Origin of the sequence: Teichococcus coralli (assembly GCF_009829925.1) — a bacterium.
Lineage (GTDB): Bacteria > Pseudomonadota > Alphaproteobacteria > Acetobacterales > Acetobacteraceae > Pseudoroseomonas > Pseudoroseomonas coralli.
Genome location: NZ_SNVJ01000014.1, coordinates 57,672 through 115,342 on the forward strand (window position 1 = coordinate 57,672; position 57,671 = coordinate 115,342).

Annotated in this window: 43 protein-coding genes (2 of these 43 cut by a window edge); 18 read left to right on the forward strand and 25 right to left on the reverse strand. The window is 70.0% G+C overall.

The genetic code is table 11. The features are described from left to right. A protein-coding gene (locus tag E0493_RS15610; protein ID WP_160938167.1) for a CaiB/BaiF CoA-transferase family protein crosses the window boundary here: on the forward strand, positions 1 to 1,611 show its 3' portion. The gene continues 813 nt to the left of window position 1, outside the view; the window shows 1,611 of its 2,424 coding nt (coding positions 814–2,424); the start codon falls outside the window, past its left edge; it ends in the stop codon at positions 1,609 to 1,611. A 237-nt stretch (positions 1,612 to 1,848) separates the two neighbouring features. Beyond that, a complete protein-coding gene (locus E0493_RS15615) occupies positions 1,849 to 3,441 on the forward strand; it encodes an ABC transporter substrate-binding protein (protein ID WP_160938168.1) in 1,593 nt (530 codons plus the stop codon). A 52-nt stretch (positions 3,442 to 3,493) separates the two neighbouring features. Here E0493_RS15615 and E0493_RS15620 read toward each other — a convergent pair whose 3' ends face one another. The 11 genes from E0493_RS15620 to E0493_RS23925 are packed head-to-tail and all read right to left on the reverse strand — an operon-like array spanning position 3,494 to position 17,609. After that, the gene (locus E0493_RS15620) at positions 3,494 to 4,822 is read right to left on the reverse strand and encodes an LLM class flavin-dependent oxidoreductase (protein ID WP_235913810.1); all 1,329 of its coding nucleotides are present in this window, start codon (positions 4,820 to 4,822) and stop codon (positions 3,494 to 3,496) included. A 20-nt stretch (positions 4,823 to 4,842) separates the two neighbouring features. Then, positions 4,843 to 6,240, reverse strand: a complete 1,398-nt coding sequence (locus E0493_RS15625; protein ID WP_160938170.1) for a M20 family metallopeptidase — start codon at positions 6,238 to 6,240, stop codon at positions 4,843 to 4,845. Beyond that, positions 6,237 to 8,282 carry a hydantoinase/oxoprolinase family protein gene (locus E0493_RS15630; protein ID WP_160938171.1) on the reverse strand — a complete coding sequence of 682 codons (2,046 nt, stop codon included), beginning with the start codon at positions 8,280 to 8,282 and terminating at the stop codon, positions 6,237 to 6,239. The genes E0493_RS15625 and E0493_RS15630 overlap by 4 nt, the downstream gene beginning before the upstream one ends. Then, positions 8,269 to 10,047 carry a hydantoinase B/oxoprolinase family protein gene (locus E0493_RS15635; protein ID WP_160938172.1) on the reverse strand — a complete coding sequence of 593 codons (1,779 nt, stop codon included), beginning with the start codon at positions 10,045 to 10,047 and terminating at the stop codon, positions 8,269 to 8,271. Before E0493_RS15635 ends, E0493_RS15630 begins: the two co-directional genes overlap by 14 nt. Next, positions 10,044 to 11,186, reverse strand: coding sequence for a M20/M25/M40 family metallo-hydrolase (locus E0493_RS15640; RefSeq protein WP_160938173.1), 1,143 nt, complete (start codon positions 11,184 to 11,186; stop codon positions 10,044 to 10,046). Before E0493_RS15640 ends, E0493_RS15635 begins: the two co-directional genes overlap by 4 nt. A 28-nt stretch (positions 11,187 to 11,214) precedes the next feature. Beyond that, complete coding sequence (locus E0493_RS15645; protein WP_160938174.1) at positions 11,215 to 11,979, reverse strand: IclR family transcriptional regulator; 765 nt, start codon at positions 11,977 to 11,979, stop codon at positions 11,215 to 11,217. 38 nt (positions 11,980 to 12,017) lie between these two features. Continuing rightward, complete coding sequence (locus E0493_RS15650) at positions 12,018 to 13,013, reverse strand: ABC transporter ATP-binding protein (RefSeq protein ID WP_160938175.1); 996 nt, start codon at positions 13,011 to 13,013, stop codon at positions 12,018 to 12,020. Then, entirely contained in the window at positions 13,010 to 14,029 is a 1,020-nt protein-coding gene (locus E0493_RS15655) for an ABC transporter ATP-binding protein (RefSeq protein ID WP_202397153.1), read from the reverse strand. The genes E0493_RS15650 and E0493_RS15655 overlap by 4 nt, the downstream gene beginning before the upstream one ends. Continuing rightward, on the reverse strand, positions 14,026 to 14,946 hold the full coding sequence (locus tag E0493_RS15660; protein WP_202397154.1) for an ABC transporter permease: 921 nt from the start codon (positions 14,944 to 14,946) through the stop codon (positions 14,026 to 14,028). Before E0493_RS15660 ends, E0493_RS15655 begins: the two co-directional genes overlap by 4 nt. Continuing rightward, a complete protein-coding gene (locus E0493_RS15665) occupies positions 14,939 to 15,913 on the reverse strand; it encodes an ABC transporter permease (protein WP_160938177.1) in 975 nt (324 codons plus the stop codon). Before E0493_RS15665 ends, E0493_RS15660 begins: the two co-directional genes overlap by 8 nt. Positions 15,914 to 15,923: 10 nt before the next feature. Continuing rightward, positions 15,924 to 17,609, reverse strand: a complete 1,686-nt coding sequence (locus tag E0493_RS23925; protein ID WP_202397155.1) for an ABC transporter substrate-binding protein — start codon at positions 17,607 to 17,609, stop codon at positions 15,924 to 15,926. Positions 17,610 to 17,891: 282 nt separating this feature from the next. On the opposite strand from E0493_RS23925, the gene E0493_RS23930 reads away from it, so the two are divergent. The 5 genes from E0493_RS23930 to E0493_RS15695 all read left to right on the forward strand — a co-directional run bounded on the left by E0493_RS23930 (position 17,892) and on the right by E0493_RS15695 (position 26,322). Continuing rightward, positions 17,892 to 19,628: a M28 family metallopeptidase gene (locus tag E0493_RS23930; RefSeq protein ID WP_202397156.1), complete on the forward strand. Its 1,737-nt coding sequence runs from the start codon at positions 17,892 to 17,894 to the stop codon at positions 19,626 to 19,628. Further along, positions 19,625 to 21,280 (forward strand): M28 family peptidase, encoded by a 1,656-nt coding sequence (locus tag E0493_RS15680; RefSeq protein ID WP_160938178.1) that lies wholly within the window; start codon positions 19,625 to 19,627, stop codon positions 21,278 to 21,280. The genes E0493_RS23930 and E0493_RS15680 overlap by 4 nt, the downstream gene beginning before the upstream one ends. A gap of 272 nt (positions 21,281 to 21,552) precedes the next feature. Then, positions 21,553 to 23,043: an amidohydrolase family protein gene (locus E0493_RS15685; protein ID WP_160938179.1), complete on the forward strand. Its 1,491-nt coding sequence runs from the start codon at positions 21,553 to 21,555 to the stop codon at positions 23,041 to 23,043. Next, positions 23,043 to 23,993, forward strand: a complete 951-nt coding sequence (locus E0493_RS23765; RefSeq protein ID WP_160938180.1) for a CobW family GTP-binding protein — start codon at positions 23,043 to 23,045, stop codon at positions 23,991 to 23,993. Before E0493_RS15685 ends, E0493_RS23765 begins: the two co-directional genes overlap by 1 nt. A gap of 628 nt (positions 23,994 to 24,621) precedes the next feature. Continuing rightward, a complete protein-coding gene (locus E0493_RS15695; protein WP_160938181.1) occupies positions 24,622 to 26,322 on the forward strand; it encodes a sensor domain-containing protein in 1,701 nt (566 codons plus the stop codon). A gap of 150 nt (positions 26,323 to 26,472) precedes the next feature. On the opposite strand, the gene E0493_RS15700 is transcribed toward E0493_RS15695, so the two are convergent. The 9 genes from E0493_RS15700 to E0493_RS15740 form a co-directional block, all read right to left on the reverse strand. Continuing rightward, entirely contained in the window at positions 26,473 to 27,603 is a 1,131-nt protein-coding gene (locus tag E0493_RS15700) for a branched-chain amino acid ABC transporter substrate-binding protein (protein ID WP_160938182.1), read from the reverse strand. Between the two features lie 100 nt (positions 27,604 to 27,703). Next, entirely contained in the window at positions 27,704 to 28,420 is a 717-nt protein-coding gene (locus E0493_RS15705; protein WP_160938183.1) for an ABC transporter ATP-binding protein, read from the reverse strand. After that, entirely contained in the window at positions 28,417 to 29,241 is an 825-nt protein-coding gene (locus E0493_RS15710; RefSeq protein WP_160938184.1) for an ABC transporter ATP-binding protein, read from the reverse strand. The genes E0493_RS15705 and E0493_RS15710 overlap by 4 nt, the downstream gene beginning before the upstream one ends. After that, positions 29,241 to 30,551: a high-affinity branched-chain amino acid ABC transporter permease LivM gene (gene livM / locus E0493_RS15715; RefSeq protein ID WP_160938185.1), complete on the reverse strand. Its 1,311-nt coding sequence runs from the start codon at positions 30,549 to 30,551 to the stop codon at positions 29,241 to 29,243. Before livM ends, E0493_RS15710 begins: the two co-directional genes overlap by 1 nt. Beyond that, a complete protein-coding gene (locus tag E0493_RS15720) occupies positions 30,548 to 31,462 on the reverse strand; it encodes an ABC transporter permease subunit (RefSeq protein WP_160938186.1) in 915 nt (304 codons plus the stop codon). The genes livM and E0493_RS15720 overlap by 4 nt, the downstream gene beginning before the upstream one ends. A 411-nt stretch (positions 31,463 to 31,873) precedes the next feature. Next, on the reverse strand, positions 31,874 to 33,034 hold the full coding sequence (locus E0493_RS15725; protein ID WP_160938187.1) for an isovaleryl-CoA dehydrogenase: 1,161 nt from the start codon (positions 33,032 to 33,034) through the stop codon (positions 31,874 to 31,876). Positions 33,035 to 33,039: 5 nt separating this feature from the next. Beyond that, positions 33,040 to 36,624 (reverse strand): indolepyruvate ferredoxin oxidoreductase family protein, encoded by a 3,585-nt coding sequence (locus E0493_RS15730; protein ID WP_160938188.1) that lies wholly within the window; start codon positions 36,622 to 36,624, stop codon positions 33,040 to 33,042. 518 nt (positions 36,625 to 37,142) lie between these two features. Then, a complete protein-coding gene (locus E0493_RS15735; RefSeq protein ID WP_235913811.1) occupies positions 37,143 to 38,402 on the reverse strand; it encodes a multidrug effflux MFS transporter in 1,260 nt (419 codons plus the stop codon). A gap of 29 nt (positions 38,403 to 38,431) precedes the next feature. Continuing rightward, positions 38,432 to 38,743: a hypothetical protein gene (locus tag E0493_RS15740; protein ID WP_160938189.1), complete on the reverse strand. Its 312-nt coding sequence runs from the start codon at positions 38,741 to 38,743 to the stop codon at positions 38,432 to 38,434. A gap of 2 nt (positions 38,744 to 38,745) precedes the next feature. On the opposite strand from E0493_RS15740, the gene yghU reads away from it, so the two are divergent. The 5 genes from yghU to E0493_RS15765 all read left to right on the forward strand — a co-directional run bounded on the left by yghU (position 38,746) and on the right by E0493_RS15765 (position 44,469). Further along, positions 38,746 to 39,630 (forward strand): glutathione-dependent disulfide-bond oxidoreductase, encoded by an 885-nt coding sequence (gene yghU / locus E0493_RS15745; RefSeq protein ID WP_160938190.1) that lies wholly within the window; start codon positions 38,746 to 38,748, stop codon positions 39,628 to 39,630. Between the two features lie 334 nt (positions 39,631 to 39,964). After that, positions 39,965 to 40,957, forward strand: a complete 993-nt coding sequence (locus E0493_RS15750) for a tripartite tricarboxylate transporter substrate binding protein (protein ID WP_160938191.1) — start codon at positions 39,965 to 39,967, stop codon at positions 40,955 to 40,957. A gap of 120 nt (positions 40,958 to 41,077) precedes the next feature. Beyond that, a complete protein-coding gene (locus E0493_RS15755) occupies positions 41,078 to 41,551 on the forward strand; it encodes a tripartite tricarboxylate transporter TctB family protein (protein ID WP_160938192.1) in 474 nt (157 codons plus the stop codon). Between the two features lie 10 nt (positions 41,552 to 41,561). Further along, positions 41,562 to 43,058, forward strand: coding sequence for a tripartite tricarboxylate transporter permease (locus tag E0493_RS15760; protein ID WP_160938193.1), 1,497 nt, complete (start codon positions 41,562 to 41,564; stop codon positions 43,056 to 43,058). Between the two features lie 580 nt (positions 43,059 to 43,638). Next, a complete protein-coding gene (locus tag E0493_RS15765; RefSeq protein WP_160938194.1) occupies positions 43,639 to 44,469 on the forward strand; it encodes a BamA/TamA family outer membrane protein in 831 nt (276 codons plus the stop codon). Between the two features lie 121 nt (positions 44,470 to 44,590). On the opposite strand, the gene E0493_RS15770 is transcribed toward E0493_RS15765, so the two are convergent. The 3 genes from E0493_RS15770 to E0493_RS15780 form a co-directional block, all read right to left on the reverse strand. Beyond that, positions 44,591 to 45,904, reverse strand: a complete 1,314-nt coding sequence (locus E0493_RS15770) for a TRAP transporter large permease (RefSeq protein WP_160938195.1) — start codon at positions 45,902 to 45,904, stop codon at positions 44,591 to 44,593. A 54-nt stretch (positions 45,905 to 45,958) separates the two neighbouring features. Next, the gene (locus E0493_RS15775) at positions 45,959 to 46,450 is read right to left on the reverse strand and encodes a TRAP transporter small permease (protein ID WP_202397157.1); all 492 of its coding nucleotides are present in this window, start codon (positions 46,448 to 46,450) and stop codon (positions 45,959 to 45,961) included. Positions 46,451 to 46,514: 64 nt separating this feature from the next. Beyond that, the gene (locus E0493_RS15780) at positions 46,515 to 47,537 is read right to left on the reverse strand and encodes a TRAP transporter substrate-binding protein (RefSeq protein WP_160938197.1); all 1,023 of its coding nucleotides are present in this window, start codon (positions 47,535 to 47,537) and stop codon (positions 46,515 to 46,517) included. Positions 47,538 to 47,905: 368 nt separating this feature from the next. On the opposite strand from E0493_RS15780, the gene modD reads away from it, so the two are divergent. The 3 genes from modD (at position 47,906) to E0493_RS15795 (ending at position 52,367) form a co-directional block, all read left to right on the forward strand. After that, on the forward strand, positions 47,906 to 48,859 hold the full coding sequence (gene modD, locus E0493_RS15785; protein WP_160938198.1) for a ModD protein: 954 nt from the start codon (positions 47,906 to 47,908) through the stop codon (positions 48,857 to 48,859). A gap of 671 nt (positions 48,860 to 49,530) precedes the next feature. Then, entirely contained in the window at positions 49,531 to 51,120 is a 1,590-nt protein-coding gene (locus E0493_RS15790; RefSeq protein ID WP_202397158.1) for an ABC transporter substrate-binding protein, read from the forward strand. After that, a complete protein-coding gene (locus E0493_RS15795) occupies positions 51,117 to 52,367 on the forward strand; it encodes an aspartate aminotransferase family protein (protein ID WP_160938199.1) in 1,251 nt (416 codons plus the stop codon). The genes E0493_RS15790 and E0493_RS15795 overlap by 4 nt, the downstream gene beginning before the upstream one ends. A gap of 164 nt (positions 52,368 to 52,531) precedes the next feature. On the opposite strand, the gene E0493_RS15800 is transcribed toward E0493_RS15795, so the two are convergent. After that, positions 52,532 to 54,019, reverse strand: coding sequence for a M81 family metallopeptidase (locus E0493_RS15800; protein ID WP_160938200.1), 1,488 nt, complete (start codon positions 54,017 to 54,019; stop codon positions 52,532 to 52,534). Positions 54,020 to 54,121: 102 nt separating this feature from the next. Further along, positions 54,122 to 54,670, reverse strand: coding sequence for a cupin domain-containing protein (locus tag E0493_RS15805; RefSeq protein WP_160938201.1), 549 nt, complete (start codon positions 54,668 to 54,670; stop codon positions 54,122 to 54,124). A 596-nt stretch (positions 54,671 to 55,266) separates the two neighbouring features. Between E0493_RS15805 and E0493_RS15810 the strand changes: the two genes are divergently transcribed. The 3 genes from E0493_RS15810 to E0493_RS15820 form a co-directional block, all read left to right on the forward strand. After that, entirely contained in the window at positions 55,267 to 56,616 is a 1,350-nt protein-coding gene (locus E0493_RS15810; RefSeq protein WP_160938202.1) for a tyrosine-type recombinase/integrase, read from the forward strand. Between the two features lie 37 nt (positions 56,617 to 56,653). Continuing rightward, a complete protein-coding gene (locus tag E0493_RS15815) occupies positions 56,654 to 57,247 on the forward strand; it encodes a hypothetical protein (protein WP_160938203.1) in 594 nt (197 codons plus the stop codon). A 194-nt stretch (positions 57,248 to 57,441) separates the two neighbouring features. Beyond that, positions 57,442 to 57,671, forward strand: partial view of a hypothetical protein gene (locus tag E0493_RS15820; protein ID WP_160938204.1) — the 5' portion only. The gene runs 319 nt beyond the window's last position; the window shows 230 of its 549 coding nt (coding positions 1–230); it begins with the start codon at positions 57,442 to 57,444; the stop codon falls past the right edge of the window.

Here is a 57,671-nt window from a genome sequence, read left to right on the forward strand (position 1 = left end):
CGCTTCGTCGTCGGGCTGGACCGGCTGCGCCATGTGGAGGAGCTTGAGGCACTGTTCGTCCCCCGCCTGCTCGGGCGCAGCGCGGAGGAATGGTTTGCCGAGGCGATCCGCCGCCGTCTCCCCTTCGCCGTGGTGCCGGACATGGCGACGCTGCTGCAAACGCCGACGCACCGCGCCCGCGATGCTTTCGCCACGGTGGAGCGGGGCAACGCGCGTTTCGAAGGGCCGACCCTGCCGCAGCGGCTGACCCGCACGCCGCCCCTGCCGGGCGGCCGGGCGCCGCGCGCCGGCGAGCATGACGGGATGGCGGCACCACCGGCCCGTGGCCCCGCCGCCCCGCGCCCGGTGCCGCTGCCGCTCGCGGGGCTGCGCGTCGTGGACCTCTCGATGGGCTGGGCCGGGCCGCTCTGCACCCGCCAGCTTGCCGATCTCGGCGCCGAGGTGATCAAGGTGGAGGCCTGCCAGTATCCGGACTGGTGGCGCGGCGTGGATCCCCGCCCCGCCTTCTTCGCCGAGCGGCGCTACGAGCAGGATGTCCGCTTCGCCGTGCTCAACCGCAACAAGGCCGGCATCACGCTCGACCTCACCAGGCCGGAGGGCAAGGCGCTGTTGAAGCGGCTGGTGCGCGACGCCGACGCGGTGGTGGAGAACTATGCCCGCGAGGTGCTGCCGAAGCTCGGCCTCGATTACGCCGCCCTCTCCGCCGAGCGGCCGGACCTGGTGATGCTCTCCATGCCCGCCTTCGGGCTGGAGGGGCCCTGGCGCGACGCGCGCGCCTATGGCTCGACGCTGGAGCACGCCTCCGGCCTGCCCACCGTTTCCGGCGCGGCGGACTGGCCGCCCACCACCAACCAGCTCGCCTATGGCGACCCGATCGGCGGGCTGAACGCCGCCGCCGCCCTGCTGGTGGCGCTGCTGCACCGCCGGCGCACCGGCGAGGGGCAGCAGATCGACCTCGCGCAGGTCGAATGCATGTTCACGCTGGCGGCGCCCTGGATCATCGCGGCCTCCGTCACGGGCGATGCCGGGCCGCGCCTCGGCAACCGCCATCCGGAGCTGGTGCCGCACGGTGCCTTCCCCTGCCGGGATGAAGGCTGGACCGTGGTTGCGGCGCAGGATGACGCGGCCTGGGCGAGGCTGGCGCGCGCCATCGGCCGGCCGGACCTGGCGGAGGACCCCGCGCTGGCCACCGCCGCCGGCCGCCGGATCCGCGAGGGGGCGCTGGAGGAGGCGATCGCCACCTGGACGGCCGGACGCACCGCGGAAGCCGCGATGGCCGCGCTGCAGGCGGCGGGCGTCGCGGCCGGCGCCGTGCTCTGGCCGAGCGCCCTGAAGCGCGACCCGCACCTCGCCGCGCGCGGATTCTGGCAGGACGCCGAGCGGCCCTTCATCGGCCGGCACGAGCAGCCCTCGGCCCCGTTCCGCGAGGCGGGGAAGGGTCCCTATGCGGTGCGCCGCCCGGCGCCGACCCTGGGGCAGGACAACACCGCCGTGCTCGGGGGCCTGCTCGGCCTCCGGCCGGAAGAACTGCAACGGCTGGAGGCCGAAGGCATCATCGGTTGTGATGCGGTGCCGGTCGCGCAACGGAAGGCGCGCACGCCGATCATCTGATCGCGGCACCGCAGAGGACCGAAGGAGGAACCATGTCCATGAGGCGGCCGCTTCGCCTCGGCGCCCTCCGCCCGCAGGCTTCCCCGGCTCTCCCGATCGCCTGTTCGCCCACCGCTGCCATGCCGGATTGCCGCCCCGGCCTCAGAAACGGAAGCGGCACCGGTTCACCGTCATGTGGATCGCCTTCGCCGTGGCGGCGGCTTGTGGCGCAGGAAGCCGCATGGTTGTCTTCCGCACATGAAACGGATCTCCTTCCGCGCGGTGGCTGCCGCCATCGCCGCGTTAGCTTCCGCCCTGGCGGGCCATGCGGCCGCCACTGCGCAGGAACTCCGGGTCGGCGTGCGCGCCGCGCTCGACACCGCCGACCCCGCCAGCTCCTACTCGCCCAACCGCAACATCACGCTGCAGATCTACGAGCCGCTGCTGCTGCAGGACGCCTCGCTGAAGCCGGTGGCCGGCCTCGCCGTCGCCTGGCGCATGCGCGACCCGACGACCTGGGAGTTCACCCTGCGCGAAGGCGTCAAGTTCCACGACGGCTCGCCGCTGACGCCGGAGGATGTCGCCGCCACCATCGCCCGCAACATGGCGACCGAGGTACCGCAGACCTACAAGTCCGATATCCGCGAGATCGTCTCGGTCGAGGCGGAGGGGCCGCGCACCGTGATCCTGCGCACGCGCGCCCCGTCACCGCAGCTGCCCTTCGGCATCGCCACCTTCGGCATCGTTTCCGCGCGCGCCACCAGGGATGCCACGCCGGAGGACTTCCGTGGCAAGGCGGCGATCGGCACCGGCCCTTACCGCTGGAGCGAATGGACGCCGGGCCAGGGCGTGACGCTGACGCGCAACCCGGACTACTGGGGCGCCAAGCCGCATTGGGACAAGGTGCAGTTCCGCTTCGTGCCGAACGACAGCGCGCGCGTCGCCTCGCTGCTGGCCGGCGACCTCGACGTGATCGACGCCGTGCCGCCGGGCCTGACGCAGCGCATCGAAGCGTCGAGCAACGCGCACCTCCTTTCCACCACCGCCATCATGATGCTGTACCTGCAGCTGGAGATGGGGCGCGCGCAGTCGCCCTACGTGACGGATGCCGATGGCAAGCCGCTGCCGAAGAACCCGTTTCAGGACATCCGGGTACGGCATGCGCTGAGCTACGCCATCAACCGGGCCGGCATCGCCGACCGTGCCATGGAGGGCGCTGCGGAGCCGGCCGGCCAGTTCATGGCGCCAGGCCTCGACAACCACGACCCCGCGCTGAAGCCGCTGCCCTACGACCCGGCTAAGGCGCGTGCGCTGCTGGCCGAGGCCGGCTATCCGAAGGGCTTCAACATCACGCTGGCCTGCTCAAACGACCGCTATCCCGGCGATGCGCGCGTCTGCCAGGCGCTGGGGCAGATGCTGGGCGCCGTGGGCATCAAGACGCAGGTGGAGACGGTGCCGATCTCCATCCTGTTCCGCCGCCGTTCGGCCGGACCCAACGGGTTGCCGGATGTGCCCGCCTTCATGCTCGGCTATGGTGCGCCGAACGGGCTGGCCACCTCGGCGCTCACCTCGCTGGTGCAGACGCAGGACCGCGACCGCGGGCGCGGCGGCAACAACTACACCGGCTATTCGAACCCGAAGCTCGACGCCATGATCGAGTCGGCGATGGTGGAGCCGGACGAGGCGAAGCGCGCCGCGCTGGTGCGCGAGGCGACGCATGTCGCCATCGGGGACACGCCGGTGGTGCCGGTCTATTTCACCAAGGCGATCTGGGGCCTGCGCCGCGACCTGACGCTGACGCCGCGTGCCGACTCCTTCACCTTCGTCGACACCATCAGGCCGGCGAAGTAGGTCCGGTTCCGGGAGGCGAGGCCTCCCGGGCTTCCGGCGTGCCGAGCCAGCCTCAGGTCGCGTAGCGGCTGGGCGGCACCGGGATGCCGAGGTGGTCCCGCAGCGTCGTGCCGGCGTAGTCGGTGCGGAACAGGCCGCGCCGCTGCAACTCCGGCACAATGTGTTCCACGATGTCCTCCAGCGGCTTCGGGTAGTAGGGAAAGAGCAGCATGAAGCCGTCGCAGGCGCCGGCGCGCAGCCATTCCTCCATGACGTCCGCCACCTTCGGCGGCGCGCCCACCAGCAGGTGGTGTCCGAGCGAGGCGCCAAGGTAGCGCGCCACCTGCCGGACAGTCAGGTTCTCGCGCCGGGCCTTGGCGACGAGGTGCTCCTGCCGCGCGCGCGCCGCGTTGCTCGGCGGCAGGTCGGGCAGCGGGCCGTCCAGCGGGAACTGCCGGATGTCGAGGTCGCCGCAGAGGCGGGAGAGCAGGTTCACCGCCGTCTCGTCGTCCACCAGCGCCTCCAGCGAGCGGTAATGCGCCTGCGCGGCCTCCTCGGTCGGGCCGGTGACGATCAGCAGGCCGGGCATGATCTTCACATGCGCGGGGTCGCGGCCATGGGCGGCGGCGCGCGCCTTCACGTCGCGGTAGAAGGCCTGCGCCTCGGCCAGGTCGCTCTGCGCGGTGAAGATCATGTCGGCGACGCGGGAGGCGAGCTGCCTGCCGGGGCCGGAGGAGCCGGCCTGGGCGATCACCGGGCGGCCCTGCGGGCAGCGGGGCAGGTTCAGCGGGCCGCGCACCCGGAAGTGCTTGCCGGCATGGTTCAGGATGTGCCCCCTGGCGGGGTCCAGGAACTGGCCGGTCTGCTTGTCGCGCGGGAAGGCGCCTTCGTCGAAGCTGTCCCATAGCCCCGTGGCAACGTCGAAGAACTCCTCGGCGCGCTCATAGCGTTCGGCGTGGTCGGGGTGGCGGTCGAAACCGAAATTGCCGGCCTCGTCCTCGATCTGCGAGGTGACGAGGTTCCAGCCGGCCCGCCCGCCGCTGAGATGGTCCACCGTGCCGAAGCGGCGCGCCAGGGTATAGGGGTCGCCATAGGTGGTGGTGGCGGTGGCCACCAGCCCGATACGGGAGGTCACTGGCGCCAGGGCTGCGATCAGCGTCGCCGGCTCGGGGAAGACCTGCCGCGCGGCGGTCGGGCGCCAGGGGCTGCCGCCATGCAGGGCGGCGCTGCCGTTCACCGCCGCCGTGTCCTGGAAGAAGATGCAATCGAGCTTGCCGCGCTCGGCGGCCTGCGCCATCGCGACGTAGTGCGCGAAGGACATGTCGGTTTCCGGCACGGCCTCGGGGTGGCGCCAGCCGGCCGAGTGGCTTCCGGGGGTGAAGAAGAAGGCCCCCAGATGCATGGCCGGCTCCATGGGCGGCGTCATCGGCCGGGCCAGGGCATCTCGCCCAGGTCCCAGAAGACCCCGGCGGCGATCTCCAGCCCCTCCCGCACCAGCGGGTAGAGGGCGTGCTCGTTCGGCGCGTGCTGCGAGCAGCCGCTGTAGGAATGCGGGATGTAGATGGTGGGCAGGCCGAGCGTCACCGCGAAGCTGTCGTTCGGCAGGGAGCCGCCGGCATTCGGCACGATCATCGGTGCCTTGCCCGTGGTGCGGCGGACGCTCTCCGCCACCAGGCGGGGCCAGGGGCCGTCCGGGTCCATGCGGGTCGCCTTCCACTCGGCGCCCGCCTTCACCGGCTGCACGGCGACGTCGGTGAAGCCCTGCGCGTCCAGGTGGCGGCGGATGGCGGGGAGGAAGGTCTCCACGTCGCGGTCCACGGTGTAGCGGATCTGGCAGCGCGCGAAGGCCTCCGGCGGCACGGCGTTGACCGGCGCGGAAGGGTTGCCGGTGGAATAGGCCAGCACCTCGAAGGTGTTCCAGCCAAAGACCTTCTCGGCGGCGGAAAGGCCGGGCTCGCCCCACCAGGCGTTGATCTCCGGCCCGTCGCTGCCGCCATCCACCCGGCAATCGGCCAGGGCGCGGCGAACGTTGTCGGGGATGCGCTCCGGCACCAGGTCGCGCAGCAGCACCTCGCCGGTCGGCCCGACGAGGCTGGCGATGGCATGGGCGAGGCGGATGCCCGGATTGGCCAGCAGCCCGCCCCAGTTGCCGGAATGGTGCCCGCCCTCGCGGTACTTCACGCGCAGGTCGAAGCCGAGGGCGCCGCGCGTGCCGAGGGTGAGGGTCGGCACGTCCGGCACCAGGCGGGGGCCGTCGGAGGCGATCAGCACGTCGGCCTTCAGCAGGTCGCGCTGCTGCTGGCAGATCTCCTCGATGCCGGGGGAGCCGACCTCCTCGCTCATCTCCAGCAGCAGGGTGACGTTGTAGCCGAGCCGGCCGCCGCGCTGCTGGCGCACCGCCTCCATGGCCATCAGGTTGCCGGTGTGCTGGCCCTTGTTGTCGACGATGCCGCGGCCGTAGATCCGCTCGCCGCGCCGGGTCAGCACCCAGGGGGCGAGGACCTCCTCCCAGCCGGCATCCAGGCCCAGCACGGTGTCGCCATGGCCGTAGGTCAGCAGCGTCGGGAGGGAAGGGTCCTCGATGCGGCGGGCGATCAGGAATGGGCCGCCCTTGCCGGTCGGGTTCTCGAAGATCCGGCCGGTGAAGCCCTGGCGCTCCAGGTCCGGCAGGATTTCCTCGGCCAGATAGGCGAGGAGGTGCGGCGCGCTCGCCGGGTCCTGGCTGGCGGTGGGGATGGCGACGCGGCGGGCCATCACCTCCAGGTAGGGGCCATCCTCCAGCAGGGCGCGGGCGGCGGCGACGGCGGCTTCACGGGTCATCGGGCGTTCTCCTGCCGGCGCAGCACCAGGGCACCGGAGGCGTCCATCCGTGCCTCCCAGCCGGGCGGCACCAGGGTCGTGGCGTCGAGTTGGGTGACGATGGCGGGGCCGGCGAAGCGGTCGCCGGCGCGGAGGGCGGCACGGTCGTAGAGCGCCGCCTCCTGCGTGCCGCCGGCGAAATGCACGGTATGGTGGCCGATGGGTTCGGCGCCGCGCCCGGGTGGAAGCGGGGCGGTGATGCTGCCGCTGAGCTGGCCCACCGCCTCCAGCCGCAGCGTGACCAGCTCCACCGTGCCCTCCGGCAGGTCGAAGCCGTAGAGCGCCTTGTGCCGCGCGGCGAAGGCGGTGGCGGCGGCGTCCATGTCGCCGGGCCAGGCCACGGCCAGTTCGCCGCCCTGGCCGGCATAGCGCATCAGCGCCACGCGGCGGGTTTCTCGGCGGGCGGGGGGCACCTGCTCCTCCGCGAACCAGGCGGCGGCTTCCTCTTCCAAGGCGGCATAGCCGGCCTCCACCGCCTCCGGCGTGGCGTCGGAAAGGCTGCGGCTGAACTCGGCCTTGAGGTCGGCGGCGAGCAGGCCCTGGGCGCAGAGCACGCCCGGGGAGGGCGGCACCAGAACGGTGCGGATGCCGAGCAGGTCGGCCAGGGCGCAGCCATGCAGCGGCCCGGCGCCGCCGAAGGGCACCAGGGCGAAGTCGCGGGGGTCGTGCCCGCGCTCCACCGAGACGACGCGCACCGCGCCGACCATGTTGGAATCCGCGATGGCCAGGATGCCGCGCGCGGCGGCGTGCAGGTCGAGGCCGAGCGGGGCGGCGACATTGTCCTGCACGGCCTGCCGCGCGGCGGCGACGTCCAGCGTCATGCGGCCGCCGAGCAGGCGGGGCGGCAGGTGGCCGAGCGCCACATGCGCGTCGGTGACGGTGGCGTGGGTGCCGCCGCGCCCGTAGCAGGCCGGGCCCGGCACGGCGCCGGCGCTTTCCGGGCCGACCGCCAGCGCGCCCGCTGGCGTGACGCGGGCCAGCGAGCCGCCGCCGGCGCCGATCGTGACCATGTCCACCATCGGCAGGGGCAGCGGCCAGTCGCCGATATGGCCGGTCTGGGTCAGGCGGATCTCGCCGCCCTTCATCAGGCAGATGTCGGCGCTGGTGCCGCCGATGTCGACGGTGATGATGTCGGGGAAGCCGGCGGCGGCGGCGATGGCGCGCGCGCCCACCACCCCGGCCGCCGGGCCGGAGAGCGCGGTGACGGCGGGGGCGCGGCGGATGGCGGTGGCGCCGGCGACGCCGCCGTTGCTCTTCATCAGCAGCAGCGGCGCCGCGACGCCCTCGCCCTGCAGCCGCCGTTCCAGCCGCTGGACGTAGGTGGAGACGGCCGGCATCACCTGCGCGTTCAGGATGGTGGCCAGCGAGCGCTCGTACTCCCGCACGACCGGCAGCACGTCGGAGGAGGCGGTGACGGCGATGCCGGGCAGCGCCGCCCGCAGCATCTCCGCGACGCGCCGCTCATGCTCCGGCGCGGTGAAGGCGTGCAGCAGGCAGACGGCGACGGCGGAGACCCCGGCGGCGCGGCAGGCCTCGGCGGCGGCGCGCACCGAGGCCTCGTCCAGCGGCACCAGCACCTCGCCCTGGGCGGAGACGCGCTCCGTCACCTCGAAGACGCGGGCGGGCGGCACCGGACGCTCGGGCTTCACCCAGGCGTGCAGGTTGACGCGGCGGGGGATGTCCTGCCGGCCGATGTCGAGCACGTGGCGGAAGCCGGCGGTGGTGACCAGCGCCGCCTTGGCGCCCTTGCCCTCCAGGATCATGTTGGTGGCGACAGTGGTGCCGTGCAGCACACGGCCGACCCCGGCGGCGGCGCCCTCGGCGGCCTCCAGCGCCAGACGCACGCCGGTCAGGAAGGCCTCCGAGGGGTCGTGCGGGGTGGAGGGGGTCTTGGCGGTCCAGGCGCGGCCGCTGGCGGCGTCCTGGATGGTGATGTCGGTGAAGGTGCCGCCGATATCCACCGCGATGGAGAGGGGCCGCGCCAGAGCGTCAGTCGAGGACATGCGCGTAGCTCCCGCGATGGAATTCCTTGGCCGCCGGACGGTCCGCCCGGAGGGCTTCGGTGGCGGTGGCGTCCACGGCGCCGTTCCGCACCGCGACGCCGTAGTCGCGTGCCGCTGCCTCGGCGCCGACGAAGCCGCCCAGCACGTCGGCCAGGACGCTCTCCGCCGGCCGGTCGTGGGGATTGCCGCGCCCGCCGCCGCCGCCGGTCTCGATGCGCAGCACGTCGCCGCGCACCAGCCGGTTGCCGTCCGAGAGCGGCCGCAGCACGCGCTCGCCCGGCGTGCCGGGATTGACGGTGACGCGGCCGGGCCGGCCGGACATGCCACCCCCCGCGCCCCAGGGCGGGTTCTCGACACCGTCGATGCGAATGGCCATGACGGCCTCCTCCGCCATCACCTCGTATTCGCGCACGATGCCGCAGCCGCCGCGCCAGCGCCCGGGGCCGCCGCTGTCGGGGTGGATGCCGTAGCGCGTCAGCCGCACCGGGTATTCCTGCTCCAGGAATTCGACGGGGTAGTTCTCCTGCGCGACGAAATAGACGGCGTCGATGCCGTCGGCGAAGGCGCGGGCGCCGTAGCCGACGCCGATGCCGTCGCTCATCAGGAAGGGCTTGCCGCCCGCCGTGCCGCGCAGCAGCATGATCACATAGGCCGCATGCGCCGCCGGGGCCTCGCCGCCGGCCACGGAAACCAGCCCGTTCAGCGCGGCCAGCACGCGCATCATGGTCAGGCCGCGCATGCCGAGTGCCGCGGGAAAGCGCGGCTGCACCAGCGAGCCCTCGCGCAGCCGCACCTCGTCGATGGCGCGCGGGCCGCCGGCATTGACCACTTGCGTCGCCTCGCCCCCGAGGAAGTAGAGCCCGAGCGCCATGCCCGGCACGTCCGGGTTCATCAGGAAGTTCACCGGGCCGACCGACTGGTCGTCCGTCTCCGTCGCATCGAGGATGAAGCGGTCGTCCGGCGTCCGGGTCAGGGCGAAGCGGATGCGGAGCGGGCCGGAGCCATGGCCGTCGCCGTCGATCCGGTCGGTGAAGCGCCAGGTGCCGACGGGGAAGGTCTGCTTCAGCCGCGCGCGCACCGTCTCCCGCGTGCGCTCGAAGAGCTGGCGCAGCGCATCCGCCAGGACATCGGCGCCGAAGCGGCCGGCGATCTCGGCCATGCGGGCGACGCCAAGCTCGACGCTCGCCATCAGTGCCCGCGTGTCGCCCTGCGCGGCGCGCGGGAAGCGGGAGTTGCGGTAGAAGATGTCGAGGGCCGCCTCGTTGATCGTGCCGGCCGCGATCAGCTTCGTCGGCGGCACGATGATGCCTTCCTGGAAGATGTCGGTGGCGTCCGGCGAGATGGAGCCGGGACGCAGCCCGCCGATATCGGCGAAATGCGCCCAGCCCATGACAAAGGCGACGCGCCGGCCCGCGTGGAAGACCGGCGCCAGGAAGACCTGGTCGTTGGAGTGGCTGACCGCGCCGCGCGAGCCGTAGCAGTCGTTGTACCAGTAGAGGTCGCCGGGCTGCATGGTGTCCGGCGCGAACTTGCGGAAGACGGGGCCGCAGATGTCGCCGAAGACCGGCACGTTAGAACCCACCGCCATGACGCCCTCCGCGTCGAACAGGGCGGTGTAGAAGTCCTTCTTCTCGCGGATGAAGGCGGACATCGCGGTGCGCTCGATCAGCGCCTCCATCTCCGCCTGGGCGGCGCGGATGGCGCCGCGCACGATCTCCAGCGTGACCGGGTCGCAGAGCCGCACCGGCGGGGCGGAATCGGTCACGCCAGGGTCTCCATCAGCCGCAGCAGCAGCCGCGCGCGCGGCACCAGGGAGGAGACGTAGATCTGCTCGTAATGCGTGTGGCCGCCCTTGCCGTCCACGCCGAGACCGTCCAGCGTCGGCACGCCGAGCGCGGCGGTGAAGTTGCCGTCCGAGCCGCCGCCGGTCTTCAGGTCTTGGAGGTCGAAGCCGATCTCGGCGGCGAGGCCGCGCGCGTGCTCGAAGAGCCGGGCAATGGCGTCGCCCTTCTCATAGCCCGGGCGGTTGAGGCCGCCGGTCATCTCCAGCGTCACGTCCGGGTCATAGGGCTTGACGGCCAGCACGCGCTCGATGGCGGGGTTGCCGATCTCCTGGTTGGGCACGCGCATGTCGATCTCGGCCCAGGCGTAATCGGCCACGACGTTGGCGCGCGTGCCGCCGCCAATATGGCCGACATTGACCGTCACGCCGGTTGCGTAGTCCGTCATCGCCTCCAGGTCGAGGATCTGCCGCGCCAGCTCCTTCACCGCGCTGCGCCCGTCCTCGTGGCGGGCGCCGGAATGCGCGGCCTGGCCGCGGATCTTCAGGTCGAAGCGCGCGGTGCCCTTGCGCGCGGTGACGATGCGGCCGCCCTCGCGCGCCGGCTCGGTCACCAGCACGTAGCGTGCCCGCCGCGCCTCCCGCTCGATGTATTCGCGCGAGGTGTGGCTGCCGACCTCCTCGTCGGAGACGAAGAGGTGGCGCACCGGCAGTGGCGTGCGCTGCCCGCTGCGGATCAGGTGCCGCAGCGCCGCCAGCGCGATCAGCGCGCCGCCCTTCATGTCGCAGATGCCGGGGCCGAAGGCGCTGTCGCCCTCCACCCTGAAGGGCAGGGGGCCGCCCAGCGTGCCGACGGCATGCACCGTGTCCAGATGGCTGAGCACCAGGATGCCGGGCTCGTCCTCCTCGCCCCAGGGGGAGGTGACCAGCAGATGGCCGCCATAGCCGTCACGTCCGGGGATGCGGGTGATGCGGCCACCGGCCGCCTCAGCGTGGGCCGCGGCCTTGTCCATCATGCGGTCCACGGCGGCGGCGTCGGTCGTCGGGCTTTCAACCTCGACCCAGGCGCGGATCTCCTCCAGCAGCGCCTCGGCCACGAAGGGCGGGGTATTGGCGTGGCTCATCGGTGCGTGCTCCGGTCGGGAAAGGAAATCATGCGGCGGCCTCCCGCCAGCCCAGGCGGGCGGAAATTTCGCCGGCGGCGTTCAGCAGCATGCGGACGTAAAGGCGCTCCAGGTCGTCGGTCAGGCGTGATTGCGGCCCGGCGACGGAGAGCGAGGCCACCACACGGCCGAGATGGTCGCGTACCGGTGCCGCGATGGAGAAGGCGCCGGCATCCTGGTCGCCATGGCTGACATTGTAACCCTGGGCACGGATGCGTTCCAGCACTGCGCGCAGGCGCTCGCCGTCGGTGATGGTCTCGGGCGTGAAGCGCTCCAGCGGGGCTGCGGCGACAGTGGCCTGCACCTCCTCCGGCGCGAAGGCCAGCAGCAGCTTCGGTCCGCCGCCGACATGCAGCGGCCCCTGCCGCCCCAGCTCGGCATAGAGTCGGATCGGCTGCGGCGACTGCCGGATGCCGATGCAGACGGATTGCAGCCTGTCCCGCACCAGCAGCGAGACATTCTCGCGCGTGCGCGCCACCAGCTCGTCCAGCACAGGGTTGGCGACGCGCAGCAGCGGCATCTGGTGCTGCATCTTCTCGGCCAGCAGCAGGGGCTTGTGGCCAAGCGTGTAGCCGCGCGTCTCGTCGTCCTTCAGCAGATAGCCACGCGACTCGAGCGTGGAGGCCATGCGAAAGGCCAGCGTCTTGGTGCTGCCGGTGAGCCGCGCCAGCTCGCTCAGCCCGGCGCCGGGATTGGCGGCCACCGCCTCCAGCAAAGCGAGGGCGCGGTCCACCGCCGCGATCGTGTAGTCCATGGCGTCATCCTCGGCTCGTTCTTTCTTCTGGTTCTGCATCAGGCCGTGTGCAGGTGGCAGGCCGCCCGGTGGCTGGGGGCGATCTCAATGAGGGCCGGGGTTTCGGCGGCGCAGCGGTCGAAGGCATGGGGGCAGCGGTTGCGCAGACGGCAGCCGCTGGCGAGGTTGGCGGCGTCGCCAAGCGCGCCGTGCAGTGGCAGCGCGTCGCGCGGCTGGTCCACATGCGGGCGCGGCACGGCGCGGATCAGCGCGCGCGTATAGGGATGCGCCGGCCTGGCGATCACCTGCGCGGTCGGCCCATCCTCCACCACCTTGCCCAGGTACATCACCAGCGTCCGCTCGCAGACGTAACGCACCAGGGTGAGGTCGTGGGAGATGGCCAGCGTCGTCAGGCCAAGCGTATCGCGCAGCTCCCGCAGCAGGTTCAGAATGCCGGCGCGCACGGAAACGTCGAGCATGGAGACCGGTTCGTCCGCCACCAGAAAGCGCGGGCGCAGCACCAGGGCACGCGCCAGCACCACGCGCTGCAACTGGCCGCCGGAAAGCTGGTGCGGCATCCTCTCCAGCACTTGGGCGGGGTCGCCAAGGTGCACGCGGCGCAGGCTCTCCGCCATGCGCGCCTCATGCTCGGCCCTGGGCACACCGGTGTTGGAAAGCGGCTCGGCCAGCGCGCGGCCGATGCTGAAGCGCGGGTTCAGCGCGTCGAACGGGTTCTGGAACACAAGCTGCGCGCGCTGGCGGAAGCGCAGCGTCGCGCGGCGGTCCAGGCGGCCGAGATCCTCGCCCGCGAAGGCGATCTGGCCAGCGCTGGGCTCCGTCAGCTTCAGCAGCAGCCGGCCGATGGTGGTCTTTCCGCTGCCGGACTCGCCGACCAGCCCGACGCTCTCGCCGGGGCGCAGGGCGAGATCCACGCCATCCACCGCGCGCAGGATCGGGCGCTCGCCGCGCAACACCTGCCGCAGGCTGCGGCCGACCGGGTAGTGCTTGGCCAGCCCGTAGGCGGCGACCAGCGGCTGTTCCGGCGCCGCGCTCATGCCGTGGCCTCCGCGACACCGCGCCAGGTGAGCGGATCGCGCGCCCGCGGCCGCAGCGCGGCGGCTTCCGGCGTGCGGTGGCAGGCGGCCCAGTGGTCGGGCGTCACCGCGACCGCCGGGGGAACCTCGCGCGTGCAGACCGCCTCCGCGAAGGGGCAGCGGGGAGCGAAGCGGCAGCCGGGCGGCGGATCGGAGAGCGGCGGCGGCGAACCTTCGATGGGTGCAAGCACCGCCTCGTCGCTTTCCAGGTCGGGGAAGGCGTTCATCAGGCCCATGGTGTAGGGGTGGGATGGCTGCTCCAGCACGGCGTTGGCGGGGCCGTGCTCGACCACCCGCCCGGCATACATCACCGCCACCTGGTCACAGAGATAGGCGACGACGCTGATGTCATGCGTGACGATGATGGCTGACAGGCCGAGGTCGGTGCTCAGGCTGCGGAAGGTGTCCAGCACCTGGCGCTGCACGATGACGTCGAGCGCCGTCACCGGCTCGTCGGCGATCACGAGCTTGGGCTTCAGCGCCAGCGCGAGGGCGATGGCGGCGCGCTGGCGCATTCCGCCGCTGAACTGGTGCGGATAATCCGCGAGCCGGCTCGGGTGCAGGCCGACCGCTTCGAACAGCTCGACGGCGCGCGCATCGGCCGCGGTGCGGGAGAGGCCGCCGCGATCGCACAGCACTTCGCGCATCTGGTCGCGCAGGCGATAGACGGGGTCGAGCGCGCTCATCGCCGTCTGCGGCACGAAGGCGAGGTCCCGCCACAGGCGCGCACGGCGCGCGGCGGGGGAAAGCGCAACGAGGTCGGTGCCGTCCAGCCGCGCCTCGCCGCGGGTGATGCGGGCGCCGCCAGGCAGCACGCCCATCAGCGCGCGCGCCAGCGTGGTCTTGCCGCAGCCGGATTCGCCGACGAGGCCAAGCATGCCGCCGCGCCGGACGCTAAGGTTGGCGCCATCCACCGCATGGACCGCGCCGTTGGCATAAGCGACGGCGAGGTCGCGCACCGCGAGCAGTTCCGTCACGTGTCGTCCCTCAGCTTGGGGAAGAGCAGGTCCTCGTAGCCACGGCTGACCAGGAAGCCCGCCAGCACCACCAGCACGATGCAGAACCCGGCCGGCAGGAACCAGAAGTACTGGCCGCGGTCCAGGGCCTGGGAGGCATAGGCATCCTGCAGCATGGTGCCCCACGAAATCGCGGAGCTGTCGCCGAAGCCGAGAAAGGCGATGCTGGCCTGGGTCAGGATCGCCCAGCCCACGGCGAAGGCGCCGTAGAGCGCGGAGAAGGGCAGCACGCTCGGCGCCACATGCACGAAGAGGATGCGCCACTCGCCGGCGCCGGTGACGCGCGCCGCCTCGACGAACTGCCGCTGCGAAAGTGTGAGCACCTGGCTGCGGATGACGCGCGCCGCGTTGGGCCAGAGCAGAACCGCGACGGCGAAAACGATGTTCTGCAGCTCCGGCCCCAGCAGCGCGGTGACGACGATGACGAAGGGCAGGAAGGGCAGGCCGAGCACGATATCCGTCACGCGCATCAACACCTGATCCACGGCGCCGCCGAAATATCCGGCGAGCAGGCCCACGACGGTGCCGATGCTGGCCACGGCAACCGCCGCCGAGAGGCCCACGATCAGCGAGGGCTGCGTCCCCATCACGAGCTGCGAGACGATGTCGCGCCCGAGATTGGTGGTGCCGAGCCAATGATCCGCGCTCGGCGGGAGAGAGGCGGCGAGGCCACCATCCGCGGTGAACAGGATCTCCATGGGGTCATAGGGCGCCAACCAGGGAGCGGTGAGGCCGACGACCACGAAAATGGCGTAGATGGAGATGCCGATGAGCGCATAGGGATCGCGCAGCAGGTGCCGCGCGAAGGCAGCCCAGGCGCCGCGGCGGCGACGGATGGGGAGGGCGGCGACGGCTGGCGCCGCGCGGGCTTCAGCCACGTCCATGGGCCACCCGCGGGTCCAGCAGGCCGTAGAGCAGGTCGGCCAGGAAGTTCATCAGCACCAGAACAAGGGCGATCAGCAGGAAGGCGCATTGCGCCAGGGGATAATCGCTGTTGGCGATAGCCTCGGCCAGCAGCCGGCCGAGACCGGGCCAGCTGAACACGTTCTCCACCACCACGTTGCCGCCGACCGACTGGCCGAAGCCGAGCGCGAAGGCGGTGACCAGCGGCAGCAAGGCGTTGCGCGCGGCATGCCGCAGCATGATGGTGCGCTCGGGAAGCCCCTTCATCCGGGCCATGGTGACGAACTCCTCCCGCATCACCTCCAACATGGAGGAGCGCATCAGCAGCGCCGGCAGCCCCTGGAGATAGATGGCCAAGGTCAGCGCCGGCAGCGCCAGGTGGCGGAGATAGTCGAGGGAGAGGATGCGGTCCCATTCGGAGGCGTATTGCGCCCCCGCCACGTTGGCGCCGCCGGAGGGCAGCCAGCCCAGGCCGAAGGCGAAGATGGCCAGCATCACCATGCCCACCCAGAATTCCGGCGCCGCTCGCGTGGTCAGCACCAGCGGCACGCTGATCGCCTCGAACCGGCCGCCGCGCTTCCAGGCCATCAGCGCACCGAGCAGCGTGCCGAAGGCATAGGCGATCAGCAGCGCCGTCAGCGTCAGCAGCAGCGTGTTCGGCAGCACCTCCAGCACCATGCCGAGCACCGGCTGGCGCTGGCGGAAGGAGAGGCCGAACTCGCCGTGCAGCAGGTTGCCGAGATAGATCAGGTACTGCTGCGGCAGCGGCCGGTCGAGCCCGAACTGCGCGCGGACCGCCTGCTGCTGCTCCACCGTGAAGGTCGGGTCGATGAAGGCGGCGCTGGGGTCGCCCGGCATCAGCCGGAACATCAGGAAGACGATGGTGGCGACGGCCCAGAGCACGAAGGCCATCTGCAACAGCCGGCGGATCAGGTAGGGCATGGCGCGGGCCTCAGGAGGCGTCCAGGGTTTCCTTCACCCCCTCGGGGTAGTGCAGCTTGCCGCGCACCACGACATAGCCGGCCTCCTCCAGAAGCTTCTTGGCCTCGCTCATGTCCGCCTTCAGGTCGTTGATGCCGGGCTTGCTCCAGTAGGGCAGGGCGGGCGAGACGAAGGAGTTGGCGGGCGTGGCGAAGCCGTTCCAGGCGGCGGCGGCCATAAGCTGGCGGTTGATGGCCAGCGAGAGCGCACGGCGGAAGCGGGCGTCGTCGAAGGGTTGGCGCCGCTCGTTGGGCGCGACAAAGCGGAAGCCCATGTCGGTAGTCGCCACCACGGAGATGTTGGGGTTCTGCTTCGCCATGTCGGTCAGCAGCTTCGGGTCGCCGCGGTAGTCGGTGAGGAAGTTGAGCTCGCCGCGCGGCAGCATGCCGAGCGCCGCGCCGGTGTTGGTGATGATCCGCAGGATCCAGCGGTCCATCTTCGGCTTCTCCCAGTAGTCGGGATTGGCCTCCAGCACGATCTCCTCGTTCAGCTTGAAGCGCGCCACCTTGAAGGGGCCGGAACCGACTGGCTGCTCCTCCTGCACCGTTTCCGCGTTTTCCGGCTTGCCCTCGAGGCCCTTCAGGATCGGCGCCCAGACATGCTTCGGCACCAGGTTGATCTTGGCCAGGGTGGAGGTGGTGAAGGCGGCGCTCGGCGTCTTCAGCACGAAGCGGACGGTGCGGTCGTCGGTCGCCTTGACGGAAGCGATGTTGCCGACGAAGGGCTTGTACATCGGCGACTTGTCGCTGGTGGCCGGCGCCTCGAAGGAGAACACCACGTCCTCCACCGTCACCGGCTTGCCGTCATGCCACTTCTGCCCGGCACGCAGCACCACGTCGATGGTGGTGGGGTCCACCTGCGTGACCTTCTCCGCCGCCCAGGGCTGCGGCAGCCCATCGGGGCCGACGCGCATCAGCCGGTCCCAGACCAGCTCCGTCACCCAGCTGTCGATGGCGCCGCTGATGTAGAGCGGGTTGATGGCGATCATCGATTCGGCGGCGTTGCAGATCATGTCGCGCTTGGCGCCCGCCGGCTCGGCGCGCAGAAAGGTCCAGAAGCAGCGGATGCCGATGCCGCTCTGCTCCACCACGCTCTCCGGCTTCCAGACGCTCTGGTCATAGGCCAGAACGTTCTTCGGATAGACCAGGAAGAGGTAGGGCTGGTCGCGGTTGATGACGTCCTGCGCCTCGTAGAGCAGCTTGCGCCGGGCCTCGCGGTCGGTCTCGGCGCGCTGCGCCTGGGCGATCTTCTGGAAGTCCGGGTTGTTGTAGGCGATGAAGTTGTAGCCGGTCTCGATGGTGGCCGGGTTGTAGAGGTTGAAGGTGAACTCGTCCGGGTCGCTGCGCTCGGGGCGGCCGACCATGCGCCACATGGTCATGTCCCACTTCGTGCGGTTGTTCCAGACGACGTCCGAAAGCTGGGGCCGCGGCAGGCCTCGCACGTCCACATCGAGGCCAAGCTGGCGCCAGGACTGGGCGATCAGCTGCGCCGCCTGGAACTCCTGCGGATCGCTCGCCTGCGCGGCCGAGAGCAGCGTGAGCTTGCGGATCTTGTCGCCCGGCGTGGCGGCCATGGCGAGGCGGGGGGTGAGCGCGGGCAGCAGCGAAAGGGCGGAGCTGGCGAGCAAGGCGCGGCGCGAGAGCGTGGTAGCGGTCACGGCGGCATTCTCCAGGATGAGGGGCGCGCTGCCGCGCCCGGGATCGACGAAGCCTAAACCGGTGTTTCGGTCACGCTCAACTCCCTGTTTGGGTTTTCTGCCCGATTTTCCGGCATCCCGTCGCCGCCATGCGCGAAACCACCCTGGAGGTACAGGAGTGCAGCTCAGAAAGACCAAGAAAGCAGCAGATCGGAACGTTTTCATTCCGCAAGAGGTTGACGCTCCTCCCGATCGGGAGAAACATCGGTTCAGCTGTCGTAACGGGGCAAGGGAGTGCCAAGGGTGCCCATCACCGATCTCGAACGCCGGTTCCTGGAGGCTGTCAGCCTCGATCACCCCTGGGATCTGGTGGAGACCTTTTCCACCATGCCGCGCTGGCGGCCCGAGGATGTCAATGCCGCTGCCGACGTGATCGCCGGTCGGCTGGCGGCGCTCGGAATACCGGTGGACGTGCACCAGCCGGAGATCTGCCTCTCGGTTCCACTGTCCGCCTCGGTGCGGGCGGGCGGCAAGAGCTATCGCGCCAAGCCGCCCTCCTCCTCGCTGCCAGTGCCGCAGGGGCGCAGCGCGAAACTGGTCAAGCTGCAGGCGAATCCGAAGGCGCTGCGCAGCTACAACCGCGACATCGCCACCCTGTTCGGCGGCAGCATCCGCTCCCTTGAGGAAGTGCGCGCGCTGGTGGCGGGCAACATCGTCGTCATGTCCGGTTTCGGCAACCCGGCCTTGACCTCGCTGATCGAGGAGTGGGGCGGTGTCGGCCTCATTGCGGTCAATCCCGGCGTGGACATCCACTGGGGCACCTGCACCACCATCTGGGGCAGCCCGGACCTCGCCGACCTGCCGCGCAAGCCGAAGATTCCGGTCGTCGCCGTCAACAATCCGGATGGGCAGGAGCTGATGGCCCTGGCCGAGCAGGGCGGCGAGGCCACGATCTTCACCGAGATGCTGGAGGGCTGGTTCCCGCAGAAGATCCCGGTGGTGACCATCCCCGGCAGCGTCGAGCCGGAAAAGTTCGCGCTCGTGCACGGCCACTATGACAGCTGGGACGTGGGCGTCGGCGACAACGCCACCGGCGACGCCACGCTGCTGGAACTGGCGCGCGTGCTGTGGAACGGCCGCGCCGACCTGCGCCGCTCGGTGAAGATCGCCTGGTGGCCCGGACACTCCACAGGCCGCTATGCCGGCTCCACCTGGTTCACCGACCGCTTCGCCCTGGACCTCGACGAGAACTGCGTGGTGCAGATCAACTGCGACAGCCCGGGCTGCCGCTGGGCGACCAGCTACCACGACACGCGCGCCTTCACCGAAAGCGCGAAGATCGCCACCCAGGCCATCCTGGACGTCGTGCCGGATGCCGAGGTGAAGACGTTGCGGCCGCCCCAGGCCGGCGACTACTCCTTCAACAACATCGGCCTGCCCAGCTTCTTCATGCTCTCCTCCACCATGCCGGAGCATCTGCGGAAGGAGAAGGGCTACTATGACGTCTCCGGCTGCGGCGCCAACATCGCCTGGCACACCGAGAACGACACCATCGAGATCGCCGACCGTGACATCCTGCTGACCGACATCCGCATCTACCTGCTCTCGGTGCTGCGCGTGGCCAATGCGGAGGTCTTGCCCTTCGACTGGCTTGCCACCTGCGACGAGTTCCTGGCCACCATCGCGCAGTATGCGGACGCTTCGAAAGGGATGGCCGACCTTTCGGCCGCGCGCGCCGAGACCGAGGCGCTGCGGGCGGCGGTGGAGAAGCTGGCGCAGGCCGCGCCTGCCGCGCGCAACGCGGCCATCCTCCGCCTCGCGCGCATCCTCGTGCCGGTCAACGCGACGCGGGAGGCGCGCTTCCGCCACGACCCCGCCTACACCGTGCCGCCGCTGCCGACGCTTGCCATCGCCGCCGAGCTGCCGCAGCTTCCGGAGGCGCTGCGCCGCAGTGGCGGCGTGGAGCTGATGCGCGGCCAGAACCGCTATGTCGCGGCGGTGCGTGCGGCAAGGCAGCTGGTCGAGGAGGCCGTGGCATGAGCGAGAGCGTCACCGCCCTGAAGGAGGCCGTGACGGGCCCGGCGCTGATGCGCCACGTGCAGGAATTCGCCCGGCGTGTGAAGCTCTCCGGCACCCCCGAAGAGCTGGAGAGCTTCCATTATCTGAAGGCGCAGCTCGACGGCTTCGGCTATCGCACGCGCCTGCTGATGCACGACGCCTATATCAGCCTGCCCGGCCCGGCGCGGGTGGAGGCGGGCGGCAAGGCGCTGAAGGCCATCACGCAGTCCTTCTCGCGCCCCTCGCCGGCGGGCGGGCTGCGGGGGCCGCTGGTGGACCTCGGCCGCGGCACCGCGGCGGAGTTCGAGGGGCGTGACGTGCAGGGCCGCGTCGTGCTGGTGGAGGGCATCGCCAGCCCGGCCGTCGCGGCCCTGGCCTCGGCCGCCGGCGCCGCCGGGCAGTTGCACATCAGCCCGCAGCAGCACCTGCACGAGATGTGCATCTCGCCGGTGTGGGGCAGCCCCTCCGATGCCACCCTGCCGGACCTGCCCAGGACGGTGGTCTGCACCATCTCGCAGGAGGATGGGCAGGCGCTGCGCGCGCGGCTCGCCGCCGGCGAGGCGCTGGAGGCGGTGCTGCATTCCGAGGTGGATACCGGCTGGCGGCAGACGCCGCTGCTGGAGGCGGAACTGGACGGGCAGGGCGGGGCCGAGGCGCCCTTCATCCTGTTCTCCGGCCATCACGACACCTGGTACGAGGGCGTGATGGACAACGGCTCGGCCAACGCGACGATGCTGGAAGCGGCGCGCGTGCTCGCCGGCCGGCAGGGCGCGTGGCGGCGTGGGCTGCGGCTGTGCTTCTGGTCCGGTCACTCGCATGGACGCTATTCCGGCTCCGCCTGGTATGCCGACACGCGCTGGGAAGAACTGGACCGCCGCTGCGCCGCGCATGTGAACGTGGATTCCACCGGCGGAATCGGCGCCACCGTGCTGACCGAAACCGGCGTGACGCCGGAACTCGTCGCGCTGGCGGCCGACACCATCGCCGCCGAAACCGGGCAGCACTACAAGGGCAAAAGGCCCTCGCGCAGCAGCGATCAGTCCTTCTGGGGCATCGGCATTCCCTCCATGTTCGGCGGCCTCAGCACGCAGGTGCCGGGCACGCCGACCTTCGGGCCGCCCACCATGCGCAATGCGCTGGGCTGGTGGTGGCACACGCCGCACGACCTGATCGACAAGATCGATGAAGGCTTCCTGGTGCGCGACACCCGCGTCTTCGTGCACGCCTTGTGGCGCCTGCTGACCGAACCGGTGCTGCCGCTGGACCCCTCGGCCACCGCGGCGGCCCTGCTGCAGGAGTTGCAAGGGCTGCCGCAAGAGGGGCCCGCTGCGCCCTGTCTGGCGCGGGCCGTCGCGGCAGCGGAAGCCCTGGCGGCAGCCTCCACTCCCTCCTCCGACCATGCGGTGATGCAGGCCTGCCGTGCCCTGGTTCCCCTGCACATGGCGGAGCACGACCGCTTTGCCCATGATCCGGCGCTCCCCTTGCCGGCTTGGCCGCTGCTGCGCCCGTTGAAGGCCTGGGCGCAGGCGCCTGCGGGGTCGGACGAAGCCCGCTTCCTGGGCGTGGCGGCGGTGCGCGCCTGCAACCGGCTGCTCCATGGGCTGCAACGGGCCCGCGCGGCACTGGATGGCTGAACCCGAACGGGGGCGCCGCATCCGCGGCATCCTTTCGGTTCAGCGGTGGCCGCTGGATCCACAGGGCCTCGCGGCCGCCGGCGAGGGCGCGGCGCGACGGCGGGCCTGCTGATGCGGCCACCGCGCGCCTGCTGCGGCAGGCATGCTCCACACCTCGGCGCCGGCCATCTCCTTGGTCCCCGCATTGCGCCCATTGCCGATTGTGTTTCTACTGGCCCACCGCTGCGCCATAGGCCCGGCGCGGCACCGGTTTCTGCAGGTGGAGTGGCGATATGGGTGCCCTGGTGATCAGCAACGGCCGCGTTGTGGATCCGGCGAGCGGAATGGACGCCGTCGCGGACGTCGTGGTCCAGGATGGCAGGATCGCCGCCATCGGCACCCACCTGGGCGAGGCGGAGCAAGTGATCGATGCCGCCGGCCTGGTGGTCGCCCCGGGCTTCATCGACCTGCACGCGCATGGCCAGTCCGTCCCCGCCGACCGCATGCAGGCCTTCGACGGCGTGACCACGACGCTTGACCTGGAAGCCGGCGTGATGCCGGTCGCCTCCTGGTACCGGCGGCAGGCGGAGCAGGGCCGCGTGCTGAACTACGGCGCCGCCACCAACTGGGCCTTCGCACGCATCGGCGCCATGGTCGGAACCAACGAGGAATCTTCGCTGGAAGCCTTCGGCCGCGCCATGCGGGACCGGCGCTGGATGGACAACGTCGCCACCGAGGCCGAACTGTCCGGCATCCTGGACCGCATCGCGCAGGGGCTGGACGAGGGCGGCATCGGCATCGGCATCCTGAACGCCTATGCCCCCGGCGCCGGGGTGCAGGAGCTGACGGCGGTCTGCCAGCTTGCCGCGGCGAAGAACGTGCCGACCTTCACGCATGTCGCCTACATGGCGAGGATCGACCCGAAAAGCGCCGCCGAGGCCTATATCCGCCTGATCGGCTATGCCGGCGCCACCGGCGCGCACATGCACATCTGCCACTTCAACAGTTCCAGCAAAACCGACATCGCCCGCTGCTACGCGCTGGTGCGCAAGGCGCAGGAGCAGGGCCTGCCCATCACGGTGGAGGCCTATCCCTACGGCACCGGCTCCACCGTGCTGGCGGCGGCCTTCTTCAGCGATCCGGAGTTCGAGGCGCGCAACGGGCTTGGCTACGATTCGGTGCAGCGGGTGACGGACGGGCACCGCTTCCGCGACCGGAGCGAGCTGCTGGCGGCGCAGGCCGAGGACCCTTCGCAGCTGGTGCTGTGGCACGTGCTGGACACCGAGCACAACGCGCGCCACCGCGAGCTGCTCGACATGGCCGTGCTCTACCCGGACGGCGCCATCGCCTCGGACGCGATGCCCTGGAGCATGCCGGACGGCAGCACCTACACGGGCGAGGCCTGGCCACTGCCGGAGGAGGCGACCTCGCATCCGCGCTCGGCCGGCTGCTTCACCCGCTTCATCCGCCACTGGGTGCGCGAGCGCCAGGCGATCCCGCTGCTGGAGGGTATCCGCAAGTGCTCCCTGATTCCGGCTCAGATCCTGGAGGCCAGCACCCCCGCCATGCTGGGCAAGGGGCGGCTTTCGGTGGGCGCCGATGCCGACCTGGTGGTCTTCGACTATGAGACGCTCAGCGACAAGGCCGAGTTCACCGCGATGAACCGCCCGGCCGAAGGCGTGCGGCACCTGATCGTCAGCGGCGGCCCGGTGATCGCGGACGGCGTGCTGGACGCGGCGGCGCGGCCCGGCAAGCCGGTGCGCCGGCCCAGTGCCCTCCGCTGATGGCGGAGAGCCCCGTTCCCGTCCTGCTCGTCACCGGCTTTCTGGGGGCGGGCAAGACCACGGTGGTGAACCATATCCTTGCCCATGCCGAGGGGCGGCGGATCGCCGCCGTGGTCAACGACTTCGGCGCCATCAACATCGACGCCGAGCTGATCTCCGGAGCGACGGACGGGGTGGTCAGCCTGGCCAATGGCTGCATCTGCTGCACGCTGGAAGGCGACCTGCTGCGCACCCTGGCCAGCCTGCTGCGCCGGAAGCCGCGGCCCGAGGCCATCCTCATCGAGACCAGCGGCGTGGCCGACCCCGCCGACATCGTGCGCAACCTGATGGACCCGGTCATCCTGCGCGAGGCGCCACTGGAGACGGTGCTCTGCGTGGTGGACGCCGCCGCCCCGCCCAGGGCGATGGAGGACCCGCTGCTGCGCGCCCAGCTCCGCATGGCCGATGTGGTGGCGCTGAGCAAGACCGACCTGACCGACGCGGCCGGGCGGGCGCGCGTCCATGCGGCGGTGGCGGCCCTCCGCCCGGCCGCGACCGTGGTGGAGGCGCCGCAGGGCCAGGTTCCGCTGGCGCTTGTGCTTCCGGAGGACCCCAGCCGCCCGCCAACACCGCGCGACCCGGGCCGCCGCCGTCCGCATGCCGATCGGTTCGAGACGCTGAGCTGGACGGCGGAGGCGCCGCTCTCCCTGCCGCGGCTGCAGGCGGCGATCGGCCGTCTGGCGCCCCGCCTGGCGCGTGCCAAGGGCGTGTTCGAGGCGGTGGAGCAGCCCGGCCATCCCTTTCTTTTCCAGCTGACCGGCGGCCGGGCCACCCTGGTGCCCATGCGGCAGGGCGGCGGGCCGCCCGCCACGGGGCTGCCGCGCGCCCGAATCGTGTTCATCGCGGAGATCGGGCGGCTTTCCTCCGCGGAGATCGGCGCGGCATTGGACGGATGCGTCGCTGCGCCCTGAATCTATGGTCTGAGAAACTAGGGTCTGAGAATCTAGGGTCTGACGGGGCGCCACGGCGCCGGGCACGGTCTGCCGCCCCTGGCCGGCGTCATGCCTGTGGGCGCCCTCACCGGCCGGGAGAATGGGCCGGTTCCACCCGGTCATGGCGACCCGGTGCCGCCGCCGTTTTCCGACGGAGCCGGCGATCCGCGTCGCCTGCTTCATGATTGCTTCATGCTGCCCTGCCACCTTCCGCCTGCGGAAGATGGAACAAGGCTGAGGGACCCAATTCGCCTGCGCCGGCAAGAACCTGTTCGGCGGTGGGCCGGCGGTGGCCTCTTTTCAGCCTTCGAGGGCGAGCTGGCTTGATGAAACGGCTTCAGGGGTTATCGCGGTTGCGCGTGGCACGGAATCGGCCACGTAAGGCCGCTGCGGCAATGGCATGCAGCCATGTCGCCCGCGGCGTTGGCGGAACGCCGGTGCTGCGCAAGGCCTGTCCTGCCGTAGCGGGCCGGCTGCACGCTTCGGCGGCCATTCTCGCCGCCAGGATCGGTGCAGGCGCATGAACCGCTCTCCCTCCGTCCCTGGAAGCGCGGTCTGCCCTGCGCCGGGCAGCAGGGGCGCTGCCCGCGGAACCCGCTACCGCGCCATGATCGACATGGCTTCGGCAGGCATCTGGCAAGTGGACGATTGCGGGCGCACGCTGTTCGCCAACACCCGCCTCGCCGCGCTGTTCGGCGGCTCGGCGCCATCGGGCCTGGCCGAGGCCGGGCTGCTGCGAACGAACCGGGTTCCCCAGGCCGGGCCATTCGGCTTCTCCCTCAACGAAGAGGAGGCCACGATCCCGGCACGGGGCGGGCGCAGCGAGGTCAACCTTCTGGTGGCCTGCTCCCCCTGGAACTGGCTGGAGGAAACCGCACCGGGCGCCGGAGGCGCAAGGCAGGCTGCGACGCTGACGCTGACCGACATCACGGAACTCAAGCGGGCCCAGGCGCGCACCGAGCGCCGCGCCTGGCGGGACGAGTTGACGGGCCTCGCCAATCGCGCCGGGTTCCAGCGGCTGCTTGAGGGGCTGGTGCAGGAGCCCGGCCGCAACTTCACCCTGTTGCTGCTCGACCTCGACAAGTTCAAGAGCGTGAACGACCGCCATGGCCATGCCGCAGGCGACATCCTGCTGTGCGAAGCCGCCGGGCGGATGCGGGCGGCGATGCGGGGCGAGGATCTGGTCTGCCGGCTGGGCGGCAACGAGTTCGCCGTCCTTGCGCAAGGCAGAAACGCCGAGGCCCGGATGGACCGGCTGGCATGCCGCCTCTCGCGGGCGCTGTCGCGGCCGGTGCAGTTCAATGGCCTCGACCTGCCGCTCTCGGCAAGCATCGGCTACGCCCGCTTCCCGGCCGACGGAAAAACGCCCGACGCGGTGCTCCAGGCCGCGGGCCTGGCCCTTCACAAGGTCAAGCACGCGCAACGCGGCACCTTCATGCGCTTCGATGCGGGACTGCTGGAGGCCGAGCGCCGGCGCAACCGGCTGCGCGAGGCGCTGCCCGCCGCCATCGCGCAGGGAAAGTTCGTCCTGCTGTGGCAGCCACAATTCACCCTGGGCGACCAGGCGCTCTGCGGCGCGGAGGCCTTGCTCCGCTGGCCGGACTGCCCGGCGGGGCCGAACGTCTCGCCCGCCGAGTTCCTCGCCGAAGCGCGGTCCGCCGGTCTCATGCCGGCGATCGACCAATGGGTGCTGCATACGGCCCTGCGGCAGGCCGCCCTCTGGTCCCGCCAGCCCAGGGCGCCCCGGCTCGTCGCCATCAACATCTCCGCCGCGACCCTGAGCGACAGGCGGTTCCCCGCACAGGTCGCCGAGGCGCTGGCGAGCCACAGTGTCGCGCCGCAAAACCTCGAAATCGAGATCCCGGAGGATATCGCCGCCCAGGATCTGGACGCCCTGCTCCCCATCCTTCAGGCGCTCCGCGGCCTCGGCGTTCGCGTCGCCCTGGATGACCTCGGCGGTGGCCTGTCCTCCCTCGCCCACCTGGTTCGCCTCCCGGTGGACCGCGTCAAGCTGGATCGCTCACTGGTGGCCGGCCTGTCCGGCGGCCGGCAGGAGCTTGCCCTGCTTCGGGCGCTGGTGGCCGTGTCCCAGAGCCTCGCCGTTCCGGTGCTGGCGGAGGGCGTCGAAACGGCGGCGCAGGACCGGGTTCTGCGGCGGGAGGGCGTCCATGCCGCGCAGGGCTTTCTTTATTCGCGCCCCGTCCCTGCCGACCTGCTGACCTCTCCATCGGCCGGGGAGCGGCATCGGGCGCCTGCGGAGGAAGCGGGCCAGCCCGGCGTCCCGGCCGGAGGCGCGGTTCCAGCCTGACCGGTCTCGCGCCCGGAGCGGCACGGGAAGGGCGGCCTGCTTCCGCCAGGCCGGAGATGCCTCCGCCGCCCCGTCCTGCTCCGGTATGCGTTGAAGCCGGGCAACCCGCCCGGCTTTCCGCTTCCGCGCGCCATGGCGCGCGGGGATGCCTCAGACCTCGGCGTAGGAGCCGTTCTTCCAGACGTAGAAGACATAGTCGGGAGTGGTCACATCGCCCTTCTTGTTGAAGCTGATGGAGCCCAGCACGCAGTTCCAGGGCCCACCCGACTTCAGCATGTCCGACACCTTGCGCGGGTCGGAGCTGTTCGCCTTCTTCGCCGCGTCCGCCCAGATCTGCACCGCGGCGTAGGTGTAGAGGACGTAGCCTTCGGGATCGATGTTCTTGGCCCGGAAGCGCTCGACCACCTCGGCCGCGCTGGGGCGCTTGCGCGGGTCGGAGGCGAAGGTCATCAAGGTGCCCTCTCCGGCGGCACCGGCGATCTGCCAGAACTCGCTGGTCACCAGCGCATCGCCGCCGACCAGCGTCACCGGCATGCCCTGTTCCTTGGCCTGCCGCAGGATGAGTCCCGCCTCGGTGTGGTAGCCGCCGATATAAAGGATCTCGATCCCCGCGGACTTCAGGCGGGACACCAGCGCGGAATAGTCGCGCTCGCCCGGCGTGTACGCGGCGTAGATGGCCTCCGTCGTGCCGGCGGCGTTCAGAGCCTTCTTGGTCTCGTCGGCCAGACCCTTGCCGTAGGCTGAGTTGTCGTGAAGGATGGCCACCTTCTTGCCCGGGAAGGTCTTGGCGATGTAGGCGCCGGCCACCTGCCCCTGCTGGTCGTCGCGGCCGCAGGTTCGGAAGGTGTTCCAGGCGCCGGCATCGGTGTATTGCGGGTTGGTGGAGGCGGGGCTGATCTGCAGCACGCCCTCCTCCGCATAGACCTTGCTGGCGGGGATCGAGGAGCCGGAGCAGAAATGCCCGGCAACGAGCTTCACCTGCCGGCTGGCCATCTGGTTGGCCACCGAAACCGCCTGGCGGGGGTCGCAGGCATCGTCGCCGATCTCCAGCTCGAGCTTCTGGCCGAGCACGCCGCCCGCGGCGTTGAGGTCGGCCACGGCCTGCTCCGCGCCGGCACGGAGCTGCGCGCCGAACGCCGCGTACTGCCCCGTCATGGGGCCGACGGAGGCGATGCGCAGGGCGCCGGATTGCGCCGCGGCGCCGCGGCTGCCGCCCATCACCGCCGTACCGGCGACCGCCAGTCCGGCCGCCGTGCCAAGAAGCTGCCTGCGTTGCATCATCAGACCCTCCGCCATTCAGCCGCCGGCACCGCCGCCGGTCAGTGTCATCGTTGCAGCCTAGGAAGCTTCGCGCCGCTCCGCCAGCCTGATCTGCGCGGTCTCAATGGCCGCCGAGATAGGCGTCGCGCACCTCCGGCCGGGCGAGCAACTCGCGCCCGGTGCCGGAGAGGGTGATCCGCCCGGTGACCAGAACATAGCCGCGATGGGCGAGGCGCAGCGCCTGGTTCGCGTTCTGCTCGACCAGCAGCACGGTCAGCCCCGTCTCCGCATTGAGGCGGCGGATCGCCTGGAAGATCTGCCGCGACACCAGGGGCGCCAGGCCGAGCGAAGGCTCATCCAGAAGCAGCAGGCGCGGCTGCGCCATCAGCGCGCGGGCGATGGCCAGCATCTGCTGCTCGCCGCCGGAGAGCGTGCCCGCCCGCTGCGCCTCGCGCTCCTTCAGGCGAGGAAACAGGGTGAAGACCTGCTCCAGCCCCGGGGCGGGGTTGATGCCGGAGCTCTGCGCGCCCATCAGCAGGTTCTCGTGCACGCTCATGCGCGGAAACACCCGCCGCCCCTCCGGCGACTGCGCGATCCCGCCGCGGACGATGCGGTGCGTCGGCTGCTCCGTGATGTCCTGCCCGTCGAAGATGACGCGGCCCGCCCGTGCCCGGGGATCGCCGCAGATGGTCATCAGCAGCGTCGATTTCCCCGCCCCGTTGGCGCCGATCAGCGTGACGATCTCCCCGGGCGCCACCGTGAGGGAAACGCCCTTCAGTGCCTCCACCGCGCCGTAGAAGGTGGAGACGTCGCGGATCTCCAGCAGGGGCGCGCTCATGCCGCGCTGTCCTCCTCGTCGCCCTCGCCCAGATAGGCGGCGATCACCTTGCTGTCGGCACGGATCTCCGCCGGGCGCCCATCGGCGATCTTGCTGCCGTGGTCCAGCACCACGATGTGGTCCGAGATGCCCATCACCACGCCCATGTCGTGCTCGATCAGCAGAACGGAGCAGGGCGCGGCGCCCTCGGCCGCCCGGCCGTCGCGGATCGCCCGCAGCAGATCGCCAAGCGCCGCCGATTCACGCGGATTGAGGCCGGCGGCGGGCTCGTCCAGGCAGAGCAGCGCGGGCTCGGTGCACATCGCGCGCGCGATCTCCAGCCGCCGTTGCGCGCCGTAGGGAAGGCTGGCGGCGGGGTCGTCGGCGCGGTCGAGCAGCCCGCAGGCCTCCAGCCAGGCGGCCGCCCGCCCGATCGCCACCTGCTCCGCGGCCTTGTAGCCGGACAGGCCAAGCACGGCGCCGATGCCGAAGCCCGTGGCGGCCATCAGCCGACGGTGTTGCGCGACCAGCAGGTTCTCCAGCACCGTCATGCCGCTGAAGAGGCGGATGTTCTGGAAAGTCCGCGCCACGCCGGCCTGCGCGATCCGGTGGCCAGCCAGGCGGTGCAGCGCGACATCCTGCCCTTCGCGGTGCAGCGTCAGGCGTCCCGTGGTCGGACGGTAGAAGCCGGTGATGCAGTTGAACATCGTTGTCTTGCCGGCGCCGTTCGGCCCGATGATGGCGGTGATGGCGCCCCTGGCGGCGGCGAAGGACACCTCCTTCACCGCGGTCAGTCCCCCGAAGCGCATGGTCAGCTTCTCGACCGTCAGGATGGGCGCCATCAGCCGCGCCCCTCGGCCACCATCGCGGCGCTGATGGTGCGCCGCTCCCCCAGGGCGACCGAAGGGGTGCGGCTGCCCACCAGTCCGCGCGGCTTCCAGATCATGATCAGCACCATGGCGCCGCCGAAGACCAGCATGCGCCATTCCTGCAGGTCGCGGAACACCTCGAAGCCGCCGATCAGCACCAGCGCGGCGATGGCGACGCCGAGCTGGCTGCCGAGGCCGCCGAGCACCACAATGGCCAGGATGATGGCACTTTCGATGAAGGTGAAGGATTCCGGGCTGATGAAGGCCTGCCGCGTTGCGAAAAAGGCGCCGGCGAAGCCGCCGAACATGGCGCCCAGCGCGAAGGCCGTCAGCTTGGTGACGGTGATGTTGATGCCCAGGCTGCGGCAGGCGATCTCGTCCTCGCGCATCGCCTCCCAGGCGCGGCCGAGCGGCTGGCGGCGCAGGCGCAGCGTCACCCAGTTGGTCAGCAGCGCCAGCGCGAGGATCAGGTAGTAGAGGAACACCACACGGTGCGTCGGGCTCGGCTCAAGCCCGAAGAAGCCGGCGAAGGTGCCCGGCCCTCCGCCGAGGCTGAAGCTCAGGCCGAAGAAGGTGGGGCGGGGAATGCCGGCGATGCCGTTCGGCCCGCCCGTAAGGCTGACCCAGTTCAGCAGCACCAGGCGGATGATCTCGCCGAAGCCCAGGGTGACGATGGCGAGATAGTCGCCGCGCAGGCGCAGCACGGGAAAGCCGAGCAGCACGCCCCAGAAGGCGGCGAGAATGCCCGCCAGCGGCAGGCAGACCCAGAAGGACAGGCCGAAATTCTGGGCGAGCAGCGCGTAGGAATAGGCGCCGACCGCGTAGAAGGCCACGTAGCCGAGGTCAAGCAGCCCCGCGAGGCCGACAACGATGTTCAGCCCCCAGCCCAGCATCACGTAGGTCAGCACCAGGATGCCGAGGTCCAGCTCGTAGCGCCCGATGCCCGGGATGGCCGGCAGCAGCACCGCGAACAGCAGCAGGGCAGGCGCCGCGAGGCGGCCGGAGCGCGACAGCGGGCCGGCGAAACGCTTCCCCAGGGACGGACCCTGCCGTCCCGCCTTCCATTCCTGCCACAGCCGCATCAGGAAGCGGCCGGCGAAGACGATGGCCATCAGCAGCAGCACGTCGGTCCAGCGGGTCCGCAGATAAAGCGCGCCGTTCGGGTCGACATCCGTGCGCAGCCCCACCATGGGCAGGAAAAGGCCGGCCGCGATCAGCGCCGCCAGCCCCGCATCCCGCAGCGCGGCACCGAAGGGGAGGTGCCGGGTCCCGGCCGGCCTCATACCTTCTCGACCTCCGTCCGGCCGAGCAGTCCCGTCGGCATGAAGATCAGCGTCAGGATGAGGATCGAGAAGGCCGCGACATCCTTGTACTGGATGCTGAAATAGGCCGACCAGAAGGTTTCGATCAGCCCAATCAGCAGCCCGCCCAGCACGGCGCCCGGCAGGTTGCCGATGCCGCCCAGCACGGCGGCGGTGAAGGCCTTCACCCCCACGAGGAAGCCGATGTAGAAGTCAATGACGCCGTAGCGCAGCAGGTACATGGTGCCTGCCACCGCGGCCAGGGCCGCGCCGATGACAAAGGTGATGCTGATGGTGCGGTCGGTGTCGATGCCGAGCAGGCTGGCCATCCGCCGGTCCTGCTCGCAGGCGCGCATGGCGCGGCCGAGCGGCGTGCGCGTCACCAGCCAGGTGAAGACCGCCAGCACCAGCAGGGTCGTCACGACGATCAGGATCTGCATGGTGGAGAGCTGCACGGCGAAGGTGCCGTCCTGCATCAGCGTGAAGCCGCCATGCACGACGGGCTCGATCGGCTTCACCCGCGCGCCCTGGCTGACCTGCACGTAGTTCTGCAGCACGATGGACATGCCGATGGCGGAGATCAGCGGCGCCAGCCGGAAGGACCCGCGCAGCGGGCGGTAGGCGACCCGCTCCACGGTCCAGCCGTAGAGGGCGGTGAAGGCCATGGAAAGGGCCAGCACCAGAACGATGGCGGCCGCCCCGTCCAGCATTCCCCCGGAGGTGACCAGCAACAGGCCGATGAGGGAGAGGAAGGCACCGATCATGAAGATGTCGCCATGGGCGAAGTTGATCATGCCGATGATGCCGTAAACCATGGTGTAGCCGATGGCGATGAGCCCGTAGATCATGCCGAGCGAGACGCCGTTGATGAGCTGCTGCAGCGCGTAGGCCAAGCGAAACGTCCCCCTGCTTTCCGAATCGAGCCTCCGGGGAAGCCTATTCTCGGCCGCAAGCGATTGGGAAGGGGAGATGGCCGCGCCGCGCCGTCCGGCCCTGCGAGACCCCCGGGCAACACGGGTCGGCGCGCCCCGCGTGCCGCCGCCGCACGCCGGCTACGCCTCCGGCGCGCGCAGGTCACCCGCCCGCTGCCTTGCCTGGCCTGCTCGCCGCCAGGTCCAGGCCGGGCAGCCCCCTGCGCGGCTGCCTTGGCCTGATTGAAGAAGAGGCGTCCGGCGTGATCGCGAGGGCCGCCGGAGGCGTGCGGTCGGCGGCGGCGTGGGGCGCTGCACCCGTTCAGGCATGGCTTCCGGATCGGTGCGGCCCTCCGTCAAGCAGGAACGGAGGGCAGTTCCACCCATCGGCCCTCATGCCGTCTCGTTGAACAGCTCGCGGCCGATCAGCATGCGCCGGATCTCGGAAGTGCCGGCGCCGATCTCGTAGAGCTTGGCGTCGCGCAGCAGGCGCCCGGTGGGATAATCGTTGATGTAGCCGTTGCCGCCCAGCGCCTGGATCGCCTCCAGCGCCATCCAGGTCGCCTTCTCGGCGGCGAAGAGGATTGCCCCGGCGGCGTCCTTGCGCGTCGTCCGGCCCCGGTCGCAGGCCCGGGCCACGGCATAGACATAGGCGCGGGCGGCGTTCATGACCGTGTACATGTCGGCGAGCTTGGCCTGCATGAGCTGGAACTCGCCGATCGGCTGCCCGAACTGCCTGCGCTCGTGCACGTAAGGCAGCACCACGTCGAGGCAGGCCTGCATGATGCCGAGCGGGCCGGCCGCAAGCACCGCGCGCTCATAGTCAAGGCCGCTCATCAGCACGTTCACGCCGCGGCCGGGCTGGCCGAGCACGTTCTCCTCCGGCACCGCGCAGTCCTGGAACACCAGCTCGCAGGTGTTGGAGCCGCGCATGCCGAGCTTGTCGAGCTTCTGGGCGGTGGAGAAGCCGGCGAAGCCCTTCTCGACCAGAAAGGCGGTGATGCCGCGCGGCCCGGCGGCCGGGTCGGTCTTGGCGTAGACCACCAGCACGTCCGCGTCCGGGCCGTTGGTGATCCACATCTTGTTGCCGTTCAGCACATAGCAGTCGCCGCGCTTGTCGGCGCGCAGGCGCATGCTCACCACGTCGGAGCCCGCGCCCGGCTCGCTCATGGCCAGCGCCCCGACATGGTCGCCGCTGATCAGCCGGGGCAGGTAGCGGCGCTTCTGCTCCTCGCTGCCGTTGCGGTGGATCTGGTTGACGCAGAGGTTGGAATGCGCGCCGTAGGAAAGGGCGACCGAGGCCGAGGCGCGGCTGATCTCCTCCATGGCCACCACATGCTCCAGATAGCCCATCCCGGCGCCGCCATGCGCCTCCGCCACGGTGATGCCGAGCAGCCCGAGCCCTCCCAGCTTGCGCCAGAGATCGGCCGGAAAGTCGTTGCGCACGTCGATCTCGGCCGCGCGGGGCGCGATCTCAGCGGCGGCGAAGCGCGCGACCTCGGCGCGCAGGGCATCGGCGGTCTCGCCGAGGCCAAAGTCCAGACCCGACATCATTCCCGTCATTTCCCCACCAGCACGGGCGCCTTCGGCACCTGTTCCCCGCCTTCCTCCGGGTGCCCGTCCCCACCTTTGAAGGCGTCGAGGAGCGTCGCCTCCTGCCGCTTGGCGTGTTCGGCGTGCCGCCGGCGGATGTGGCCATAGCCGCGGATCTGCTCCGGCAGGGCGGCGAGCTCGACGGCGATGGCATGGTTGCGCCGGTGCAGCGATGCAAGCAGCTCGCCCACCAGCCGCTCGTATTCGGCAAGCAGGCGACGGTCCAGCTTGCGGTCCTCGCCGAAGCGGAAAGGATCGAGAACGGTGCCCCGCAACCGCCGGAGCCGCGCCAGCACGCGGAAGGCCTGCAGCATCCAGGGGCCGAAGGCACGCTTGCGCGGCTCGCCGGTGGCGGGGTCCGGCCTGGCCCAGAGCGGCGGCGCCAGGTGGAATACCAGGCGGTAGTCGCCCGTGAAGCTCTGGCCCAGCCGCTCCAGAAAGCCGGCCTCCGTGTAGAGCCGGGCGACCTCGTACTCGTCCTTGGCGGCGAGGAGCTTGTAGTGGCCCTTCGCCACGGCCTCGGCGAGGCCGGTGCAGCCCGGTGCCCTGGCCGCCTCGGCCTCGCGCACCTGCCGGACAAGGTCGGCATGGCGCCGGGCGTAGCGGGCGTCCTGGTAGGCGGTCAGCTCCGCCACGTTCCGGGCAAGCGTCGCATCCAGGCCCTCATCGAGCCGGCGAGGCGCGGCAAGGGCCTCGGGCGGTGCGGCCGCCCGCTCCACCGCGGCAAGGTCGAGCGCGGCGCGCCGCCCCCACAGGAAGGCGCCCTGGTTCATCTCCACCGCGGCGCCGTTGACCTCGATCGCCTTGAGGAGGGACGCCGCCGAGAGGGGCAGCAGCCCCTTCTGGTAGGCATAGCCGACCAGGAAGAGGTTGGCGGCGATGGAGTCGCCGAGCAGCGCCGTGGCAAGCCGCGTGCCCGCGACGAACTCGGCCCGCCCGGGGCCGGTGGCGTCCGCGATCTGCTCCTCCATCGCGCCGAGGGGGAATTGCGGGTCGCGGACGGTGGCGACATCGCCGGTCCTGGCCTGCGCGGCGAAGGTGCGGACGAAGTCGCTGGTGACCGAGAAGTCGCTGTTGACCACCGCGCGGGTCGCGCCCGCGTGCAGCTTGGAAAGGGAATCGTCGGCCGCCGCCACGATGATGTCGCAGCCCAGGAGAAGGTCGGCCTCCCCCGCGGTGATGCGGGAGGCGTGGAGGAGGTCCTGCCGCGGAGCGACGCGGACATGCGACCAGACCGGCCCTCCCTTCTGTGCCAGGCCGGCCATGTCCAGCACCGTGATGCCCTTGCCCTCGAGCGCCGCGGCGGTGCCGAGCAGCGCGCCGATGGTCACCACGCCGGTGCCGCCGACACCGGCCACCAGGATGCCGTAGGGCTTCTCGAGCGGCGGGACCGCCGGATCCGGCAGGCTCGCGAAGGCGCCGCCATCCGCCTCGGCCGGGCCGTCGGAGGCGAGCGCCTTGCCTTTGCGCGGCATGCCGCCCTCGACCGTGACGAAACTCGGGCAGAAGCCCTCCAGGCAGGAATAATCCTTGTTGCAGGAGGACTGGTCGATGGCGCGCTTGCGGCCGAACGCGGTCTCGACCGGCACCACCGACATGCAGTTCGACTTCGCCGAGCAATCGCCGCAGCCCTCGCAGACGCGGTCGTTGATCACGACGCGCCGCGCCGGGTCCGGCATCAGCCCGCGCTTGCGGCGGCGGCGCTTCTCGGCGGCGCAGGTCTGGTCATACACGATCACCGAGACGCCGGCGTCGTCGCGCAGCTTGCGCTGCACGGCATCGAGGTCCCGCCGGTGCCGCACCGGCACCCCGGCGGGCAGGGCGCTGCCCGCATGGCGGGTCGGATCGTCGCTGACGACGACAATCTGCTCGACGCCTTCCGCCCGCACCTGCCAGACGATCTGCGGCACCGTCAGGCGGCCTTCGACCGGTTGGCCGCCGGTCATGGCGACGGCGTCGTTGAACAGGATCTTGTAGGTGATCGGCACCTTCGCCACGACGGCCTGGCGGATCGCCAGCAGGCCCGAATGCGAGTAGGTGCCGTCGCCGAGGTTGGCGAAGACGTGCCTGGTTTCGGTGAACGGCGCCTGGCCGACCCAGGGCACGCCTTCGCCGCCCATCTGGCTGAAGGTGCGTGTCTGGTCCGGATTGAGCCACAGGGCCATGTAGTGGCAGCCGATGCCGGCGAGTGCCCGGCTGCCCTCCGGCACCCGCGTCGAGGTGTTGTGCGGACAGCCGGAACAGTAGTGCGGCGCGCGCGGCATCGTCGGGTGCGGCCGCGCCAGCGTCGCCTCCTTCGCCGCGAGAAAGTCGAGACGCTCCCGGATGCGGTCGCTGGTGTGGAAGCGCTCGATGCGACGGGCGATCACGCGGGCGATGAGCGCCGGCGTCAGCTCGCCGGCGGCGGGAAGCTGCCAGTCACCGCCGGGCAGCTCCCATTCCCCCTTCTCGTCGTACTTTCCGGTGACCTTCGGGCGCACGTCCTCGCGCCAGTTGTAGAGCTGCTCCTTGAGCTGGTACTCGATGACCTGGCGCTTCTCCTCGACGACGAGGATCTCTTCGAGCCCCTCGGCGAAATGGCGGACGCCCTCGCCATCCAGCGGCCAGGTCATGCCCACCTTGTAGACCCGCAGCCCGATCTCGGCCGCCAGCGCGGCCTCGATGCCGAGGGCGTCGAGCGCCTGCAGAACGTCCAGGAAGGACTTTCCGCTGGCGATGATGCCGAACCGTGCCCGCGGGCTGTCCATCACCACCCGGTTCAGCCGGTTGGCCCGCGCATAGGCCATCGCGGCATAGACCTTCCAGTGCTGCAGCCGGTACTCCTGCTCCAGCGGCGGGTCGGGCCAGCGGATGGAAAGGCCGCCCGGCGGCATCTCGAAATCGGAGGGCAGCCGCGTCTCGATGCGGTACGGGTCCACCACGACGCCGGCCGAGGTCTCGACGATGTCGGTGAGGACGCGCATCCCGACCCAGCAGCCGGAGAAGCGGGACATCGCCCAGCCGTGCAGCCCGAGGTCAAGAAGCTCCTGCACGCCCGCAGGGTTCAGCACCGGGATCATCGAGGCGGCGAAGATATGGTCGCTCTGGTGCGGCAGCGTGGAGGACTTGGCGCCGTGGTCATCGCCCACCACCGCCAGCACACCACCCCGGCGCGCGGTGCCGGCGGCGTTGGCGTGCTTGAACACGTCCACGCTGCGGTCGGCGCCGGGACCCTTGCCGTACCACATGGCGAAGACACCGTCGTGCTTCGCGCCGGGAAAGAGGTTGACCTGCTGGCTGCCCCAGACGGCGGTCGCCGCCAGGTCCTCGTTCACTCCCGGCTCGAAGTGGATGCGGTGCTCGGCGAGCTCCTTTCCCGCCTTCCAGATCGCCTGGTCGAGGCTGCCGAGCGGCGAGCCGCGATAGCCGGAGACGAAGCCGGCGGTGTTCAGCCCCGCGGCCGCGTCGCGGGCGCGCTGCAGCATCAGCAGCTTCACCAGCGCCTGGATACCGGACAGGTAGGTCGGCCGGGTGGCCGGGGTGCCGGTATCGGGAAAGGGAGCATCGGCCATGGGATCTGGCTCCGCGGCTGTGCGATCGGGCTTCATTCGCGCTTCGCCGGTGGGACTTGCGCCTGCGGTGGTCGTGCCGGGCCAGGCGGCGGCATGGACATCCCGGCTGCCGCGGCAGGGCCGGGGATGGTGAAGCGGAGCGCCACGGGCATCGCTGAGCTCTCCTCCTCGGCCGGATCTGTGTGCCGGCTCGGCTGGGTGCTGGCGCGACGAGCAACGCCATCATGGCGAGAAACGGGGGAGAGACGAAACTCCGGAGTGCCCGCACATCGACATGTGAAGTGCGGGCCGGAGGAGGCTGCGCCCGCGTCCGAACGGCGGGTAATTTCCCGTGGGCATGAACCTCTCGCGGCTGCGGAGGCGAGCCTGGATGCCGAGGCGGCGGAGAGGCCGGGGCGCTGGCGAAAGGCTCAGGCGGCGGCGCGGGCGTGTTGCCGGACGAGACGCCCGGCCGGCATGGCTTGACGGAAGGACCGCCCGCTGCCGCGGCGGCCCCGTCTCCGCGAAGGCCTGAAGGCTCAGGCCCCCTGGCGCGGCCGGAAAAGTCGCCCGCCCTCCGCGAAGAGCACCATGCACAGCGACAGCACGCCGCAGGCGGCGAAGCCCAGCATCAAAGGCGCTGTGGTGCCGTCGAACTGCTGGCCGATGAAGAAGCCGATCAGCGCGCCGCCAAAGGTGGTGATGAAGCCCTGCACGGCGGAGGCGGTGCCCGCGATGTGTCCCAGCGGCTCCATGGCCATGGAGCCGAAATTGGGGCCGGTCAGGCCGAAACAGAACATCATGCCGGCCTGCAGCAGCGCGAAGCTCCAGAGGCTTTCATGCCCCGCCAAAGCCAGGGTGGCATGCACCACGGCGAAGCCGATATAGCCGAGCAGCGAGCCATGGGAGATGCGACGGGTGCCGAAGCGTCCCACCAGCTTGGCGTTCAGCATGGAGGCCAGGGCCATGGCGACGGCGATGGCCGCGAAAATCGAGGTGAAGAGCTGCGGCGCCGCGAAAGTGTCCGCGAAGACCTGCTGGGCCGAGTTGATGAAGCCGAACAGGCCTCCCATCATCAGCGCCATTGCCAGCATGTAGCCCACCGCGATGCGGTTGCTCAGGGCGAAGCGGAAGGCGGCAAGGACCCGGCCGGGCGCGATCGGCATGCGGTCCTCCGGGTGCAGCGTCTCCGGCAGGCGGCTGAGCACCCAGAGGCCGGCGGCGGCGCCGAAGGCCGCCAGGAAGAGGAAGATGAAGCGCCACGGCGCCACCAGCATGATCACCTGCCCCAGCGTCGGCGCCACCACCGGAACGGCCAGGAACACGATGAAGGCCAGCGACATCACCTGGGCCATCTTCCGCCCGGAATAGCTGTCCCGCACGATGGAAACCGCCAGCACGCGCGTGCTGGCGGCGCCGATGCCCTGCACCGCCCGGGCCGCCAGCATGGTGCCGAAGGCGCCGCTGAACATCGCCACCAGGCTGGCCAGGGCGTAGATCGCGAAGCCGGCCAGCAGAACCGGCTTGCGGCCGAAGCGGTCCGCCAGGGGGCCATAGATGATCTGCGCCGCGCCGAAGCCGAGCAGGTAGGCCGTGACGATCCATTGCTGCTGGTTGTCGGTGGTGGTGCCCAGCGCATGGCCGATCTCCGGCAGGGCGGGCAGCATGGAGTCGATCGCCAGGGCATTCGCCATCATCATCACGGCGATGATCGCCACGAACTCGCGGAAGCCCATGCCGGGGTGGGGCACGCCTGTGCGAAGCCCCGGAGACGCCACCGTCCCATCCATCGCTGCCATGATCCTGATCCTGTCCTGTCGGCGCCGTCCTAACCTGACGGTGCGGAAGGGGTAAGCGGCCAGACGGCAAGGCTGCCTTGCGGCCGGCTGGCCAGGGAAGGGGGAAGCCTGCCGGCCACGCGGGGGAGGGCCGCCGCGTGAACCTGTTCGCGGCCTTGTGCGATGGTCGCTCCGGTGCTGAAGATGGGGCTGCAGCAGTCAGTGGCGCGGATGCCTTGCAGAACGCTTCCGGGCTCCCAGTTGAGCCTCTCCGCGAGCATCGCCGCCGTTTTCCTGGACAAGGCCGAGATCTGGCCGTTGAGCCGGCGCAGCCGCGCGGCGAGCAACACCTGGAGGCTCAAGGATGAGCAATTCGCCCGAATACGTGCCACCGGAAGTCTGGACGTGGAACATGGCCAGCGGTGGCCGCTTCGCCAACATCAACCGTCCGATCGCCGGCCCCACCCATGAGAAGGAGCTGCCGGTCGGCCGCCATCCGCTCCAGCTCTACTCGCTGGCCACGCCGAATGGCGTGAAGGTCACGGTGATGCTGGAGGAGCTTCTGGCCCTTGGCCACAAGGGCGCGGAATACGATGCCTGGCTGATCCGCATCGGCGAGGGCGATCAGTTCGGCAGCGGCTTTGTCGCGGTCAATCCGAATTCCAAGATCCCCGCCCTGATGGACCGGAGCGGGCCGAAGCCGGTCCGCGTCTTCGAATCCGGCGCGATCCTGACCTACCTGGCCGAGAAGTTCGGCGCCTTCCTGCCGACCGAGCCGGCCGAGCGCGCCGAATGCCTGTCCTGGCTGTTCTGGCAGATGGGAAGCGCGCCCTACCTCGGCGGCGGCTTCGGCCATTTCTACGCCTACGCCCCGAGCAAGATGGAATACCCGATTGACCGCTTCACCATGGAGGTGAAACGACAGCTTGACGTGCTCGACCGGCGCCTGGCCGAAAGCGAGTACATCGCCGGCAGTGAGTACACCATCGCCGACATGGCAATCTGGCCCTGGTACGGTGGCCTGGCGAAGGGCTGGCTCTACGGCGCGGCCGAGTTCCTGCAGGTGGAGGAGTACAGGAACCTCCAGCGCTGGGCGGACCTGATCGGGCAGCGGCCGGCGGTGCAACGCGGGCGCATGGTCAACCGGATCAGCGGCGAGCCGGCAAGCCAGTTGCACGAGCGCCACGATGCCGGTGACTTCGAGACCAGGACGCAGGACAAGCTCGGCGGCAGCCAGGCCTCCACCTGACAGCCGCCTTCCCGTGCCCGAGCGGAGAGCGGAAGCTGCGGCGGATGGCAGCGCTGTCAATCGATGGCGGTGCGGCAGGGGCGAGGTCGCGGACCCAATGACGCGCCTTTCCCCGGGGCGATGATGTGCCTGCCGCCCCTTCAGAACATGGCGGGTGCCGAACAGGACGGGGCAGGGCCGCACCGCGTCCCCGCCTCGCGGCGCCCTGCGGGCCGGCCTGTCCGCCGGCCACGCTGCGCGCGGCTGCCTGCTTGCCGAGGTTGAGCGGCGCCCGTTAGTCTGTTGCCGCAACTAAAGAGTGCCCCCTTCAGGGAGCGCCGTCGGGAGAATGTCCATGACTGAACTCAATCGCCGCAGCCTGCTGCGCGCCGGCGCGGCTGCGGGCGCCGCCAGCCTCCTGGCCCTGCCCGCCCGGGCCCAGGGCCAGTATCCGACCCGCCCGGTCACGCTGATCTGCCCCTGGGGCGCGGGTGGCGGCACCGATGCCACGGCGCGCATCATCGGTGCCCTGCTGGAGAAGGACCTCGGCCAGCCGATCAACGTGGTGAACCGCACCGGCGGCAACGGCGTGGTTGGCCATTCCGCCATCGCCACGGCGCAGCCGGATGGCTACACCATCGGCATCATCACGGTGGAGATCGCCATGCTCCACCATGCCGGCCTGACCCAGCTCACCTACAAGGACTACACGCCGCTGGCGCTGGTCAACCAGGACCCGCCGGGCGTGCAGGTCAGCGCCTCCTCGCCCTACAAGGACATCAAGGCCCTGGCGGAAGCCATCAAGGCCGCGCCGGCCGGCAAGATGAAGGCTTCCGGCACCGGACAGGGCGGCATCTGGCACCTCGCCCTGGTCGGCTGGCTGCAGGCCATGGGGCTGCAGCCCGACCATGTCCGCTGGGTGCCTTCGAACGGCGCCGCGCCGGCGATGCAGGACCTCGCGGCCGGTGGCATCGACATCGTGACCTGCTCGGTGCCGGAGGCGCGGGCGATGCTCGATGCCGGGCGCGCGCGCAGCCTCGCCATCATGGCGCCGCAGCGCAATCCCCAGTTCCCCGACGTGCCGACGCTGAACGACGCGCTCGGGATCAACTACTCGACGGGCGCCTGGCGCGGCATCGCGGCGCCGCGCAACCTGCCGGACGACATGGCGAAGACGCTGGTGAGCGCGCTGGAGCGGGCCTACAAGTCGAAGGAGTTCACCGACTTCATGCATTCGCGCGGCTTCGGCACCATCTGGGCCGGCCCGCAGGAGTTCGCCGACTTCATGGGCAAGTCGGACCGCGCCATGGGCGAGGCGATGAAGGCCGCCGGTCTGGCGCGCGCCTGACGCGTCAGGCCCTGGGAGGGCGGCTTCGCCGCCCGGGGCTCCTTCCGGGGCGTGGCCGGCGGCCGCGCCCTTCCTGCCTCGCGCGGCCCCGGAGGCCGCGCCTTGCGGAGCGCACGCCCGATGCGAGTGAATGACGCCGTCCTCGGAGTGATCCTGCTGCTGCTGGCCGGCACGATGATCTGGCTGACAACCTATTTCCCCTCCTTTCCCGGCCAGGATTACGGGCCGGCCCTGTTCCCGCGCCTGCTCGGCGGCGGCCTGATCCTTTGCGCGCTGCTGCTGATCCGGCGCGGCCATGCGGCGCGCCGGGCGGGGGAGGGCTGGGTGACGCTCGCCCCCTGGTGGTCGCAACCGGGGCTGGTGGTCTCCTTTCTGGCCATGCCGCTGGCGGTGCTGGCCTACCTGTTCTTCGCCGACGCGCTGGGCTTCATCCCCCTGGCCTTCGCATTGTTGCTCGCGCTGTTCCTCTGGTTCGGCGAGCGGCCGCTGCGGGCGCTGCCCGTTGCCGCGGTGGCCACCTTGCTGATCAACTGGTTCTTCAGCGACATGATGCGCGTGCCGCTGCCGCGCGGCCTGCTGACCGGCATCCTGTGAGGACGTGGCGATGGACGCGGTTCTGACGGCCTTCGGCCTGGTTTTCGACCCCTCGGTGCTGCTGGTGATCCTGGCGGCAGCGGTGTTCGGCATGTTCGTGGGCGCCATGCCTGGCCTGACAGCCACCATGGCGACGGCGCTGCTGGTGCCCGTCACCTTTTTCATGGATCCCGTGCCGTCCCTCGGTGCCATCGTCACCGCCACGGCCATGGCGATCTTCGCGGGCGACATCCCCGCCGCCATGCTGCGCATGCCCGGTACGCCAGCCTCCGCCGCCTATGCCGACGAGTCCTTCCTGATGACCAAGAAGGGGCAGCTCGACCTCAACCTCGGCGTCAACGTCGTCTTCTCGGCGCTGGGCGGCATCGTGGGCGTGGCGTTCCTGGTGCTCTGCGCGCCGGCGCTGGCGGAGCTGGCGCTCAACTTCTCCTCCTTCGAATACTTCTGGCTCGCCTGCCTCGGCCTGACCTGCGCCGTCTTCATCGGCTCCGGGAACCCTGTGAAGGGCTTCGTCTCGCTGCTGTTCGGCCTGAGCGTCGGCTGCATCGGCATCGACCCCGCGGCCGGCGTGCCGCGCTTCACCTTCGGCAATGTGGACCTGATGTCGGGGGTCAACTTCATCGCCGTGATGATCGGCGCCTTCGCCGTCTCCGAGCTGCTGCGCGGGGGGGTGGAGCTGCACCAGGTCGGGCACGTGGTCGTGCCGCAGGTCGGCAACGTCTTCCGCGGCGTGGCCGGCGTGCTGCGGCGCTACTGGCTGAACTTCGTCCGCGGCTCGCTGCTCGGCACGCTCATCGGCGCCCTTCCGGGCGCAGGGGCGGATATCGCCGCCTGGGTCTCCTACGCGGTTTCCAAGCGCTTCTCCCGCACGCCCGAGAAGTTCGGCACGGGGCATCTGGAAGGGATCGTGGAGGCCACCTCCTCCAACAACTCGGCGGTGGCGGGCGCGTGGATCCCCGCGCTGGTCTTCGGCATCCCCGGCGATTCCATCACCGCCATCGTCATCGGCGTGCTGTACATGAAGGGGATGAACCCCGGCCCAACGGTGTTCACCGAGAATCCGCAGTTCATCTACGCGGTGTTCATCATCTTCGTGCTGGCGAACGTGGTGATGATCCCGCTCGGCTGGGCGGCGATCAAGAGCATGAAGCAGGTGCTGCGCATTCCGCGCACCCTGCTGCTGCCGCTGATCCTGCTGTTCTGCGTCGTCGGCGCCTTTGCGATGACCAACAGCAGCTACGGCATCGTGCTGATGCTGATCTTCGGGGTGCTCGGCTGGTTCATGGAGGAGAACGGCATTCCCGTCGCGCCGATGATCCTGGGCCTGGTGCTCGGCGAGATGCTGGAGCAGAACTTCATGACCTCGATGATCAAGGCCGATGGCGCCTGGCTCGCCTTCTTCGAGCGGCCGATCGCAGGCTCGCTCGGCGTCATGACGCTCCTGGTCTGGCTGCTGATGCTGGTGCGCGGCGCCCGTACCGCCCTGCGCCGGCCCGCGGCCGCCTGAGGCGGGCGGGGCACCGCGGCGGCGGGCCGGGCGCGCCGGTCTTTCCGCCGCGCCGCGCCCCTCCCGCCCCGCCGGCGGCGCGGGATCCCGTCAGGCGGGATCGGCCCAACAGGAAGCGGCCCGCGAAGACGCTCGGCGGGCACGCTTCCGGATGACGTGATGCGCGGAAGAGGCACGATCAATCCTACAGTTCCCCGCTTGCGGTGGGGCTGAGGATGGATTGTTCCACCGCGACCAGGCCTTCGAGGGGGGGCGATGGATTTTCGGTGCGATGGCGCGGGCCTGCGCGGGATCATCCTCGCGGGCGCCGCACTCCTGGGCCTGACGGCATCGACGGCCCGGGCCCTCGACTGGGATGCCAGCCTTTTCGATGCGGAGGACGGAAACCTGGACGCGTCCGCCCTCCTCAGCCGGGGCGGTTTCCTGCCCATACCGATCATCATCACCGAGCCCGCGGTTGAAGGCGGCCTTGGCGTCGCCGGGCAATTCGTGCATCCCTCGGCCGAGCCGGAGGGAACGCCGGGCCGCACGATCCTGGGCGGCGCGTATACCGGCAACGGATCCTGGGGGGGGCGGACTGTTGCAGCAGGGCACCCTGGCGGACCAGCAGTGGCTCTACCGCTTCGGGCTCGGCCTTACCGCCTTGACCCTGCCGATCTTCCCCTTCGGCGGCAGCACCCAGATCGACTATGAGAACGACCTGAAGTTCGCCTTCGGGAACATCCGCTACAAGTTCCCCGAGACGCCCTTCTCGGCCGGGCCGAGGTTCATCTACCGGTCTTCCGACATCTCCCTGCAGTCGCAGGCGCCGCTGGCGGATCGGGTGGACGGCATCATCGCCGGCTTCACGGGCGGGCACCAGTATGTCGCGCTCGGCCTGTCGCTGAACTACGACACGCAGGACAACCCCTTCACGCCCCTGCGGGGCATGAACGCCGTCCTGAAGCACGACCGCTACTCCCCTGCTTTCGGAAGCGACCGGGAGTTCTCCGAGACCCAGTTGAACGTCCATGCCTTCCAGCCGATCGGCGGGAAATGGTCCGTCGGCGCCAAGCTGGGCATCGATTCGGTAACCGATGACGCGCCGTTCTTCATGGCGCCCGGCGTGGACCTGCGCGGCGTCGAGTATGGCCGCTACCAGGGAGGGACCGCGCTGAGCGTCGAGGCCGAGTTGCGCCACCAGTTCACGCCCCGCTGGGCGGGCGTTGCCTTCGGCGGCTATGGCCGGACTTATGCGGACAACTCCCGGCTCTTTGAGTCCCAGCGCGACATCTGGACCTATGGAGCGGGCATCAGATACCGGATCGCCCGGAAGTACGGCATCGACCTTGGCCTCGATGTCGCGCGCGGCCCCGAGAGCACCGTCTTCTACATCCAGTTCGGCCACGCCTGGGCGCGCAGCATGGATTGAGCCCCCGCGCCGGTGCGGGTGGCCCGGTGCGGGTGGCCCCCGGTGCGGGTGGCCCCCGGTGCGGGTGGCCCGGCGGGGCGCGCCCGCGCCGGGTGTCAGGGGACGGTGCGGCGGCCTGCCGTCAAAGGCCGCCGGGCGCCAGGCCATAGAGGGCGTCGGGCAGCGCCAGCGAGAGCCAGGGCAGGTAGGTCACCAGGCCCAGGAAGACCAGCAGCACGGCGAGCCATGGACTGGCGGCGCGAACAACCTGCGAGACGGACATGCCCGTCACCCCCGAGGTGACGAAGAGGTTGAGCCCGACAGGCGGCGTCACCATGCCGATCTCCATGTTCACCACCATGATCACCCCGAAATGGATGGGATCGATCCCCAGCTTGGTCGCGATGGGGAACAGGATCGGCGCCAGGATCAGGATGATGGAGGAGGGCTCCATGAAGTTGCCGGCGATCAGCAGGATGATGTTCACCACCAGCAGGAACTGCCACGGCTCCAGCCCGGCCGAGATGATCGCCTGGGCGATGCTCTGCGGGATCTGCTCGGTGGTCAGCACATGGCTGAACAGGAAGGCATTGGCGATGATGAACATCAGCATCACCGTCACGCGCGCGGAGCTGACCAGCACGCCCGGCACCTGCGAGAACTTCATGTCGCGGTAGCCGAACACGGCGACGATGAAGGCGTAGACGGCGGAGACGGCGGCCGCCTCGGTCGGCGTCATGACGCCGCCATAGATGCCGCCGAGCACGACGACGATCAGCAGCAGGCCCCAGACGGCCTTGCCGCCGGCCTGCGCGACCGCGCGCGTGGCCGGCCAGAATCCGGGCCAGGGCTCGCGCGGCAGGCCGAGGCGGAGCGCGGCCACGAAGATGACACCCATCAGCATCAGGCCGAGCACCAGCCCCGGCAGGACGCCCGCCATGAACAGCCGCCCGACCGAGGTTTCGGTGGTCGCGGCATAGACCACCATGACGATGGAGGGCGGGATCAGGATGCCGAGCGTGCCGGCATTGCAGATGACGCCGGCGGCGAAGTCCCGGGAATAGCCCTTGCGGACCATGCCCGCGATGACCACCGAGCCCACCGCCACCACGGTGGCGGGGCTGGAGCCGGAAACGGCGGCGAACAGCATGCAGGCCAGCACCGAGGCGATGGCGAGCCCGCCCGGCAGATGGCCCACGCAGGCCACGGCGAAGTCGATCATGCGTCGGGCGACGCCGCCCGTCGTCATGAACTGGCCTGCCAGCACGAAGAACGGAATGGCGAGCAGGGTGTAGTTCTCCTGCATCGCCTGGAAGAACTTGATGGTGAGGGAGGCGATGCTGTCCTGCGCGAAGAACGAGATGGTCAGCACCGCGGAAAGGCCGAGCGAGATGGCGATCGGCACACCCAGCAGCATCAGCGCGAAGAGCACGACGAAGAGGAAGGCTGTGGTCATGGGATATGCCTGAGCAGCCGGTGGATCGGCGGATGCGGGGTCATGCGTCCGGGGTCACGGATGCGGGTTGTGCAGTTCGCGCAGCGCGTCGCCGGCCTCGTCGGCGATCTCGAAGCCGGCGGTCCGGCCGCTCAGGATCAGCCAGGCCTCCGTGCAGAGCCGGGCCAGCAGCAGCAGGAAGCCGAAGGGCATGACGGTGATGAGCAGCCAGCGCTCCACGGGGATGTCCTGCGCCTCGATGCCCACCATCCGAATGGTGTCCATGTAGATCCAGGAGCCGTAGGCGAGCAGGCCGGCATAGATGATGCAGAGGGCCACCGCGACCAGGCCGATGGTGCGCCGGTGCCGCGGCGTGAGCGCCTTCACCAGGATGTCGATGCCGAGATGCGCGCGCGTGCGCACGCCATAGCCGAGCCCGAGCATGACGAGCCAGCCAAAGGCGTAGAGCACCGCTTCCTGCCCCCAGAGCAGGCCGTCGTTGAAAACGTAGCGCAGCACGACCTGGTAGAAGGTCACGAGCGTCATGAAGACGAGAAGGAGGGCCATGAGGCCCTCCTCCAGGCGATGCCAGGCGGTGCGCAGCAGCGTCATGTCCGGGCGTGCCGCGCGATCAGCTCGCCTGGCCCGCCTGCTCGGCCGCCGCGATGATGTCGGCGCCGATGTCCTTCTCGAACTTCTTCCAGACCGGCCGCATCGCCTCGCGCCACTGGGCGCGCTGGTCCGCGGAGAGGGTGTGGATCTTGGCCTTGGACTCGGCGATCTTGGCGCGGGCGTCGTCGTTGAGCTTCTGGGCGTTGGTGTTGTTGAGCTGGATCGCCTCCTCAAGCGCCTTGCTCACCCCGTCGCGCACCTCGTCGGAAAGGCCGCGCCACCACTTGCTGTTGGTGACCAGCATGTAGTCGATCAGCCCGTGGTTGGTCTCGGTGAAGTCCGACTGCACCTCCTGGTACTTCTGGCTGTAGCAGTTCGACCAGGTGTTCTCCTGCCCGTCCACGGCGCCGGTCTGCAGCGCCTGATAGACCTCGGAGAAGGCGAGCTTCTGGGGGTTCGCGCCGAGCTGCTGGAACTGGGCGACCAGCACGTCGGAGGACTGCACCCGGAACTTCAGCCCCTTCGCATCCCCCGGCAGCAGGAGCGGCCGGTTTGCGGAGAGCTGCTTCAACCCGTTGTGCAGGTAGCCCAGGCCGAGCAGCCCGCGCTTCTCGATCGAGTTCAGCAGCTTGCGGCCGGTCTCGCTGGCCTGGAACCGGTCGGCCGCCTCCATGTCGGCGAAGAGGAAGGGCAGGTCGAAAACCTGGAGGGACTTGGTGAAGCGGTCGAACTTGGAGAGCGAAGGGGCCAGGATCTGCACGTCGCCGAGCAGCAGGGCCTCCATCTCCTTCGCATCGCCGTAGAGCTGCGAGTTCGGATAGACCTCGACCTTCACCTTGCCGGGCAGCAGCTTCTCCGCCGCTTCCTTGAAGCGGATCGCCGCCTGTCCCTTGGGTGTGCTGTCGGCCACCACATGGCTGAACTTGATGGTGGTGACGCCCTGCGCCCGCGCCTGCAGCGCCGGCAGGGCCAGGCCCCCTGCGGCCACGGCAAGGGCTGCGCGCCGGCTGATAACGGTGCTCCGGCCATTGGAATGGACCATGGCTGCCTCCTCATTATTTGTTCTCAAACGGCTTTGCGCCGCCTCATGCGGATTTTTTATCCCGGATTTCGGCCGAAGAGCAAACTTCCGCCGCAGTCCCTCCGATCGGAGGGGGACGAATTGCAGGGGAGGGCGTGCCCCGGACCAGGGCGCCCGGCGCCTGCGGCGGCCAAAAGCCGCGCTTCTCCGCCATGGCGGGGCGCCCGCTCTCGCCCGCTCTCGCCCGCCGGGCGCGTCCGGATGCCGGGATGGTGCCGGGCGGGACTCGCCCCCCCCTCTTCATTCGGCGCAGCTTGGGCCATAGCATCGCGCGAGGCGCCCTCCGGCGGGGCGGCCCGACCGCGACATTCCGAATGAGGCTTTCCTGCATGCCCTTCACCGTGCCTGATGCGCAGCTGACGGCGATGCTCTCCGAGGATGCTCCTTACGGCGACCTGACGACACTGGGCCTCGCCATCGCCGGCGAGACCGGACGGCTGAGCTTCAGGGCCCGTGGCACCATGACGCTGGCCTGTGTGGAGGAGGCGGAGCGGGTCATGCAGCTCGCGGGCGCGACATGGACCGAGCGGGTGGCCGCGTCCGGCGCGCAGGTGGAAGCCGGCGCGCTGCTGCTGGCCGCGGAAGGGCCGGCCGGCGCCCTTTTGCTGGGCATGCGTGCGGCGCAGTCGCTGGTGGAAGTCGCCTCGGGCGTCGCCACCCGGGCACGCCGCATCCTGCGTGCGGCGCGGCAAGGCCGGGATGGCATCGCCGTCGCCTGTTCGCGCGCGCATCTGCCTGGCGCCCGGGCGGTGATGCTGAAGGCGGTGATGTCCGCCGGCTGCGTGCCGCACCGGCTGGGACTGTCGGACTCCATTCTCGTGCTGGGCGCGCATCGCGCGCTGCTTGGCCGCATGCCGCCGCACCTCTGGGTTGCGCGGCTGCGGGCGGCGCAGCCCGAGCGCAAGGTTGCCGTCGAGGCTGGAAGCGTGGACGCTGCGCTGCAGTTCGCCCATGCCGGGGTGGACGAAGTCCAGCTCGGCGGATTGCCGCCCGAGGACGTGGCAATGGTGGCGCAGGCACTGGCCGGCATGGCGCGCCGCCCGCTGCTCGCCGCCGGCGGCGAGGTGGATGAGGGGAATGCCACCGCCTATGCCGCCGCCGGGGCCGACCTGCTGGTGACGGCCGCGCCCTATGCGGCGCCGCCGCTGGCGGTCGAGGTCGTCCTGACGCCCGCCCGCGGCGGCATCGCCGCCGCGCCGCATCGAACTGCCGGCCCGGGAGGCGATGATGAGGCTGTCCGCCAGGAACGCGCTTCCCGGCAAGCTTCCCGGAAAGATCCTTGAGGTCACAAAGGGGACGGGCGCCACGCATGTGCGCCTTGGACCGCCGGGCGGAGCCGTGATCATCGCCTTCAGACGTGATGGTCGGGAAGGACTGAGCGCCGGCGCGGGGCCGCGCCGGCCGGATGCGGGAGCCCCGCCGGCCCGCCCCAGTGCGGCCGGCTTCCTCCTTCGCTCCGGGAGGACCCAGTGGGAGGACCCAGTGGGAGGACCCAGTGGGAGGACCCAGTGGGAGGACCCAGTAGGAGGACCCAGTAGGAGGACCCAGTAGGAGGACCCAGTGGGAGGACCCAGTGGGAGGACCCAGTAGGAGGACTCGGTACACCCATGGCAGGCTGGCGAGGAACGGCAGCCCGTCCCGCACGAAGACCCGGCAGATGCCGGCCGTGGCGGCGACGCTGCCGCCCCCGAAAGGGCCGAGCGAACTTCCCAGGCAGGCCGCCGAGGCGGTCGGGGCGTGCGCCGCCGGCAGCATGCCGCCGCCGAAGATGCCGGGACCGCGGCGCAACGCCCAGGAACGGCCACCAGGCGCCCTTTTCCCGCCGCGACGCTCGTTCCGGCGGGCCGCACCCCGTGCACTATCCTGACCGCCTCTTTGCGATGTCCACACAGGAAGCGACTTCCTGTCCTAGGCTGCCTCTTGCGATCCATAATCCGCCATGGAGCCCCAGCCGATGACCGTCCGCCGCCGCGACCTGATGAAGCTCCTGCCCGCCGCCGCCTTGCCGATGCCTGCCCTGGGCCAGGACACGCGCAGCCGCACGCTGCGCTTCGTGCCCTCCACCAGCCTCGTCTCGCTGGACCCGGTGATGTCCACCGCGCTGGTGGCCGTGCAGCACGGCTACTACGTGTTCGACACGCTCTACGGCGTGGACGCGCAGATGCGCCCGAAGCCGCAGATGGCCGAGCGGCACGAGGTGAGCGACGACGGCCGCAGCTGGACCATCCGCCTGCGCGAGGGCCTGCGCTTCCACGATGGCGAGCCGGTCCGCGCCCGCGACTGCGCCGCCAGCCTGGAGCGCTGGAGCCGGCGCGACGTCTATGGCCGCGTCTACGGCGCCGCCGTGGACCGCTACGAGACACCGGACGACCGCACGCTGCGCATCCACCTGAAGCGGCCTTTCCCGCTGCTGCTGGACGCCATCGGCAAGCCGCATTCCTCGCCCGCCTTCATCATGCCCGAGCGGATCGTCAAGGCCGCGCCGGACACGCCGATCAAGGAGGTCATCGGCTCCGGCCCCTACCGCTTTCTCGCCAATGAGTTCGACTCCGGCAACCTTGTCGCTTACGCCAAATTCGACGGCTACAAGCCGCGCGACGAAGCGCCGGAATGGACCTCCGGCGGCAAGGTGGCGCATTTCGAGCGCATCGAGTGGCGCGTCATCACCGACAACTCCACCGCCGTCGCCGCGCTGCAGCAGGGCGAGGTGGACTGGCTGGAGAACCTGCCCGCCGACCTGGAGCCGCTGGTGGCGCGCAGCCGCGACGTGCGCATCGAGAACGCCGACCCGCTCGGCACCGAGCTGGTGATGCGCTTCAACCACACCACCGCGCCCTTCAACAATCCGGCGCTGCGCCGCTTCGTCATGCAGGTCGCCAGGCAGGTGGACTACCTGGCGACCGTCACCGGCGGCAACCCGAAGGCCTGGCAGGAATGCCGCGCGATGTTCCCGTGCCCCATCCCCGGCGTGCAGGAGCTGGGGCGCGACCAGTTCGGCCGCCTTGCCGGCGACGAGAAGGCGATGCGGGAGGCGCTGAAGGCCACCGGCTACAAGGGCGAGAAGGTGGTCATCCTGAACCCGGCGGACAGCACCGCGCTGGCGCCGCTCGGCCCGGTGACGGCGGCCCTGCTGCAGCAGGCCGGGCTGAACGTGGACCTGGTGGACATGGACTGGGGCACGCTGCTGCAGCGCCGCCTCTCCAAGGCGCCGGTGGAGGAGGGGGGCTGGAGCATCTTCCACAGCACCTGGCCGAGCATCGCCATCGCCAACCCGGTGACCAACACCACCCTGCGCGGCGAGGGCGCCAAGGGCTGGCCGGGCTGGTACGAGAGCGCCGAGATGGAGCGCCTCACCTCCGAGTGGATGAACGCCACCGACAAGGGGGCGCAGGAGCGCCTGCAGACCGAGATCCACCAGCTCGCGCTGCGCGACGTGCCGACCCTGCCGCTCGGCATCTACTTCCCGCATACCGCCTACCGCACCAGCCTGACCGGCGTGCTCGGCGGCTCCGTGCGCTACCCGTGGAACGTGCGGCGCGCATGAGCGGGCCGCATCTCGTCGGCGGCGTGTCGAGCGCGGCGCGCGCCCTGCCGCCGCTCGACGGCGCCGCGCTCGCCGTGGTCCGCTCGCAGGGGCCCTATCTCTGGGACGCGGCGGGGCGGCGCTACGTGGACACCGCCCTCGGCTTCGGCGGCACCGTGCTCGGCCATGCCCCGCCGGAGGTGATGGAGGCGGCGGCGGCGGCGCTGCGCGACGGGCCGCTGCCCGCCTTCGCCCATCCCGGCGAGGAAGCGGCCGCGGCCGCCATCGCCACCCATGCCGGGCCGCTGGACCGGGTGCTCTTCGTCAGCACGGGCAGCGAGGCGGTCCATCTGGCCTGCCGAGCCGCGCGCGTCGCCACCGGCCGCCCGCGCATCGCCAAGATGGCGGGCGGCTTCGACGGGTGGCTGGACGACGTCGCCTTCGGCGGCGCCGGCGCGCCCGAGGCGGCCTTCCCCGGCAATGCCCGTCCGGGCACGGACCGCCTCTCCCTGCTGCGCTTCAACGATGCCGAGGACGCCGAGCGGCTCTTCGCCGAGCATGACGACATCGCCGCCGTGCTGGTGGAGCCGATGCTGGCCAATGCCGGCTGCATCATGCCCGCGCCCGGCTATCTCCAGCGGCTGCAGCAACTCGCCCGCCGGCACGGCGCCCTGCTGATCATGGACGAGGTGCTGATGGGCTTCCGGCTGCATGCCGGGCTCACCGCGCACCATCTCGGCCTGGACCCTGACCTCGTCACCCTGGGCAAGGCGATCGGCAGCGGCGTGCCGGTGGCGGCGGTGGCCGGGCGGGCGGAGATCATGCGCGCCTTCGCCGAGGGCCGCGCCGTGCGCGCCGGCACCTACAGCGGCAATCCCGTCTCCTGCGCCGCCGTGGTGGCGACGATGCGGCTGCTCGACCAAGCCGACTACCCGGCGTTGCTGGCACGTGGCGATGCCCTGCGCGGCCGGATCGAGCGCAGCTTCGCGCGAGCGGGCCTGCCGGTCGTCACCAGCGGCTATGGCGACGTCTTCGCCCTTTGGCCGGGGGAGGCGGCGCCGGCCGACTACGACGCCGCGCGGCGGGGGCTGCGGCCGGACTGGTCCGAGGCGCTGCACCTGGAACTGCGGCGCCGTGGCGTGCTGGTCATGCCCTCCGGCTATGGCCGCCTCTACCTGTCCTTCGCGCACGACGCGGAGGCGCTGGCACTGATGGAGGAAGCCTTCGCGGTGGCGGCACCCGTGCTGGCTCAGGGGCTCCGCCCCTGAAGCCCCGCCGGGGGGATCGTATTCCCCCGGACCCCGCCATTCGTGGGAGGTCCAGGGCCAAACCTGCAGGTTTGGCCAGGTTCCTGGCAGGGTGGGTCCGGGAGGGGCGGCGCCCCTCCCGGGAGCAGGTCAGCGCCGCCGCAGCCGCACCTGNCGGGAGCAGGTCAGCGCCGCCGCAGCCGCACCTGCGGCGTGACGTCCAGATCGTCCAGCGGATAGAAGGGCCGCGCCACGGTGAAGGGCAGTTCGGCGACGCGGTAGGAGGACATGCCCGGCGTGTCCACCGTGATGCACTCGCCGATGGCGGCGTAGTTCAGCGTGAAATGGTAGCCGGAGCGGGTGATGACGACGCGCTGTTTGGCCGGCTCCACGCCCATCGCGCGGTAGTATTCGGGGTCGATATAGGCATAGGGGAAGGCGGTCAGCACCACCGTCAGCTTGCCCGCGCGCAGCACGGCATAGGGCCCCACATGGGCGCGCTGGCCCTTTTCGGCCGGGCCGGCATAGACCAGCGAGGCGCCCTCGCCGGCGGCGACCACCTCGCCGGTCAGCGTCACCGGCGGCGCCGCGGTGGAGTAGCGGCCGCCCACCGTCACTGTCACGGCGGCACCGACACCGGCGGCGCGGCAGCGTGCCACCCCCTCGGCATCGGTGATCGGCACGGCGGCGGGGATTTCGGTGCCCAGGTTGAGCAGGGCGTGCAGCGTCACGGTGCTGTCGCCCGGCGCGCCGGCCGCCACGCGGTCACCTTGGTCACCGAGGATCAGCGGGCGCGGCGTGCCGGCCACGGCGCGGGCGAGGCATTCCTCCAGGCCCGGATAGGTGCCGATCAGCGCCTCCCGCGCCGCCCAGAGCTCGGCGGCCAGGGCGGCGACGAGGACCTCCGCCTCTTCCGAGCGCCCGTTGCCATAGGCCATCACCACCTGGCCGAGCCCGGGCACGTCGAGGAACTGCTGCGCGTTGAAGATCGAGGTGTCATAGACCTTGCCGGCTTCCACCGCCGCCCGCGCACGGGCGTGCAGGCCCTGCAGCGGCGCCTCGTCGGTGCGGTCGTTGCCCAGCGTCAGCATCGGCAGGTGCGCCCAGGCCAGCACCGGGTCAAGTCGGCCGTCCAGCATGGCGAAGGCGGCATCCCCGGCGCGGCGGCCGGTGGCGCCCTGGTCGGCATGCGGATTGGTGAGATAGCCCGCCAGGACATCGCAGGCGTTCAGCGTCGCGGGCGTGACATGCGCGTGCAGGTCGAAGGCCGCGGTGATCGGCACCGCGGGCCCGACGATGGCGCGCAGCTCCTGGATCAGCACGCCCTCGGGGTCGTGCAGGGCCGGGGTCAGCATGCCGCCATGCAGCGGCAGGGCGATGGCGTCGAAGTTGCCTTTCCGGGCGGCGTCGAGCATCGCCGCCTTCACCTCGGCGAAGACCGCATCCTCCACCGGGCCGCCGGACTGGGCGCGGAACATGACGGGCACCGTCACCTCGGCGCCCGCCGCTTCGGCGGCGGCGATGATGCCGCCGAGCGTGGAGTTGGTGCCGCGCGCGCGGCGCACCGCTTCCGCGCCCTCGGTGATGGTGAAGCTGTCCCGTCCCGTCAGGATGGGGTTGAAGCTGTGCGATTCCTGGGCGATGCCGCCTGCCAGGATGCGTCGTGCCGCCATTCGGTCCTCGCTGCCATCAGGGTGCCGGAAGGCCAGCAGAGGGCGGAAGCACGGGCGGCGCAACGGCCCGGCGCGGGGGCGGGCAGGATACTGGCCGGCCGCTCAGTAGGTCGGCGGGGTGATGGCGCTGATGATGGTGCTCACCTCGTCCGAGACGTTGCGGAAGCGGTGCGGCTGGCGGCTGTCGAAGTAGTAGCCGTCGCCCTCGCGCAGGATCCGGGTCTCTTCGCCCACCGTGACCTCCACCGCGCCGCGGGTGACGATGCCGGCCTCCTCGGCATTGTGGGCGAGGGCGCCGTCGGTGGCAGCGCCAGGGGCATAGCGCTCGGAGAGCAGCAGCATGCGCCGGTTCGGGTAGTCCATGCCGACCAGGCGGTAGGAGACCTTGTCCGCCCGGCCGATCTCGGCCAGGTCGCTGGCGGGATAGAAGACGCGTGCCGGCACCGGGCTTTCCAGGTCGGCAAAGAATCCGGAAATGGTCAGGCCGAGCGCGCCGAGCACGGCGCCGAGCGTGTCCACCGAGGGGCTCATCCGGTCCCGCTCGATCAGCGAGATGGCCGAGTGCGAGACGCCCGAGCGCGTCGCCAGTTCGCGCATGCCGAGCCCCCGGCGCTGGCGCAGGCTCCTCAGCTTCGCCCCGACCCTCGGCATGCGCCGCTCCTCATCAGCTTCCATGGAGGCCCCGAGCCTAGACTCGGTGCCGCACCACGCGTTGAGAAAACTAGACAGGAAATTCCGGGAGGGGAAAGGCTCGCTGCGAAGCCCTGGTGCACGTCCCGGCTGCCGCTTCAGGTTCGAGGTGCGCGCGATACGTCCGTCGCGCTTCCTGCACCGTGATCCTGGTGTTCCGGCCTCCGTTTCTGGGTGATGATCGCAACAACCAACCAGCAGGCAGCGAAGCCATCTCCCCCCGTGTCACCGCGACAGCCTGGGCAAGGACCGTTTGCGGTTCGGCCACGGCCGCCGGCGCTGAAGGTCCTTGGTGCCAAGGGAGCGGATCAGTTCGGACCTGCCCACAATGGCCCGCAGCGCCCTTGAACGGCCATGGGAACAGGCACTCTGGATCACCCGATCGGATCAGCGGGGCTGCGTAGTGCCTGTTTTGGCGGGACGAGCTGCGGCATCAATGGCTTAGTAGCCAGTGGCGTCCCCAACGGGAGGGGACTTAGACCCACATCTAACCTGCTAAGACCATGGATTTTCGGCCTTTCCCCCTATAAATAGGTGGGGAAAATGGGTGGGTAAACATGGCTACAGTCAAAGGAAAAGCTGCCCCTAAGCGGGTGCCGAGGAGCATCGAGTTCCGCAAGGGCATCTGGTACGCCACCCTGGACATTCCCAAGCCGCTGCGCCCGCAGTTCAACGGTCAGCGCCGCTTCTTCAAGTCTCTGGAGACCAGCAGCGAGAAAGAGGCGCTCAGGCGTAGCCCGATTCTGGTAGCGTCCTGGCGGTCCATGATTGAGAAGGCTCGTGGAGGCGACAAGCTGGCTGCGCGGGCGGCCTTCTTCCAGGAGCATCTAGCTAAAGCCTCCTCGCCTGAAGAGCGTGAGATCATCCTGAGCTTGGTCGAAGATGAGGCCGATGCGCTTGATGTCAGGGACCCTTATGGGGCTGAGGAGGACCGTGAGGTTCAGCCTGACGCCCTGCGCTTCTACAAGCTGGCTACCGGCCAACTCACCGAACTAGAGCCTCTGTTGGAGCCTTGGCTTGCTGATCGGCAGGTGAAGGACAAGACCAAGGTTATGGATCGGCAAGCTGTTAGGCTGCTCATCCAGCATCATCCTACCACTGAAGCAATGACCAAGCGGGCGGCTTCGCGGTTCGTTATGGAGGTTCTGAGGCCGGGACGTGACCCCGCCACCGTAAACCGGATGCTGACTTCCATTAGGCGTTTTTGGAAATGGCTAGAGATCCATGGCTACCGACCCGAAGGGGCTGACATTTGGGCTGGCCTGAGCCTCAGCATAGGCACTCAAAGCGGTCTGGAGGATGAGGGAGAGGGCCGTCGCCCCTTCACGGAGGAAGAGGCCGCAGCATTCCTGCGGATCGTCTCAGAGGTCTCTAGTGAACTGCCATTAGACCTCGATATCCTGCATCTGCTCGCGACTTCCACCCTGCGCCTTGCGGAAGCCTGTTCTCTGCGTTGTCAGGATATCACCGTGGACGGGGACATAGCGTGGATCTCGGTGACCGCAGGTAAGACCAAGGCTGCCAAGCGGCGCTTCCCTGTGGTGGAGGCCCTGGTCGTAGAGATGCTGAAGCGCCGTAAGGAAGCTTCCTCGGATAGCTTCATCTTTCCTGAACTACCCACCCATACGGAGGCTGGCGGTCGTCTGGTAAAGCGCTCTTCTGCTGTCTCACAGCGTCTAGGGCGATACCTCGATAAGCATTTAGCTTCCGATAGTGCCCTTGTGGCTGGTCATAGCTGGCGCCATCGGGCCAGAACGCTGCTGGAGCATGGCGACATACCTCCCTGGGTGGCAGATGCCATGATGGGTCATCAAAGGCCTGGAGAGGGCCTGGGACGGTACAGCAAAGGTCCAAGCGATGAGCAGCTTACGCAAGCCGCTCAGTGTCTTAAGCTGCCTTTAAACTAACCGTTTAGGCATCCAAAGCTGTAAGAGGGGGGGCGCCATGCCACACAAGACGCCAACGTCAGGAGCAGTAGAATCAACACAGGACGTATCCAAGAAGGAGAAAGCGGAGTGGCTTCAAAGGCACTTCAGGTGCAAAAAATCCATAGCAAAGGCGGGCGGCGACGTGTTCGACCTGCAATACGCGCATTTCATTGATATCGCTCCGGATTACTGTCCAGTTCTTGGAATTCCTCTTGTATACGGGCGACGCATATCAGGTAAACGGCAGCCGCATCCTGACTCTCCTAGCATAGATCGCCTTGATGGCTCCAAAGGTTATGTGTCCCACAATGTCGAGATAATTTCCCATCGCGCCAACACATTCAAAGGGAACTCGACGTTGGAGGAAATTATTTCTCTTGCGGCTTGGTTCCAGGCTCGCTCGCCTCGCAAAGACCCCAACTTCCTGACGCCTTATCAAGAAGCTGCCTTAGGTGAGAAGCATCTGTTTACCCGAGAAGGCCTGAGAGAAGTCGAAGACGCAATGCTGCATGCAGCAGAAGCTGAGCGGGACATTGACAAGGCAGACTGCTTCAGGCTGGCTGCTGAACTTGCGCGCCATGATCTTGGGCTTCTCCAGGACGGCATTTAGAACGAGAGCCTCAATGGACGAGACCGAGAACGGGAGCCTGAAGCGGCGTCTAACGCATCTGATCGAAGCGCGGGACAGCTTGGACCTTGGGCAGCCAACACCTCGCAAGAAGGCTGTGAAGCCTACTTAGGTCTACCGCACAGCAAGACAGGCTTGCGCAAGCTCCCATCGCAGTTCAGGACTTGATTCAGGGTATGGCAAAGAAGGGTTTGCACGGGCTTGGCAAAGGCATTCCTACAAAGGAACATCGCCGCGCCCTTGCCAAAGAGATCATTCATGCGAGTGATAGGTCAGTAGCTATACTTCTCACCAACTACTTAGATGAGTGCTTAAGAGTTGCCCTTTGGGGCATCCTTCCAAACCGGGATGACAATACGCCTAAGGACAGGCTGTTTTCTGATTTTGGGGTATTGGGGACACTTAG

Coding starts and splice junctions, on each gene's coding strand:
- E0493_RS15710 (WP_160938184.1), bottom strand. CDS start 29,241: ATGGCGCCCATCCTGACGGTCGAGAAGCTGACCATGCGCTTCGGGGGA.
- E0493_RS15650 (WP_160938175.1), bottom strand. CDS start 13,013: ATGAGCGCGGCGCCGGAACAGCCGCTGGTCGCCGCCTACGGGCTGGCC.
- E0493_RS15700 (WP_160938182.1), bottom strand. CDS start 27,603: ATGATGCAACGCAGGCAGCTTCTTGGCACGGCGGCCGGACTGGCGGTC.
- livM (WP_160938185.1), bottom strand. CDS start 30,551: ATGAGGCCGGCCGGGACCCGGCACCTCCCCTTCGGTGCCGCGCTGCGG.
- E0493_RS15735 (WP_235913811.1), bottom strand. CDS start 38,402: ATGGCAGCGATGGATGGGACGGTGGCGTCTCCGGGGCTTCGCACAGGC.
- E0493_RS15680 (WP_160938178.1), top strand. CDS start 19,625: ATGAGCGAGAGCGTCACCGCCCTGAAGGAGGCCGTGACGGGCCCGGCG.
- E0493_RS15620 (WP_235913810.1), bottom strand. CDS start 4,822: ATGCATCTGGGGGCCTTCTTCTTCACCCCCGGAAGCCACTCGGCCGGC.
- E0493_RS15730 (WP_160938188.1), bottom strand. CDS start 36,624: ATGGCCGATGCTCCCTTTCCCGATACCGGCACCCCGGCCACCCGGCCG.
- E0493_RS15760 (WP_160938193.1), top strand. CDS start 41,562: ATGGACGCGGTTCTGACGGCCTTCGGCCTGGTTTTCGACCCCTCGGTG.
- E0493_RS15750 (WP_160938191.1), top strand. CDS start 39,965: ATGACTGAACTCAATCGCCGCAGCCTGCTGCGCGCCGGCGCGGCTGCG.
- E0493_RS15790 (WP_202397158.1), top strand. CDS start 49,531: ATGACCGTCCGCCGCCGCGACCTGATGAAGCTCCTGCCCGCCGCCGCC.
- E0493_RS15685 (WP_160938179.1), top strand. CDS start 21,553: ATGGGTGCCCTGGTGATCAGCAACGGCCGCGTTGTGGATCCGGCGAGC.
- modD (WP_160938198.1), top strand. CDS start 47,906: ATGCCCTTCACCGTGCCTGATGCGCAGCTGACGGCGATGCTCTCCGAG.
- E0493_RS15815 (WP_160938203.1), top strand. CDS start 56,654: ATGCCACACAAGACGCCAACGTCAGGAGCAGTAGAATCAACACAGGAC.
- E0493_RS15630 (WP_160938171.1), bottom strand. CDS start 8,282: ATGTCCTCGACTGACGCTCTGGCGCGGCCCCTCTCCATCGCGGTGGAT.
- E0493_RS15780 (WP_160938197.1), bottom strand. CDS start 47,537: ATGGTCCATTCCAATGGCCGGAGCACCGTTATCAGCCGGCGCGCAGCC.
- yghU (WP_160938190.1), top strand. CDS start 38,746: ATGAGCAATTCGCCCGAATACGTGCCACCGGAAGTCTGGACGTGGAAC.
- E0493_RS15805 (WP_160938201.1), bottom strand. CDS start 54,670: ATGCCGAGGGTCGGGGCGAAGCTGAGGAGCCTGCGCCAGCGCCGGGGG.
- E0493_RS15615 (WP_160938168.1), top strand. CDS start 1,849: ATGAAACGGATCTCCTTCCGCGCGGTGGCTGCCGCCATCGCCGCGTTA.
- E0493_RS23765 (WP_160938180.1), top strand. CDS start 23,043: ATGGCGGAGAGCCCCGTTCCCGTCCTGCTCGTCACCGGCTTTCTGGGG.
- E0493_RS15755 (WP_160938192.1), top strand. CDS start 41,078: ATGCGAGTGAATGACGCCGTCCTCGGAGTGATCCTGCTGCTGCTGGCC.
- E0493_RS15640 (WP_160938173.1), bottom strand. CDS start 11,186: ATGAGCCACGCCAATACCCCGCCCTTCGTGGCCGAGGCGCTGCTGGAG.
- E0493_RS15625 (WP_160938170.1), bottom strand. CDS start 6,240: ATGACCCGTGAAGCCGCCGTCGCCGCCGCCCGCGCCCTGCTGGAGGAT.
- E0493_RS15695 (WP_160938181.1), top strand. CDS start 24,622: ATGATCGACATGGCTTCGGCAGGCATCTGGCAAGTGGACGATTGCGGG.
- E0493_RS15810 (WP_160938202.1), top strand. CDS start 55,267: ATGGCTACAGTCAAAGGAAAAGCTGCCCCTAAGCGGGTGCCGAGGAGC.
- E0493_RS15665 (WP_160938177.1), bottom strand. CDS start 15,913: ATGCCCTACCTGATCCGCCGGCTGTTGCAGATGGCCTTCGTGCTCTGG.
- E0493_RS15705 (WP_160938183.1), bottom strand. CDS start 28,420: ATGAGCGCGCCCCTGCTGGAGATCCGCGACGTCTCCACCTTCTACGGC.
- E0493_RS15725 (WP_160938187.1), bottom strand. CDS start 33,034: ATGATGTCGGGTCTGGACTTTGGCCTCGGCGAGACCGCCGATGCCCTG.
- E0493_RS15795 (WP_160938199.1), top strand. CDS start 51,117: ATGAGCGGGCCGCATCTCGTCGGCGGCGTGTCGAGCGCGGCGCGCGCC.
- E0493_RS15775 (WP_202397157.1), bottom strand. CDS start 46,450: ATGGCCCTCCTTCTCGTCTTCATGACGCTCGTGACCTTCTACCAGGTC.
- E0493_RS15800 (WP_160938200.1), bottom strand. CDS start 54,019: ATGGCGGCACGACGCATCCTGGCAGGCGGCATCGCCCAGGAATCGCAC.
- E0493_RS15645 (WP_160938174.1), bottom strand. CDS start 11,979: ATGGACTACACGATCGCGGCGGTGGACCGCGCCCTCGCTTTGCTGGAG.
- E0493_RS15770 (WP_160938195.1), bottom strand. CDS start 45,904: ATGACCACAGCCTTCCTCTTCGTCGTGCTCTTCGCGCTGATGCTGCTG.